The 54,739-nt window shown below is 62.9% G+C and carries 57 protein-coding genes and 4 pseudogenes (1 of these 61 cut by a window edge); 40 read left to right on the forward strand and 21 right to left on the reverse strand.

Annotated features, from left to right (window positions below):
• Positions 1-258, forward strand: a 258-nt coding sequence (locus tag YWC_RS0123955; protein WP_027867651.1) for an IS30 family transposase, incomplete at its 5' end; no start/stop codon positions are given.
• Between the two features lie 303 nt (positions 259-561).
• On the forward strand, positions 562-1,077 hold the full coding sequence (locus YWC_RS31795) for a hypothetical protein (protein WP_156923866.1): 516 nt from the start codon (positions 562-564) through the stop codon (positions 1,075-1,077).
• A gap of 242 nt (positions 1,078-1,319) precedes the next feature.
• Here the strand turns inward: YWC_RS31795 and YWC_RS0123965 are convergent.
• The 5 genes and pseudogenes from YWC_RS0123965 to YWC_RS33080 all read right to left on the reverse strand — a co-directional run bounded on the left by YWC_RS0123965 (position 1,320) and on the right by YWC_RS33080 (position 5,874).
• Positions 1,320-2,577 (reverse strand): annotated as a pseudogene (locus YWC_RS0123965) (IS3 family transposase).
• A gap of 346 nt (positions 2,578-2,923) precedes the next feature.
• Positions 2,924-3,121, reverse strand: a pseudogene (locus YWC_RS34275) (transposase); the annotation flags it as partial.
• A gap of 167 nt (positions 3,122-3,288) precedes the next feature.
• Positions 3,289-3,747, reverse strand: coding sequence for a hypothetical protein (locus YWC_RS33075; protein WP_156923867.1), 459 nt, complete (start codon positions 3,745-3,747; stop codon positions 3,289-3,291).
• 444 nt (positions 3,748-4,191) lie between these two features.
• Positions 4,192-4,371: pseudogene (locus tag YWC_RS33915) on the reverse strand (transposase); the annotation flags it as partial.
• A gap of 603 nt (positions 4,372-4,974) precedes the next feature.
• Positions 4,975-5,874 (reverse strand): hypothetical protein, encoded by a 900-nt coding sequence (locus YWC_RS33080; protein WP_156923868.1) that lies wholly within the window; start codon positions 5,872-5,874, stop codon positions 4,975-4,977.
• 441 nt (positions 5,875-6,315) lie between these two features.
• Between YWC_RS33080 and YWC_RS32330 the strand changes: the two genes are divergently transcribed.
• Positions 6,316-6,552 carry a helix-turn-helix transcriptional regulator gene (locus tag YWC_RS32330; protein ID WP_229413185.1) on the forward strand — a complete coding sequence of 79 codons (237 nt, stop codon included), beginning with the start codon at positions 6,316-6,318 and terminating at the stop codon, positions 6,550-6,552.
• A gap of 270 nt (positions 6,553-6,822) precedes the next feature.
• Positions 6,823-7,719, forward strand: a pseudogene (locus YWC_RS30665) (PA0069 family radical SAM protein); the annotation flags it as partial.
• 30 nt (positions 7,720-7,749) lie between these two features.
• Here YWC_RS30665 and YWC_RS0123990 read toward each other — a convergent pair.
• Positions 7,750-8,223 carry a YciI family protein gene (locus YWC_RS0123990; protein ID WP_027867654.1) on the reverse strand — a complete coding sequence of 158 codons (474 nt, stop codon included), beginning with the start codon at positions 8,221-8,223 and terminating at the stop codon, positions 7,750-7,752.
• 91 nt (positions 8,224-8,314) lie between these two features.
• Positions 8,315-9,244, reverse strand: a complete 930-nt coding sequence (locus YWC_RS0123995) for a helix-turn-helix domain-containing protein (RefSeq protein WP_027867655.1) — start codon at positions 9,242-9,244, stop codon at positions 8,315-8,317.
• A gap of 88 nt (positions 9,245-9,332) precedes the next feature.
• Here YWC_RS0123995 and YWC_RS0124000 point away from each other — a divergent pair, with 88 nt between their 5' ends.
• Positions 9,333-10,766, forward strand: coding sequence for a cytochrome P450 (locus YWC_RS0124000; protein WP_036215838.1), 1,434 nt, complete (start codon positions 9,333-9,335; stop codon positions 10,764-10,766).
• A gap of 10 nt (positions 10,767-10,776) precedes the next feature.
• Here the strand turns inward: YWC_RS0124000 and YWC_RS0124005 are convergent, their stop codons facing one another.
• Positions 10,777-11,352, reverse strand: coding sequence for a gamma-glutamylcyclotransferase (locus tag YWC_RS0124005; RefSeq protein WP_027867657.1), 576 nt, complete (start codon positions 11,350-11,352; stop codon positions 10,777-10,779).
• A gap of 48 nt (positions 11,353-11,400) precedes the next feature.
• A complete protein-coding gene (locus YWC_RS0124010) occupies positions 11,401-12,516 on the reverse strand; it encodes a substrate-binding domain-containing protein (protein WP_027867658.1) in 1,116 nt (371 codons plus the stop codon).
• 79 nt (positions 12,517-12,595) lie between these two features.
• Between YWC_RS0124010 and YWC_RS0124015 the strand changes: the two genes are divergently transcribed.
• Positions 12,596-13,411, forward strand: a complete 816-nt coding sequence (locus YWC_RS0124015; RefSeq protein ID WP_156923869.1) for an ABC transporter substrate-binding protein — start codon at positions 12,596-12,598, stop codon at positions 13,409-13,411.
• Positions 13,412-13,430: 19 nt separating this feature from the next.
• Here the strand turns inward: YWC_RS0124015 and YWC_RS0124020 are convergent, their stop codons facing one another.
• A complete protein-coding gene (locus YWC_RS0124020) occupies positions 13,431-14,342 on the reverse strand; it encodes a LysR family transcriptional regulator (protein WP_027867660.1) in 912 nt (303 codons plus the stop codon).
• Between the two features lie 96 nt (positions 14,343-14,438).
• Here YWC_RS0124020 and YWC_RS0124025 point away from each other — a divergent pair, with 96 nt between their 5' ends.
• Together YWC_RS0124025 and maiA are read left to right on the forward strand one after the other, a co-directional pair.
• Complete coding sequence (locus YWC_RS0124025; protein ID WP_027867661.1) at positions 14,439-15,461, forward strand: fumarylacetoacetate hydrolase family protein; 1,023 nt, start codon at positions 14,439-14,441, stop codon at positions 15,459-15,461.
• A 12-nt stretch (positions 15,462-15,473) separates the two neighbouring features.
• Positions 15,474-16,118, forward strand: a complete 645-nt coding sequence (gene maiA / locus YWC_RS0124030) for a maleylacetoacetate isomerase (RefSeq protein ID WP_027867662.1) — start codon at positions 15,474-15,476, stop codon at positions 16,116-16,118.
• A 206-nt stretch (positions 16,119-16,324) separates the two neighbouring features.
• On the opposite strand, the gene YWC_RS0124035 is transcribed toward maiA, so the two are convergent.
• Positions 16,325-16,513 carry a CBS domain-containing protein gene (locus YWC_RS0124035; protein WP_027867663.1) on the reverse strand — a complete coding sequence of 63 codons (189 nt, stop codon included), beginning with the start codon at positions 16,511-16,513 and terminating at the stop codon, positions 16,325-16,327.
• 133 nt (positions 16,514-16,646) lie between these two features.
• Between YWC_RS0124035 and YWC_RS0124040 the strand changes: the two genes are divergently transcribed.
• The 12 genes from YWC_RS0124040 to YWC_RS0124095 all read left to right on the forward strand — a co-directional run bounded on the left by YWC_RS0124040 (position 16,647) and on the right by YWC_RS0124095 (position 26,000).
• Entirely contained in the window at positions 16,647-17,417 is a 771-nt protein-coding gene (locus tag YWC_RS0124040) for a uracil-DNA glycosylase family protein (RefSeq protein ID WP_027867664.1), read from the forward strand.
• A gap of 186 nt (positions 17,418-17,603) precedes the next feature.
• A complete protein-coding gene (iscR, locus tag YWC_RS0124045; protein ID WP_027867665.1) occupies positions 17,604-18,083 on the forward strand; it encodes a Fe-S cluster assembly transcriptional regulator IscR in 480 nt (159 codons plus the stop codon).
• A 20-nt stretch (positions 18,084-18,103) separates the two neighbouring features.
• Positions 18,104-19,360 carry an IscS subfamily cysteine desulfurase gene (locus YWC_RS0124050; protein WP_027867666.1) on the forward strand — a complete coding sequence of 419 codons (1,257 nt, stop codon included), beginning with the start codon at positions 18,104-18,106 and terminating at the stop codon, positions 19,358-19,360.
• A 27-nt stretch (positions 19,361-19,387) separates the two neighbouring features.
• Positions 19,388-19,777, forward strand: coding sequence for a Fe-S cluster assembly scaffold IscU (iscU, locus tag YWC_RS0124055; RefSeq protein WP_027867667.1), 390 nt, complete (start codon positions 19,388-19,390; stop codon positions 19,775-19,777).
• A 28-nt stretch (positions 19,778-19,805) separates the two neighbouring features.
• Positions 19,806-20,129 carry an iron-sulfur cluster assembly protein IscA gene (gene iscA / locus YWC_RS0124060; RefSeq protein ID WP_027867668.1) on the forward strand — a complete coding sequence of 108 codons (324 nt, stop codon included), beginning with the start codon at positions 19,806-19,808 and terminating at the stop codon, positions 20,127-20,129.
• Positions 20,130-20,131: 2 nt separating this feature from the next.
• Positions 20,132-20,650, forward strand: coding sequence for a Fe-S protein assembly co-chaperone HscB (gene hscB / locus YWC_RS0124065; RefSeq protein ID WP_036215815.1), 519 nt, complete (start codon positions 20,132-20,134; stop codon positions 20,648-20,650).
• Positions 20,651-20,742: 92 nt separating this feature from the next.
• Positions 20,743-22,632, forward strand: coding sequence for a Fe-S protein assembly chaperone HscA (gene hscA, locus YWC_RS0124070; protein ID WP_027867670.1), 1,890 nt, complete (start codon positions 20,743-20,745; stop codon positions 22,630-22,632).
• Between the two features lie 175 nt (positions 22,633-22,807).
• Positions 22,808-23,149 (forward strand): ISC system 2Fe-2S type ferredoxin, encoded by a 342-nt coding sequence (fdx, locus tag YWC_RS0124075; RefSeq protein WP_027867671.1) that lies wholly within the window; start codon positions 22,808-22,810, stop codon positions 23,147-23,149.
• 12 nt (positions 23,150-23,161) lie between these two features.
• Positions 23,162-23,356: a Fe-S cluster assembly protein IscX gene (gene iscX, locus YWC_RS0124080; RefSeq protein WP_027867672.1), complete on the forward strand. Its 195-nt coding sequence runs from the start codon at positions 23,162-23,164 to the stop codon at positions 23,354-23,356.
• Positions 23,343-24,215 (forward strand): class I SAM-dependent methyltransferase, encoded by an 873-nt coding sequence (locus YWC_RS0124085; RefSeq protein WP_027867673.1) that lies wholly within the window; start codon positions 23,343-23,345, stop codon positions 24,213-24,215. Before iscX ends, YWC_RS0124085 begins: the two co-directional genes overlap by 14 nt.
• Positions 24,216-24,222: 7 nt before the next feature.
• A complete protein-coding gene (gene ltaE / locus YWC_RS0124090; protein ID WP_027867674.1) occupies positions 24,223-25,260 on the forward strand; it encodes a low-specificity L-threonine aldolase in 1,038 nt (345 codons plus the stop codon).
• A complete protein-coding gene (locus YWC_RS0124095; protein WP_027867675.1) occupies positions 25,257-26,000 on the forward strand; it encodes an rRNA pseudouridine synthase in 744 nt (247 codons plus the stop codon). The genes ltaE and YWC_RS0124095 overlap by 4 nt, the downstream gene beginning before the upstream one ends.
• A 124-nt stretch (positions 26,001-26,124) precedes the next feature.
• On the opposite strand, the gene YWC_RS0124100 is transcribed toward YWC_RS0124095, so the two are convergent.
• Positions 26,125-27,093, reverse strand: coding sequence for an SDR family oxidoreductase (locus tag YWC_RS0124100; RefSeq protein ID WP_027867676.1), 969 nt, complete (start codon positions 27,091-27,093; stop codon positions 26,125-26,127).
• Positions 27,094-27,441: 348 nt separating this feature from the next.
• Between YWC_RS0124100 and YWC_RS0124105 the strand changes: the two genes are divergently transcribed.
• Together YWC_RS0124105 and YWC_RS31800 are read left to right on the forward strand one after the other, a co-directional pair.
• Positions 27,442-28,383 carry a hypothetical protein gene (locus YWC_RS0124105; RefSeq protein ID WP_156923870.1) on the forward strand — a complete coding sequence of 314 codons (942 nt, stop codon included), beginning with the start codon at positions 27,442-27,444 and terminating at the stop codon, positions 28,381-28,383.
• 105 nt (positions 28,384-28,488) lie between these two features.
• Positions 28,489-29,724: an adenylate/guanylate cyclase domain-containing protein gene (locus tag YWC_RS31800; RefSeq protein ID WP_051306722.1), complete on the forward strand. Its 1,236-nt coding sequence runs from the start codon at positions 28,489-28,491 to the stop codon at positions 29,722-29,724.
• A 5-nt stretch (positions 29,725-29,729) separates the two neighbouring features.
• Here the strand turns inward: YWC_RS31800 and YWC_RS0124115 are convergent, their stop codons facing one another.
• Genes YWC_RS0124115 through YWC_RS0124130 form a run of 4 tightly spaced genes read right to left on the reverse strand, consistent with a single transcriptional unit; the run spans position 29,730 to position 31,972 of the window.
• On the reverse strand, positions 29,730-30,260 hold the full coding sequence (locus YWC_RS0124115) for an RDD family protein (protein ID WP_036215820.1): 531 nt from the start codon (positions 30,258-30,260) through the stop codon (positions 29,730-29,732).
• Positions 30,229-31,008 carry a DUF3106 domain-containing protein gene (locus YWC_RS30675; RefSeq protein WP_051306723.1) on the reverse strand — a complete coding sequence of 260 codons (780 nt, stop codon included), beginning with the start codon at positions 31,006-31,008 and terminating at the stop codon, positions 30,229-30,231. Before YWC_RS30675 ends, YWC_RS0124115 begins: the two co-directional genes overlap by 32 nt.
• The gene (locus YWC_RS0124125) at positions 31,005-31,406 is read right to left on the reverse strand and encodes a DUF3619 family protein (protein ID WP_027867679.1); all 402 of its coding nucleotides are present in this window, start codon (positions 31,404-31,406) and stop codon (positions 31,005-31,007) included. Before YWC_RS0124125 ends, YWC_RS30675 begins: the two co-directional genes overlap by 4 nt.
• On the reverse strand, positions 31,403-31,972 hold the full coding sequence (locus tag YWC_RS0124130; RefSeq protein WP_027867680.1) for an RNA polymerase sigma factor: 570 nt from the start codon (positions 31,970-31,972) through the stop codon (positions 31,403-31,405). The genes YWC_RS0124125 and YWC_RS0124130 overlap by 4 nt, the downstream gene beginning before the upstream one ends.
• Before the next feature lie 217 nt (positions 31,973-32,189).
• Between YWC_RS0124130 and YWC_RS0124135 the strand changes: the two genes are divergently transcribed.
• The 10 genes from YWC_RS0124135 (at position 32,190) to YWC_RS0124180 (ending at position 42,981) form a co-directional block, all read left to right on the forward strand.
• The gene (locus tag YWC_RS0124135; protein ID WP_027867681.1) at positions 32,190-33,065 is read left to right on the forward strand and encodes a TauD/TfdA dioxygenase family protein; all 876 of its coding nucleotides are present in this window, start codon (positions 32,190-32,192) and stop codon (positions 33,063-33,065) included.
• A gap of 13 nt (positions 33,066-33,078) precedes the next feature.
• Positions 33,079-34,083, forward strand: coding sequence for an ABC transporter substrate-binding protein (locus YWC_RS0124140; RefSeq protein ID WP_027867682.1), 1,005 nt, complete (start codon positions 33,079-33,081; stop codon positions 34,081-34,083).
• A 1-nt stretch (position 34,084) separates the two neighbouring features.
• Entirely contained in the window at positions 34,085-34,921 is an 837-nt protein-coding gene (locus YWC_RS30680) for an ABC transporter ATP-binding protein (RefSeq protein WP_036215823.1), read from the forward strand.
• Between the two features lie 13 nt (positions 34,922-34,934).
• Positions 34,935-35,795, forward strand: a complete 861-nt coding sequence (locus YWC_RS0124150; protein ID WP_027867683.1) for an ABC transporter permease — start codon at positions 34,935-34,937, stop codon at positions 35,793-35,795.
• 407 nt (positions 35,796-36,202) lie between these two features.
• The gene (locus YWC_RS0124155; RefSeq protein WP_027867684.1) at positions 36,203-37,930 is read left to right on the forward strand and encodes an acetolactate synthase 3 catalytic subunit; all 1,728 of its coding nucleotides are present in this window, start codon (positions 36,203-36,205) and stop codon (positions 37,928-37,930) included.
• The gene (gene ilvN, locus YWC_RS0124160) at positions 37,930-38,421 is read left to right on the forward strand and encodes an acetolactate synthase small subunit (RefSeq protein ID WP_027867685.1); all 492 of its coding nucleotides are present in this window, start codon (positions 37,930-37,932) and stop codon (positions 38,419-38,421) included. Before YWC_RS0124155 ends, ilvN begins: the two co-directional genes overlap by 1 nt.
• 58 nt (positions 38,422-38,479) lie before the next feature.
• Complete coding sequence (gene ilvC, locus YWC_RS0124165) at positions 38,480-39,496, forward strand: ketol-acid reductoisomerase (RefSeq protein ID WP_027867686.1); 1,017 nt, start codon at positions 38,480-38,482, stop codon at positions 39,494-39,496.
• A gap of 158 nt (positions 39,497-39,654) precedes the next feature.
• Positions 39,655-40,422 (forward strand): SIMPL domain-containing protein, encoded by a 768-nt coding sequence (locus YWC_RS0124170; RefSeq protein ID WP_027867687.1) that lies wholly within the window; start codon positions 39,655-39,657, stop codon positions 40,420-40,422.
• Positions 40,423-40,507: 85 nt separating this feature from the next.
• Positions 40,508-41,374, forward strand: a complete 867-nt coding sequence (gene pssA, locus YWC_RS0124175) for a CDP-diacylglycerol--serine O-phosphatidyltransferase (protein ID WP_027867688.1) — start codon at positions 40,508-40,510, stop codon at positions 41,372-41,374.
• Between the two features lie 59 nt (positions 41,375-41,433).
• On the forward strand, positions 41,434-42,981 hold the full coding sequence (locus tag YWC_RS0124180) for a 2-isopropylmalate synthase (RefSeq protein WP_027867689.1): 1,548 nt from the start codon (positions 41,434-41,436) through the stop codon (positions 42,979-42,981).
• A 202-nt stretch (positions 42,982-43,183) separates the two neighbouring features.
• Here the strand turns inward: YWC_RS0124180 and bamE are convergent, their stop codons facing one another.
• A complete protein-coding gene (gene bamE / locus YWC_RS0124185) occupies positions 43,184-43,687 on the reverse strand; it encodes an outer membrane protein assembly factor BamE domain-containing protein (RefSeq protein WP_307177087.1) in 504 nt (167 codons plus the stop codon).
• A gap of 172 nt (positions 43,688-43,859) precedes the next feature.
• Here bamE and rpsO point away from each other — a divergent pair, with 172 nt between their 5' ends.
• Complete coding sequence (rpsO, locus tag YWC_RS0124190) at positions 43,860-44,129, forward strand: 30S ribosomal protein S15 (RefSeq protein WP_027867691.1); 270 nt, start codon at positions 43,860-43,862, stop codon at positions 44,127-44,129.
• Positions 44,130-44,301: 172 nt separating this feature from the next.
• Positions 44,302-46,404 carry a polyribonucleotide nucleotidyltransferase gene (pnp, locus tag YWC_RS0124195; protein ID WP_027867692.1) on the forward strand — a complete coding sequence of 701 codons (2,103 nt, stop codon included), beginning with the start codon at positions 44,302-44,304 and terminating at the stop codon, positions 46,402-46,404.
• 65 nt (positions 46,405-46,469) lie between these two features.
• On the opposite strand, the gene YWC_RS0124200 is transcribed toward pnp, so the two are convergent.
• The 3 genes from YWC_RS0124200 to YWC_RS32335 are packed head-to-tail and all read right to left on the reverse strand — an operon-like array spanning position 46,470 to position 48,880.
• Positions 46,470-47,204 carry a hypothetical protein gene (locus YWC_RS0124200; protein WP_027867693.1) on the reverse strand — a complete coding sequence of 245 codons (735 nt, stop codon included), beginning with the start codon at positions 47,202-47,204 and terminating at the stop codon, positions 46,470-46,472.
• Positions 47,201-48,277, reverse strand: coding sequence for a DUF2515 family protein (locus tag YWC_RS30685; RefSeq protein WP_051306724.1), 1,077 nt, complete (start codon positions 48,275-48,277; stop codon positions 47,201-47,203). The genes YWC_RS0124200 and YWC_RS30685 overlap by 4 nt, the downstream gene beginning before the upstream one ends.
• 48 nt (positions 48,278-48,325) lie before the next feature.
• Complete coding sequence (locus YWC_RS32335; protein WP_084416569.1) at positions 48,326-48,880, reverse strand: PAAR domain-containing protein; 555 nt, start codon at positions 48,878-48,880, stop codon at positions 48,326-48,328.
• 240 nt (positions 48,881-49,120) lie between these two features.
• On the opposite strand from YWC_RS32335, the gene YWC_RS0124215 reads away from it, so the two are divergent.
• Positions 49,121-49,492 (forward strand): hypothetical protein, encoded by a 372-nt coding sequence (locus tag YWC_RS0124215; RefSeq protein ID WP_156923872.1) that lies wholly within the window; start codon positions 49,121-49,123, stop codon positions 49,490-49,492.
• Here YWC_RS0124215 and YWC_RS0124220 read toward each other — a convergent pair.
• Entirely contained in the window at positions 49,449-50,585 is a 1,137-nt protein-coding gene (locus YWC_RS0124220; protein ID WP_027867695.1) for an acyltransferase family protein, read from the reverse strand. The genes YWC_RS0124215 and YWC_RS0124220 overlap by 44 nt on opposite strands.
• A gap of 313 nt (positions 50,586-50,898) precedes the next feature.
• On the opposite strand from YWC_RS0124220, the gene YWC_RS0124225 reads away from it, so the two are divergent.
• The 5 genes in view from YWC_RS0124225 to YWC_RS0124245 are tightly spaced (at most 19 nt apart) and all read left to right on the forward strand, a layout consistent with a single transcriptional unit that may run on beyond the window.
• Positions 50,899-51,759, forward strand: a complete 861-nt coding sequence (locus YWC_RS0124225; protein WP_027867696.1) for an STAS domain-containing protein — start codon at positions 50,899-50,901, stop codon at positions 51,757-51,759.
• 19 nt (positions 51,760-51,778) lie between these two features.
• Positions 51,779-52,135, forward strand: a complete 357-nt coding sequence (locus YWC_RS0124230; protein ID WP_027867697.1) for an STAS domain-containing protein — start codon at positions 51,779-51,781, stop codon at positions 52,133-52,135.
• On the forward strand, positions 52,135-52,602 hold the full coding sequence (locus tag YWC_RS0124235; RefSeq protein WP_027867698.1) for an anti-sigma regulatory factor: 468 nt from the start codon (positions 52,135-52,137) through the stop codon (positions 52,600-52,602). The genes YWC_RS0124230 and YWC_RS0124235 overlap by 1 nt, the downstream gene beginning before the upstream one ends.
• Positions 52,590-53,612 carry an ATP-binding protein gene (locus YWC_RS0124240; RefSeq protein ID WP_027867699.1) on the forward strand — a complete coding sequence of 341 codons (1,023 nt, stop codon included), beginning with the start codon at positions 52,590-52,592 and terminating at the stop codon, positions 53,610-53,612. The genes YWC_RS0124235 and YWC_RS0124240 overlap by 13 nt, the downstream gene beginning before the upstream one ends.
• A 1-nt stretch (position 53,613) precedes the next feature.
• A protein-coding gene (locus YWC_RS0124245) for an ATP-binding protein (RefSeq protein WP_027867700.1) crosses the window boundary here: on the forward strand, positions 53,614-54,739 show its 5' portion. The gene runs 248 nt beyond the window's last position; the window shows 1,126 of its 1,374 coding nt (coding positions 1-1,126); its start codon is at positions 53,614-53,616; its stop codon lies beyond the right edge, outside the window.

A 54,739-nucleotide genomic window follows, 5' to 3' on the forward strand; every position in this document is an offset into this window, starting at 1 on the left:
GAACGTACGGGTGTGCAGATCTACTTCGCCGACCCGCACAGCCCTTGGCAGCGAGGGTCAAACGAGAACACCAATGGTCTGCTGCGCCAATATATGCCCAAGGGCTCGGACCTGTCGATCTACTCCCAAGACGAGCTCGATGCCATCGCGCTATCGCTCAACACGCGCCCTCGAGAAACGCTCGGATGGAAGACTCCACTCGCCGTTTATACCGAGCATATGGTTCGGCTACAATTGCAGGCCGATTCGATTCATTAATCCGGTGTTGCAGTTGGTTCTTGAGACCGCCAAGTAATGTCATCTACGCAATTATTTTACCGAAATCGTTCGAAGGCCGCCGCCTAGAGAAGCCCAAAACCGCAAGCAAGTCCGCATAGCGCTATCCAAAAGCGCGGGCTGCGATGGCCGACAGCGCGCGAATAAAGGCATTTTGGACGATGGTAATCACGTGTTTGGTTTCTCCTGTAAAGTTAGGAGATTTTGGTATAAAACGTGAACGCGTAGAGCATACCGAAAGGTTATCGAAAAGAGCAAGTAGAGCTAAGGAAAAAGGAGGTATCGATGAGCACGGATAACGCTAAAAGCATCATGATGCAGACTCAAATTGAAGATGCATTCGAGCGCGCTGTTGTCAAGGCACGGGAACGCGTGTCACCGGTATACTCGACCCCTGAATCAATTCGGCAGGGCGAGGAGATCCTTGCGCAGGCTCGGATTGACGCCGCGAATAACCTTGCCAAACGCATCAAGAATGGCGATTTCATTTCCTTGGGACAGTTACGGGCAGCCTGGTCTGTAGAGCGCGCGGAGCTCGACGAAGCGCTAGTTGCCGACCGTATATTCGCCGTAACTGGTCCGTCAGGCGAAAACTATTATCCAGCCTTCTATACTGAACAGTCACTTGATCGATCTGCGATTGAGAAGGTGTCGAAAGCGTTAGGGTCCTTGCCGGGCGTAGTTAAACACTATTTCTTTACTACCAAGTCAACATTTTTAGGCGAGACCCCGCTTGAGGCGCTGCGGCGTCGAAAGGTCGAGCAAGTACTTGTTGCAGCAGCCGGCTACGCTGAGAGATAAAAAAGAGGAATTGAAAAATACGAAGTCATCTAGGAAACTATGAGTAACTAACAAAAACTGTTGGTGTTGCTACAACAGATGAGTGAGCAGGCAAGCAAGAGAAAGGCCTGGTGAGCGTCGGCGCGATGTTCATGACGGATGCGTAGCCTCCGAAAACGATGAAGCCATCCAAGTGTCCACTCAACAAGCCACGCCATCGACCGAGTAATCTTGCCCCGCTATTCCCGGACGCAGTCTGATGCTTAGTTAGCGTCAGTTTCCAGAGCCTGACACGGTCGCTCTTTTCTAAACATACGCGGCGATTTATAGCCCAGCGCCGAGTGAGGATGCACCTCGTTAAAATGCCGGAATGCGTCGGGCAGTTGGGCCAGTACGACGGTGCCGGTGCTGCGGTCCATGCTGCCCACGTAATCGCGTTTAAAGGTGTTCACGAAGCTCTCGGCCATGCCATTCGATTGCGGGCTGTTGACAGGCGTATGCACCGGCTTGATGCCCAGTTCATGGGCCAAGGCGTGCGTTTCGATTGCCCGGAAAGCGCCGCCATTGTCGCTCAGGAATTCAAGCGTAACCGCCCGCTCGTCCGTGCTTCCAAAGCGTGTTTCCACCGCCTCGATCATCATGTCGCGCACCGGTTCGCCGGGCAGCCCACGGCCGATCCAGGCACGCCAGGCGATGATCTCGCGGTCACAGCAATCCTTCATGAATACGCCCGTCACGACGTCGCCGTTGTCGCAGGCGATCTCGAAGCCGTCCGAGCACCAGCGCTGGTTCGATTCCTCGACGGCTACCTTGCCATCATGCGCGCGGCCGCTGTCCCGGCGCTTGGGCGACTTCGGCAGCAGCAAACCCAGGGCCTTCATCACGCGATACATGCGCTTGTGATTGACTGGTCGCAGGCCCATCAGGCTGCGCGTGCGGTTCACCAAGGCGCCGGCGCGGCGATAGCCGTACGTCGGCAATGCCGTGATCTCGGCACGCACGGCGTCGGCAATCATTGCGTCAGCGGCTGGATCAAGCCTGGCCAACGCACGACCATCGATCCAGTCTGCAGGACGCGCAAGGCGATCGATAACGTTCGAGCGCGCTACACCAAGGACAGCGCAGACTGGCTTCACTGGCCGTCCTTGTCCAATAAGGGTGAGCGCGCAATCCACTTTTTTTCGCGGGCTACCTCGATCGCTTCGCGCAAGATTTCCGCTTCCATCGTCTTCTTGCCGAGCATGCGCTGCAGTTGTGCGATCTGGGCGCGCGCGGCAGCCAGTTCGCTTGCCGGCACCACCGATTCGCCGGACTGGACGGCCACCAGGGCGTCTTCGCGCTCGAGCTTGCGCCAATTGAACAGCTGGCTGGCACTGATGCCGTGCTTGCGCGCTACCAGCGAAACGCTCATCCCCGGCTCGTACGTTTCCTTGACAGCGCAGCCTTTTCCTGCACTGACCAGCGACGGCGCCGCTCCTCCGACACCGTCACGACTTCGATGGTTTGCTTGTTCCTAGTCATATTCACAGTCGTATTCCTATCGGTAAGGATACCGCATCGACTGTGTTTGGTGAATCAGGGGGCTATCTTACGAGCCGTTTGCGTGACTCCACGTTGTAGCGTGCAATTCGTGCTGAGATTTCACGCCGGCGGAGCCAGGCCCGATGTGTTCGAGAAGCATATGCTCGATCAGCGTGCAGCTTCTGGACCTTTGCAGGCACGGCCTACCAGCACTTTTACTGCCGGGATTGACTCGACCAGCGGGATAACGAATCGAAGTCATGTACTTGTGCGTCAAGATCTGGGCCACTAGAGGAAGCCCACGCTCAGCCACCAGCAAATGATGTTTGCAGCCGAGTCGCGATTGGAGCCGTCGTAGCACCGCCTTGTGAATACGCGGCCAAATGCCGCCTCGCATCCATTCGTGAGGGCGACGCCAGCATGTTATATCACTGCCGCAGCCGAGTTCGCGCGGCAAGTACTCCAACAGTATTTCAGTTTTGAGAACAAACAGTATGCCGGTCAGGACTGCGCGATAATCGATCTGTGGCCGTCCGCCTTTCGGTGATCAACAATCGGCAGGAAGGTGAACTGCTATAAGCCTCTAGAGGCCTTTAGGAAGAAGTGCTCGGGTCATGGCACCAGTTCGTCTACTAATACGGACACCATTTTAGTGACCGAACTGAGCCTTCGCACGTCCACTATCGACCATTGCAAACCGTCACCGGATCGCTAAGTGCGACGCGCTACTGCCCATGCTGCTGCCAGGGCTCTTGCATCATCAAGAGCATGATGTCGACGAAGACCGCTTGCAAACGCTTTCTCACGAGTAAGTTCGAAAAGACCCTCACACGCAGCATCTTCAAAGGATGGAACCGCGAAGTCCCAATGCAGCCCGCTCGGTAGGAACGGGGTTAGCAACGTAATATCGTAACGTGGCGCATCACAAAAAAAGGTGACTTCAGGACCGCACAATGACAGGAAGGCAGCCAACCGTTCAGCACCTTCCATTGGTTTCAGCACAGGGCCGGTAAGCAGAGGTAGGACGTTGACCTGAACGAAAGGCGCACAAATTTCATATGACACTCCACCAAGTTCAAAATAAAGCTCATTTTCGCCAGCAACAAGACCAATCGATATTAGATATGGTTCTTCGAAGCTTGTAAACTCTGTGTCAAGAAAAATTATCAAGAATTGGCCTGGTTTCGAAAGACTAGTATGTGTAGTCTGTGATCGATGTCTAGAACTGGTTAGCTTAAGTGCACGGCGCCATAAAAACTATTAGCTTGAAGGCCTAATAATCTAGCGCATTGGTGAAAAAGTGCCTTCTCAGTTGAATCGTAGCAATATTCGGCAACGTCTCCTCTTGGCTTATTGTGTTGAAAAACTCCGTTCTAGTGTTAGCCTGAAAAGAAAGATCGGTAACTCGACTGTGCAGAACGGCCACCATGGCACGAACGCGGGTCAGTTGGACCTGCGATGCCAACGAAAACTGGCCATAAAAGCTGCTGCCCGACTTTTTCAACACATAGGCTGATTGCGGACGGTCGGCACGGCTAAGTGTACTCGCCTGTTGCCCACAAAGCACCTAGGCGGAATTGAATAATACAACGTCATCTAGGAAACTAAGAGCAACTAACAAAACCTCTTGATGCGCCTACAACAGATGAGTGAGCAGGCAAGCGAGAGAAAGGCTTGGTAAGCGTCGACGCGATGTTCATGACGAATGCGCAACCCTCGGAAACGATGAAACCATCCAAGTGTCCGCTCAACAATCCAACGCCACTGACCGAGCCGTTCGCGTGACTCCATACCTAGCGGAAAAACTGCGAAACCTAAAGCATTCTTTTTTCTCCGGAAGTATGTAACGACCAAAGTACTTCAAGCAATTTTGGGTCAAAAGTTCGCCTAGATATTTCAAATGAGATTGTACAAGCGCTGCTGCCGATATAATCGAAAACAGGCCAGCTTATACTAGGCCAATCTTCAGAATCGGATGAGTTCGCATCGATTACCTCTGCAATGGCAAGTGCTTTCCGAGCTTCGCTCAGCAAAGCTCGAAGCTGTAAGGTTGATAGCTCAGGAAGGTCTGACATTTGGCGAAGACAATCAATTGAGAGTGTATGACGCTTCGAGTTCGGCTTTTGGAGCGCATACGCTACTGCAGTTTTCAAAATGCGCAGTGCCGGCGCGGTCATACCATGAATGTCGAAACCAATATATAAAATTTCGCTTATCTTGTTCTCCAGACCTTGTAAGGAAGAAGGCTACAACACTTCAATTGTCTTCTAACTTTGGCTCAAATTAAAATCATACTCACAGATACTTTTGATCGAGCGAATACGTTATCAAAGAATTTGCTAACAAAGAATACTTAGCCTGGCCGGAGTGTTAATAGCTATCGACCATATAGCTGTGCTAGACCGCGGAATCGATAAAGTATTGAAGTTCTCGGGCCATTATCGATGTACTGCTTTTCGGATATTCATTGTCGTTGGCATCGTAGGCTATATCTGGCAGTGCCATACTTTGCATACGTTCTTCTACGGTCTCCGAAATTTTTTTACAAAATGTTTGTTCAGAGGCATGACGTAAGGCTCTCTTGAATGCACTACTCTCATGTGCAATTCCTTTAAGAACCTGAGTCAGTAATCTTGGTCGTGAGCCTATGTACTTTTCAATCATTATGAATAATTGGGCTATTTGAGCGTCGTTAGCAACTTCTTTAAAGCCACATATCTCATTCAATAGCTTATGCGCGTATTCGTGGATGCGTAATAACGTATGGACAGGTGCCCATTCATCTCTTTTGCATCCTATGAGAGAAGTTCTTAAGTGAGTGCTAAGGTTTGCAATTGAGAATCCCAAGATGTCTCTCGTTAGACTCCAATGTACTCGACTGCTATCGAAAGTGATTGTTGCTGTTTCTTCGCTTGCAATATTAAAAGCTGATATAGGAGAGTGCAAATTTGGTATCAGCAATCGCTTTTTATGCAATTCAGAATAGACCTCTCGCGTCAAGACCATGGTCGGCGCTAACGGAACTTGCATCGATGCAGCACTTGGTAACTCAAAATCATCTTCGTCGTTTTCTGAGGCAACCAGCACGCAGTAAACATAAAACCGATCGGTTACGCTTAAGCTTAAGTAATTCGTTGGTTCGCAGTCGTTGCGAATCTGTTGAAGCGTTCGTTCTATGTGGTCAACACGGCGGTTTAGCAACTGTGCTGTCGCAACAAGATCGGTCGGCTTATCGCATCTCGTCAGTTCTTTCGACTGTGAGGAGGTAGTCAGAATATTTAAGCTCTTGCGCAACATAAGCTAATCAGTTTTCGAAAACTGTATCTTTCGATGATAAAATAAAGAAGGTGCAGGTGCAGGTGCAGGTGCAGGTGCAGGTGCAGGTGCAGGTGCAGGTGCAGGTGCAGGTGCAGGTGCAGGTGCAGGTGCAGGTGCAGGTGCAGGTAATCTAATTTTCCTACTCTCTTGTCGATATGGCGCAATCGAATCTAAATAGCCGTTTTGATTTCGATCTCACTTGCGATGCTTTGTGAATTGCGGAAACTCGATGGCTGCTGAAGCACCGGACAAAACAATTAAAAAACGCTATTTGAAAAACCAGACAACGATTGGCTAGCACGTCATTTGTGTCGCGGCGCGCAGGACGAAGACGTACGTATCCAAGAAGATAACTATAGTATGAAGACTTGATGATACAGCACAGCGATGATTTCTCCAAACAACGTTTAGGAGAAGTCCTTGGATCCTGGTCTAGCTTTTGGAAAGATGTTGCGTAAGGTCCGTAAGGAAGCATGTCTCACGCAAGAGCAAGTCGCTCATGCAGCCGGCGTCGAACGAATCTACATTGGAATGATTGAGCGTGGCGAGCGGCAACCAACAGTCCGAGTAGTGTTCAAGCTTGCCAATGCTGTGAACAAAAAAGCAAGTGAGCTAATTGTATTAACGGAACAGATAGTTGATCAAAGTGAGGAATGAAGGGCGCAATCGTTTAGTTACATCGTCCTGTAGAGCTGATCCGTCTCCCTACGCAAGAGACAAGAATCTGGATACGAGCGGTTCGGGCGGGCCGTTAACTCGGAATGTTTTTTTAACAACGCTACAACGTTTGTGCTAGCTGTTAGACACAGGCCCACCGATAGAAACGTCTATCGATATGTTCTTAGGCGTTTTATAAGTCTTTGATTAAAAAAGGGAATAGTCGATAGGAACAGATTTTGTCTAGCGGAGCGTTCAATGATAAGGTTCGGTTGCATCTATTGCTTTGCGCGGCCCACCCACAGCTACCTCGGCCTGTCGCCGGGGCTCGACTTCGAAAGCCGGCTGTTCGCCAAGGTGAACGCGGCCGAGCTGTTGCGGCGCGAGCTGGCCAAGCCGGGCTACGTGCCCGAGCACATCGCCCTCGGCGTCAACACCGACGCCTACCAGCCCTGCGAGCGCGAGCTGCGTCTGACGCGCCAGGTGCTCGAGGTGCTGAGCGAATGCCGGCATCCGGTCGGGCTCATCACCAAGTCTTCCCTCATCGAGCGCGACATCGACCTGATCGCGCCGATGGCGGAAAAGAACCTGGCCTGCGCCGCCATCACCCTGACCACGCTCGATCCGGAGATCGCGCGCACGCTGGAGCCGCGCGCGGCAGCGCCGGCACGGCGCCTGCGTACCATCCGCACCCTTGCCGAGGCCGGCATTCCGGTCAGCGTGAGCGTGGCGCCCATCATTCCCTTCGTCACCGAACCGGAGATCGAGCGCATCCTGGAAGCAGCGCTTGAGGCCGGCGCCATCGGCGCGCATTACGTCGTCTTGCGCCTGCCGCATGAGGTCAATCCCTTGTTCCAGGAATGGCTGCAGGCGCATTTCCCGGAGCGGGCGCAGCGCGTCATGAACCGCGTGCGCGACCTGCGCGGCGGCAAGGATTACGACAGCGACTTCGGCAAGCGCATGCACGGGGAGGGCGTGTGGGCGGACCTGATCCGCCAGCGCTTCTCGAAAGCGGTGGACCGGCTTGGGATGGGGGAGTTTCGCGGGCGCTTCGGTAGGCTGGATGGGTCGCAGTTTCGCAAGCCGCTGGTGGTGCCGGCGCGCCCGTCGCCTGCCGCCGGCAAGGACGGCAGCGGAAATGCAGCCGGGCAGCTGGACCTGTTCTAGCCGGCTGCCCAATCCAGGCGAGCGGGTGGATTACTGCTTTTTCTGGATCTTGTTGTGCACGTCGTTCACCATCATCAGCGCCGCCGACCCATAGAGCTTGTGATACTCCGCTTCCATCAGCCCGCTGACGATGACCGGATCGGTGGCCACGTAGCGCTTGGCTTCCTCGATGTCCGGAGTCGCGATCACGAAGATGCCGCGGCGGCCTTCCTTGCCGTCCAGCGGTCCGGCGAACACCAGTTTCTTCTCGCTGGCCAGCTTGCCCATGTTGGCGAAGTGGCCCTCGAAGATCTTCGCGCGCTCGGCCTTGTCCTCGATGTTCTTGGGTCCCGTCTTGAGGATCACGAACACATAGGGGCGCATGCCGCGCTCGTCGGCACCGAGCGACTGGGCCAGCGCGGCATCGTATTGCGGCGCGGGTTCAGGCGCCCTGGTTTGCGCCACTGCAGGCTGCATCGCCAGTAGCAGCGAAGCGCACAAGCCCATCAGCATCTTTTTCGACATCCCTGTTCTCCTTGTTATATGGCGCGTGGCATCGACGCGCTCCGTATGGTCCAGCGATTCTAGCGGACTTCAGGCCGGGCAGGGCCGGTCTTCAGACCCACAGCCGGTAGATCCAGAAGGACTCGTCCTCGATGTAGCGGTCGGCGAATTCGGTCGGGGGAAAGCCGCAGATCTGCCGGGTGACGCGGCTCAGGTGGGCCTGGTCCGAGAAGCCCTCGTCCAGCGCCAGCGTGGCCCAGTCGAAGGGCTGGCCTGTCTCGTAGCGTTCGCGGGCGGCGAAGAACAGGCCTTCGGTGCGCACCAGCGATTGCCACTCGCGCAGCGAGCGCCCGCTGAAGGACTTGATGCGGCGTTCGACCTGGCGCGCGCTGTGCGTGCCGCGCCATTGGTGCGCCTGCCAGGCCAGGCGCTGCACCCAGTGCCGGCCCATCTGGCGCAGCGAGAACCGGCTGGTCTCGCCTCCCTGCGCCGCGCGCCAGCGCTTGCCGAGCTGCGCCTCCAGCACGCGCAGCACGGCGGCATCGTCGGGCGCGGCCAGCAGGGCATCGAGGAAGGGCTGCCAGCCGGCGCCGAGCACCGCGTGCGCCGGCAGGAAGCGGTCCTGGATGGCCGCGAGCTCGATGCCGAACAGGGCGGGGACGGCATCCGGCTGGAAGCAGGCCATGTAGCCGCGGCCGCTCGTCGGCGACCAGGTCGTTGCCGGGCGCGAATGGCTGCCGGAGATCATCATCTGCGCAGTGAAGGGATGCCAGCCCGTGTCCGGGTCCACCAAGCCCATCCCGGCCCCGTCGAACCAGGACAGCGTCACGATCGGCGAAGCGGGGAAGTGCGACAAGCGCTGGGCGTCGCTCAGTGCGAGGCGGGAGGTGTCGCGGCTGACCAGCGCCAGCATCGCGCCCTGCAGCGCCGGCGGCGCCAGGTAGAGGCGGTCATGCGGCGATTTACCCCCATTGCATATGCGCGGGCCGCGCGCCAGCCGGTCGGGGCAGGGGAGCAGGCAATCGTGACGATCGGGGGCCATGAGTCAGCAGTATAGGCAGGCGCCCGCGGGTTGTCGATGTCGTTTCCGTTCAAGACGCGGGGGGCGAAAGCGGCGAAGAATGTGGGACATGAATACGCCCGACACCTCCCGATGCCCCTTCCATGCGGATGGCACGCCGCCCGCTTCCGTCGATCCGGCGCCAACCCGGCATCCGCCCGGCGCCTGGCCGCCCGGTCCGCCATCCGGCCTGACCGGCTGGGGCCTGCTGGCGCGAATGGCGCGCGACCTGCCAGGCAGCCTGGCGAGCTGGCGCCAGGCGTATGGCGACCTGGTGCACCTGCGCATGTGGCCGGAGCACGAGGTCGTGGTCAGCGACCCGCAACTGGTGCGTGAGCTGCTGGTGAGCCGCCATGACGCGATCCAGCGCTGGGAGCGCGGGATCGAGATATTCGCTTATCTGCAGGGCGACAGCGTCCTGATCGCGGAGGGCAGCGTTTGGGCAGCGAAACGCCAGGCACTGCAGCCGGCATTTGCGCCGAAGTCGGTCAAGGCCTTCGTTCCGACGATCGCGGCGGCGGCTGACGTGGCAATGGCAGGCTGGCAGCCGGGAGAAGCGATGCCGATCGAAAGCGCGCTGACCTCGCTGGCGATGGACGTCATCATGCGCATGATGTTCTCGAGCGAGCTCGGCCTTGATGCGCGCGCGGTGGAGAGCGCGGTGCAAGAGGCGCTGGTGGCCGCCAACACCGAGATGTTCTGGCCTGCCAGCGCGCCCGACTGGCTGCCGTGGAAGCGCCGCAAGCGGCAGGTGCGTGCCATGCTGGCGCAGCTGATCGAGCGCCACGTCGACGCCCACCTGGCCTTGCCGCATGAGGCATGGCCACAGGACCTGCTGAGTCGCCTGCTGGCGTTGCACCGGCAGGACGCGGACGCCTGGCCCTTGTCGGCGGTGCGCGACGAATGCATGACGGCCTTCATTGCCGGACACGAGACCAGCGCGGCCAGCCTGGGCTGGTGGGCCTGGTGCATGGCGGCCAATCCGGCGGCGCAGGAGGCGGCGCGGCGCGAGGTCGATGCGGTGCTGCAGGGCGGCGTCCCCGACGAGGAGGCGCTGCCGCGGCTGGGCTACCTGGCCCAGACCCTGAACGAGGCGATGCGCCTGTACCCGGCCGCGCCGATCCTGATGAGCCGCCGTTCGACGCGCGCCTTCCTGCTTGGCGGCTGGACGATGCCGGCGCGGACGATGTTCATGGTTCCGGTGTTCCTGATGCACCGCGACCCGCGCTGGTTTCCGGAGCCGCAGGCCTTCCGGCCGGAGCGCTTCGGGGCGGATGCGCCGCCGATTCCGCGTGGGGCCTTCATGCCCTTCGGCACCGGGCCGCGGGTCTGCCTCGGACAGCACCTGGCGCTGGCGGAGATGACGGTGGTAGCGGCGATGCTGCTGCAGCGTTTCGTGCTGGCGAAGAGGGAGGGGATGGCGGAGCCGGAGGCGGTGTTGAATATTTCCTTGCGACCGAAAACCCCCTTGCTGCTCAAGGTCGAGCGCAGGACCTCCGCTTGACCATGAAACCTCAGCGCGCGGCCCTGGTGAATTCTTCCAGGTGGCGCTCGATCGCGTGCACGTGCTCGTCGTGCTTGCCGAGCTCGCGCAGGGCGCGCGCCAGTTCCAGCAGGTATTCGCTGTTCGGGCCGCTCGGGCCGCGCGCGGTGGCGATCTGGCGCGCGATGTCCTGCTCGCTCGCCGGGCCCAAATAGGCCGCATTCTCGTGGGTGGCGATGTAGACGATGCCTTCCGCCGTGCCGCCGTCCTCGAATGTCATCTCGGTGGCCAGGCGCAGGTAGCCGTTCTTCTCGCGGTGGTCGAGGTGGGCGAACTCCTCGGGCGTGACCAGGTAGGCCATGCCGTGGCAGGTGGCGCCCGCCTCGGGCACCAGGGTGGCCACGCGGCCCGGGGCGCTTTCCGTGCCGCGGTGGTCGTGCGAGCCTTGCCAGAAGCGGCGGTTCCAGCCTTCGATGGAGGCGGGGCGGCGTTCGATGAAGGGGAAGTCGGCCTTGAAGATCAGGGAACCGTAGCCGAACAGCCAGACGCTGTCGTGGCTGTCGAAGCGGTCCATCAGGCGGTTGATCTCGATGGTGTTGAGGGACATCGGTGGCAGGAAAAACGGGGATGCACGCTATTGTACGTGCAGCCCGCTTCAGGTGCAGGACACGCCTTGGTGTTTCGGCGTGCGGAACGCATACCAGGGGAAGGCGCGCCGCAGCGCGACCACGTCGCCGGCATCCTTGATGTCGTAGCCGGGCAGGTCCGCCGTCAAGGCCTGCCACTCGCTGCGCCGCAGCAGCTCGCGCAGCTTGCTGATGGGCGGCCGGTCGATCGCGTCCTTCAGGCAGACGAAGTAATACTGCTCGCGGATGACCGGGACGAAGGCAAGCCCGAACGCGGCCGCAGCCGCCTGGATGCCGAAGCCGGCATCGGCCACGCCTGAGGCGACGCTGGCGGCAACGGCGAGATGGGTCGGTTCGGCATTCTCGAAGCCATCGACCTCGCCGGGATGGGTGCCGGCCTTGGCCAGCAGCTGCTCGATGGTGATGCGGGTGCCGGAGCCGGGTTGGCGGTTCACGAAGCGCAGGTCCTTGCAGCGCAGGTCTTCCACGCCGTGGATGCCTTTCGGGTTCCCGGCAGCCACCATCAGGCCCTGCTGCCTGCCGACGAACCGGATCAGCTTGTGGCGGCCCGGCTTGAGCATGGACTTGAAGGCCTGGTGCGTCATGCTGCCGGGCGCGTGGTCTTCGCTCACATGGAAGCCCGCCAGCAGGCACTCGCCGCGCGACAGGGCGGCGATGCATTCGAGGCTGCCGCGGTATTGCAGGTCCAGGTAGAGCTTGGCGTCGCGCGCCATGAACTCCTTCAGGCGCGGCAGGGCCAGGTCATGGCTGGCGAACATGGGAATCACGTGTGCCTGCGGGTCGAAGGCGAGCGCGAATTCCCGCTCCATCTCGGCGATCAGGTTGTCGACCTGCGGTTGCACGCGCATCCGGGCGCGCCGTTCGGCGAACAGCAGCTTCTCCCCGAAGGGCGACAACCTAGCCCGCTTGCCCCGTTCCCAGACGATCAGGTCGGCCCGCAGCGCCGTCTCGAAGCGCTTCAGTTCACCCCAGATGTGGCGGTAGGACAGCCCGAGCTGCTCCGCCGCCGCGCCCACCGATCCACACGCATGGATGGCGCCCAGGATGTCGAACAAGGGATTGCCGAGCTGCTGCCCCGAGACTGCCGCATCGTCGAAGGTGTAAGACAGCTTGATGTGCAACATATGCAAACTTGTTCATATTGAAAGTTTTTCAGTATAGCTTAGGATGGCGCATCCACAACTTTCGATGGGCCGGTCAATCATGCGCTTCCTGAACAAACAGCTTGCCCTGCTGGGCTTCCTGCTGGCGACGACTGCGCCAGCCCTGGCCCAGCAGGCGATCCGGCTCTCGACCACCACCAGCACCGAGAACTCGGGCCTGCTGCAATACCTGCTGCCCAAGTTCGAGAGCAAGACCAATTACAGGGTCAGCGTGATCTCGGTCGGCACCGGCAAGGCCCTCGAGCTGGCCAAGAACGGCGACGTCGATGTGACCCTGGTCCATGCCCGCGCGGCGGAAGACAAGTTCGTCGCCGAAGGCCATGGCGTCAAGCGCCGCGACGTGATGTACAACGACTTCATCCTGGTCGGTCCGGTGAGCGACCCGGCCGGCATCAAGGGCAGCAAGGACGTGCTCGCGGCGATGAAGAAGATCGCCGCTAGCAAGGTGCGCTTTGTCTCGCGCGGCGACAACTCGGGCACCGACCAGATGGAAAGGGCCTACTGGAAGCAGGCCGGCGCCCAGCCGCAGGGCGCGGCCTATATCTCCGCCGGGCTGGGCATGGGCGAAGTGCTGAACATGGCGGCGGAAATGAAGGCCTATACCCTGACCGACCGCGCCACCTATGTCGCCTACCAGGCCAAGACCGGCCTGCAGATCGCGGTCGAGGGCGACCCGAAGATGTTCAACCCCTACGGCATCATCGCGGTGAATCCGGAGCGCCACAAGCACGTCAACTACAAGGGCGCGATGCAGCTGATCGAGTGGATCACTTCACCGGAAGGGCAGGGGCTGATCGCCTCGTTCAAGACGGGGGGCGAGCAGGTCTTCTATCCATCCGCGAAGGCGGCAAAGTGATGCGCGCGGCGGCCCAGGTTCACGCTGACGAAGCAGGCGCCTGGCTGCCGACGAAACCGTCGAGGAAGTCGATGAAGCTCTCCGCCGCCGGCGACAGCGAGCGCCCGGGGCGCGTGTAGAGGAAGAAGCGGCGCGTGAGCACCGGTTCCTCCAGTTGGCGCATGACGAGGCCGTAGAGCGCCGCCAGCGGCGCGGCGTAGGGCATGCATACCGTCACCCCGAGTCCGGCGGCGGCCATGGCCAGTGCGGTCGTCATGAAGGTGACCTCGTTGGCGGGCTTGAGCGGCGGCGCGTGCATCGATGCGTGCATGTCGTCCAGCAGGCGCTCGGTGAACTGGCCCTGCAGCGAAATCAGCGGGTAGCGCGCGACGTCCTTCCAGGTGACGCGCGCCTGCCTTTCCAGTTCGTGCCCTTTCGGGAACACCAGCGCGAAGGGCATCTCGAACAGCAGCCGCGCGTCGAGCGGCGGCGCGGGTTCGCGTTCCGGGCCGATGCCGATGTCGGCTTCGCCCGACAGCACCCGGTTGACCACGCTCTCCACGCCGGTGTCGCCCAGGCGCACCTCGATGTCGGGGTAGCGGGCGCGGTAGGCGGCGATCGCCTCCGGCATCAGGGTGCAGGACAGCAGCTGGGGCGCGGCGATGCGCACGATGCCTTTTTTCAGGCGCGTGTGGTCGGCCACATTCGCCAGGGCGCCGTCGAGGTCGTCGATCATCTGGCTGAACAGCGGGTAGAGTTCCTTGCCGATGTCGGTGAGCAGGGCGCGGCGCGTGCTGCGGTCGACCACCTTGGCGCCCAGGGTCTGCTCGAGCTCCTTGATCAAACCCGAAAGCGCCGATTGCGTGACGTGCATTGCCTGCGCGGCAAGCGTAAAGTTACCCGTCTTGGCCAGGGCCACGAATGCGCGCATCTGGCGCAAGGTCGGATTCATAAGCTTATCTAATAAATCGAGCGAAAAATACTGTTTGAATGATAGTACGTTTTGTTCTCTAATGGCGAAAAGCAAACACCAAGCAAAGGAAACGCCATGAAACTCGCCACCCTCAAGACCGGCGGCCGCGACGGCACGCTGGTCGTCGTCAGCCGCGACCTGGTCACCTGCCAGGCCGTCCCGAAGATCGCCCGCACGCTGCAGTGCGCGCTGGACAACTGGGATGAGGCGGCGCCGCAGCTCAGGAAAGTGTACGAGCGCCTGAACGCCGGCACTGCCGACAAGGCCGAGTCCTTCATCGAGGAAGAATGCCATTCGCCATTGCCGCGCGCCTACCAATGGTGCGACGGTTCGGCCTACATCAATCACGTCGAGCTGGTGCGCAAGGCGCGCGGCGCCGAGGTGCCGGAATCGTTCTACAGCGATCCGCTGATGTACCAGGGCGGCTCGGATTCCTTCGTCGGTCCGTGCGACCCGATCGCCGTGCTGTCGGAAGAGTGGGGCGTGGACCTGGAGGCCGAGGTGGCGGTCATCACCGGCGACGTGCCGATGGGCGCATCCGTGGAAGAAGCGGCCGCCGCGATCCGCCTGGTGATGCTGGTAAACGACGTCTCGCTGCGCAACCTGATCCCGAACGAACTGGCCAAGGGCTTCGGCTTCTACCAGTCGAAGCCGGCCAGCGCGTTTTCTCCAGTGGCGGTCACGCCGGACGAGCTGGGCGAGGCCTGGGTCGATTCCAAGCTGCACCTGCCGCTGCTGGTGACGCTCAACGACAGCCCCTTCGGCCGCCCGAACGCGGGCGAGGACATGACCTTCAGCTTCGCCCAGCTGATCGCGCACGCCGCCAGGACGCGCGAGCTGGGCGCGGGCAGCATCGTCGGTTCCGGCACGGTGTCGAACAAGCAGGGCAGCCTGCACGGCTCGAGCATCGAGAACGGCGGCGTCGGCTACTGCTGCCTGGCCGAGGTGCGCATGTACGAGACGATCGAGGGGGGCAAGCCGCACACGCCCTTCCTGGCGTATGGTGACACCGTGCGCATCGAGATGGTCGACAAGGACGGCGCCAGCATCTTCGGCGCGATCGACCAGGAAGTATGCCCTTATCACAGGAAAGCCTGAGAGGAGACCCGCATGAAGCTCTACACCTATTTTCGCAGCTCGGCCGCGTACCGGGTGCGCATCGCGCTCAACCTGAAGGGGCTGGACTACGAGGCGGTGCCGGTGCACCTGCTGCGCGAGGGCGGGCAGCACCTGATGGACAACTACCTGACCATCAATCCGAGCGGGCTGGTGCCGGCCCTGCAGGACGACCGCATGACGCTGACGCAGTCGATGGCCATCATCGAGTACCTGGACGAGCTGCACCCGATGGTGCCGCTCTTGCCGAAGGACGCGGTCGGCCGTGCCCGCGTGCGCGAGATGGCGCAGATCATCGCCTGCGACATCCACCCGGTGAACAACCTGCGCGTGCTGAAGTACCTGGTGAAGCACCTGGGGCTGTCGGAGGAAGCGAAGACCGACTGGTACCGCCACTGGGTGATCGAGGGGCTGCGCTCGCTGGAAGCGCACCTGGCGCGCAACCTGGGCACGGGCCGCTTCTGCCACGGCGACACGCCGACCATCGCCGACTGCTTCCTGGTGCCGCAGGTGTTCAATGCGCAGCGCTTCGATATCGACGTGGATGCGTATCCAACCATTGCGCGCATCAATGCGCTGTGTGTGGATTTGCCGGCGTTCAAGGCGGCGCATCCGTCGCAGCAGCCGGACGCGGAGTGAGCTGGCTGCGCTCGAGCTGATGTATCCGTAGGGCGGGCGGCTCTACCCGGGCAGGTGAGAAAACCTACCGCTGGCGCCGCCCACGCGTTCAACCAGCGCTTGACTAGCCGCGCCGGCAGCATCACCGTGATCTGGACGCGTGGGCGGCATTGACGCACCGGACTGATCGCGCTGCGGGGTGGAGCCGCCCACCCTACGAACATGTGTCAATGCCGCGTCTCCGACCGATCCGGCTCCGACGGCGACGAAATCTCATCCAGCGCCCCCTCCACCACCCCGGCCGACTTGGTCGCGCCGACGTCGAGCTCGTCCATCATCTGCGCCGCGCGCTGCACGGTTTCCTGCGCGGAGATCGTCTGCACATCGGGCCTCATCACTTCACGGATCGTTTGCATGGCTCCTCATGCTTGAGTGAGTGGAAGGCTGAAAATCATGCCTTGAAATGCCAAAGGCGGACGCTAGATTGACGCTGGGAATGCGCCAAGCCCTGGGCTACAATCCCGCCTCCTTGTGCCTTGCGATTTCGTCATGTCCAACCATCCAATTCCCGCCCCAATCATCGCCGCCCTCGACCGTGCCGACGCCTCCTGGCGCCCCATCCTCGAGGCCGGCCTGCAGGCGGTCGCCGCCGCCGACCCAAGCTATTTGCCGGCGCTGGCGGTCGAGGACTACCTCCCGACGGAAGGCCGTATCTTCGCCGCCTTCGCCCAGCCGCTGGACAAAGTGACGCATGTGCTGGTGGGGGAGGGGCCCTACCCACGCGCCGAGAGCGCGACCGGGGTCTGCTTCATGGATGGCGCCGTGGGTGAACTGTGGTCGGAAACCGGCCTGTCGAAACCGGTCAACCGCGCTACCTCGCTGCGCAACTTCATGAAGATGCTGCTGGTGGCAAATGGTCAACTCGATGCGGGCGACACCGGCGGCAGCGCGATGGTGCCGGTGGCCCAGGCTGCCCGTACGAACGGCTCCATCCAGACCCTGGCCCAGTTGCAGGACAACCTGATCGGACAGGGCTTCCTGCTGCTGAACGCGGCCCTGGTATTTCGCAAGCACGTCGCGCCGGCCATCGATGCACGCGCCTGGCAGCCTTTCCTGCAGACCGTGCTTGCCGCCCTGGCAAGCCAGCCTCAGCCGCCGACGCTGGTTCTGTGGGGAAAGATCGCCGAGCAGTTGAAAAAGCTGCCGGAAGCGGCGCGCCTGCCGCAGATCCATGCCGAGCATCCGTACAACCTGTCTTTCATCCAGCACGGGGGGATGCAGGCGCTGTTCGGGCCGATGGAATTGCTGCGTTTGCGATAACGGCCGGGAGGAGGAAAGGCCGATGGAGGTTTTGGGGGCCTCCAAGACAAGCCAGTCAGGATTTGCTATACTTGACTAAATCGATCAACTAATCGGCGTATTCGGCAGGCTCTCTCAACAGATTTGATTGTTGCGCTGCACCGATGGGTTGAAAAGAGGCAATATTTTACACTAACCGGGGTTCCGATGCGTCTGACCACCAAAGGCCGTTTTGCTGTTACCGCGATGATCGACCTCGCCCTGCGCCAGGGCAATGGTCCGGTCACGCTGTCGGGCATCAGCCAGCGCCAGGCCATTTCGCTGTCGTACCTGGAACAACTGTTCGGCAAGCTGCGCCGCCACCAGATCGTCGAGTCGATCCGCGGCCCGGGCGGCGGCTACAGCCTGGCCAGAACCGCCGACAAGGTGACGGTGGCCGACATCATCATCGCGGTCGACGAGCCGCTCGATGCCACCCAGTGTGGCGGCAAAGAAAATTGTCACGGCGCCGACGCTGCTTCCGGCACCCGTTGCATGACCCATGAACTGTGGACCACGCTGAACGCCAAGATGGTCGACTATCTCGATTCGGTCTCGCTGCAAGACCTGGTCGACCAGCAGAAGCAGAAAGAACAAAACGTCGTGGTGGTGCACCGTGTCCCCGCTAGCGCCGCCGTACAAAACTGAGTTGAAACCGGAGTGAACTGATGAACGCGCCTTTGGACAAAAAAACCGAGCAGAGCTTCGTGACTGCGCCGCATTTCCCGATCTACATGGATTACTCGGCGACCACTCCGATCGATCCGCGCGTGGCCGACAAGATGATCCCCTACCTGCGCGAGCAGTTCGGCAACCCCGCATCGCGCAGCCACATGTACGGCTGGAGCGCCGAAGCGGCGGTCGAGGAGGCACGCGCCAACGTGGCGGCCCTGGTCGGCGCCGACCCGCGCGAGATCATCTGGACCTCGGGCGCGACCGAATCGAACAACCTGGCCCTGAAGGGTGCCGCCCACTTCTACAAGACCAAGGGCAAGCACATCATCACGGTCAAGACCGAGCACAAGGCGGTGCTGGACACCGTGCGCGAACTGGAGCGCCAGGGTTTCGAGGCGACCTACCTCGAGCCGCAGGATAACGGCCTGATCACCGTCGCCCAACTGGAAGCGGCGATCCGTCCGGATACCATCCTGGTTTCGGTCATGCTGGTGAATAACGAGATCGGCGTGATCCAGCCGATCGACGAGATCGGCGAACTGTGCCGCTCGAAGGGCATCATCTTCCACTGCGACGCCGCGCAGGCGACGGGCAAGGTCGAGATCGACCTGAACAAGACCAAGTGCGATCTGATGACCTTCACCGCGCACAAGACCTACGGCCCGAAGGGCGTCGGCGCCCTGTACGTGCGCCGCAAGCCGCGCGTGCGCCTCGAAGCGCAGATGCACGGCGGCGGCCACGAGCGCGGCCTGCGTTCGGGCACGCTGCCGACCCACCAGATCGTGGGCATGGGCGAAGCCTTCCGCCTCGCCAAGGAAGAGATGGCGTCGGAACTCGAGCGCGTGAAGGCGCTGCGCGACCGCCTGGCCAAGGGCCTGCTGGAGATCGAAGAGGTCTACATCAACGGCGACATGGACCACCGCGTGCCGCACAACCTGAACGTCTCGTTCAACTACGTCGAGGGCGAATCGCTGATCATGGCGATCAAGGACCTGGCCGTGTCCTCGGGTTCGGCCTGCACCTCGGCCTCGCTGGAGCCGTCCTACGTGCTGCGCGCACTGGGTCGCAGCGACGAGCTGGCGCACAGCTCGATCCGCTTCACCATCGGCCGCTTCACGACCGAGCACGACATCGACTTCGCGATCGAACTGCTGAAGTCGAAGGTCGGCAAACTGCGCGAACTGTCGCCGCTGTGGGACATGTTCAAGGAAGGGATCGATCTCAATTCGATCCAATGGGCAGCCCACTAATCATTACGGAATTCTAGGAGCACTACCATGGCATATTCGGACAAAGTACTGGACCACTACGAAAACCCGCGCAACGTCGGCGCCTTCGACAAGGGCGACGATGCGATCGGCACCGGCATGGTCGGCGCGCCGGCCTGCGGCGACGTGATGAAGCTGCAGATCAAGGTCAACGAGCAGGGCCTGATCGAGGACGCGAAGTTCAAGACCTATGGCTGCGGTTCGGCCATCGCCTCGAGCTCGCTCGTGACCGAATGGGTCAAGGGCAAGTCGCTGGACGAAGCGCTGGCGATCAAGAACACCCAGATCGCCGAAGAACTGGCGCTGCCGCCGGTGAAGATCCACTGCTCGATCCTGGCGGAAGACGCGATCAAGGCCGCCGTGGCCGACTACAAGAGCAAGCACGCCGAGAAGGCGTAATTAAGTTAGACAGACTGGAGCAAGCGTAATGGCAATCACCCTGACTGAAAAAGCCGCGAAGCACGTCAACCGTTACCTCGAGCGCCGGGGCAAGGGCATCGGCTTGCGCTTCGGTGTGCGTACCACCGGCTGCTCCGGCCTGGCCTACAAGCTCGAGTACGTCGACGATGCGACCCCGGACGACAACGTCTTCGAGTCGCACGGCGTCAAGGTCTTCGTCGACCCGAAGAGCCTGCCGTACATCGACGGCACCGAGCTGGATTTCGCGCGCGAAGGCCTGAACGAAGGTTTCCGCTTCAATAACCCGAACGTCAAGGACAACTGCGGCTGCGGCGAAAGCTTCCGCATCTAAGGATGAAGCAGAACCACTTCGAGCTGTTCCAGCTCCCTGCGACCTTCGCGGTCGACGGGGATGCCCTGGATGCGGCCTACCGCGAAATCCAGGGCCGCGTGCACCCGGACCGCTTCGTGAACGCCACCGACACCGAGAAGCGGGTCGCGATGCAGTGGGCCACGCGCGCCAACGAGGCCTATCAGACCCTGCGCAATCCGCAGAAGCGCGCGCAGTACCTCTGCGAGATCAACGGCGTCGACCTGCAGACCGAGTCGAACACGGCGATGCCTGCAAGCTTCCTGATGCAGCAGATGGAGTGGCGCGAAGCGCTCGACGATGCGCGCTCGTCGAAAGATGGGGGCGCGCTGGACGAGCTGGATGCGCAGGTGCGCCGCGAGCGCAAACAGATGCTGGAGCAGGTCGGCAAGCAGCTCGATGCCGGCGACTACCAGGCGGCGGCGCAGGGCGTGCGCGCGATGATGTTCCTCGATAAATTCGGGGAAGAGGTACAGTACGCGTTCGAAGCATTAGACGCGTAATCGATTTCGCATATGGTCGGGGTCGTTTGTGTCGATGGCACAAACGACCCCGACCACATAGCAGCACAGAAAAACAAACAGGTAACACGACCATGGCACTACTCCAAATCGCCGAACCCGGCATGTCCACCGCCCCGCACCAGCATCGCCTGGCGGTCGGCATCGACCTGGGCACCACCAACTCGCTGGTTGCCACCGTGCGCAGCGGCAGCCCGGAAGTGCTGAGCGACGAGGATGGCCGTTCGCTGCTGCCTTCGGTCGTGCGTTACCTCCCGAACGGCAACGCCAACATCGGCTACAAGGCCCAGGCACACCAGACCACCGACCCGAAGAACACGGTCGTCTCGGTCAAGCGTTTCATGGGCCGCGGCCTGAAGGACATCGCCTACGCCGAGAACCTGCCGTACGACTTCGTCGATGCCCCCGGCATGGTCCAGATCAACACCGTCGCCGGCGTGAAGAGCCCGGTCGAGACCTCGGCCCAGATCCTGGCTACGCTGCGCCAGCGCGCCGAGGATTCGCTGGGCGACGAGCTGGTCGGCGCCGTGATCACCGTGCCGGCGTATTTCGACGACGCCCAGCGCCAGGCCACCAAGGACGCGGCCCAGCTGGCCGGCATCAACGTGCTGCGCCTGCTGTCGGAACCGACCGCCGCAGCGATCGCCTATGGCCTCGACCACGGCAAGGAAGGCGTCTACGCCGTCTACGACCTGGGCGGCGGCACCTTCGACATCTCGATCCTCAAGCTCTCCAAGGGCGTGTTCGAGGTGCTGTCCACCGGCGGCGACTCGGCCCTGGGCGGCGACGACTTCGACCACCGCCTGTTCTGCTGGATCGTCGAGCAGGCCAAGCTGGCGCCGCTGTCCGACCAGGACACCGCCACCCTGATGGTCAAGGCGCGCCAGGCCAAGGAACTGCTGTCGACCAACGAGGAAACCACGATCGAGGCGATCCTGAAGTCGGGCGAGATCGTGCAGGTGACCATCAGCGCGCAGACCTTCGCCGACATCACCAGGCACCTGGTCGGCAAGACCATGAATGCGATCCGCAAGGCCATGCGCGACGCTGATGTTTCCGTCGAGGACGTCGACGGCGTCGTGATGGTCGGCGGCGCCACCCGCATGCCGCACGTGCGCCGCGCGGTGGGCGAGTTCTTCCACACCATTCCGCACGCGAACATCGACCCGGACAAGGTGGTGGCGCTGGGCGCCGCCGTCCAGGCCAACCTGCTGGCCGGTAACCGCGCCGAGGGCGACGACTGGCTGCTGCTGGACGTCACCCCGCTGTCGCTCGGCATCGAGACCATGGGTGGCCTGGTCGAGAAGATCATCCCGCGCAACTCGACCATCCCGTGCGCCCGCGCCCAGGAATTCACCACCTTCAAGGACGGCCAGACGGCCCTGGCGGTGCACGTGGTGCAGGGCGAGCGCGAGCTGGTGTCCGACTGCCGTTCGCTGGCGCGCTTCGAGCTGCGCGGCATCCCGCCGATGGCGGCCGGCGCGGCGCGCATCCGCGTGACCTACCAGGTCGACGCCGACGGCCTGCTATCGGTGTCGGCGCGCGAGACCCGCTCGGGCGTGGAAGCGTCCATCACCGTCAAGCCGTCCTACGGCCTGGGCGACGACGAAGTGGCGCGCATGCTGCAGGATTCCTACACCTCGGCCCAGGGCGACATGCAGATGCGCGCGCTGCGCGAAGAGCAGGTCGAGGCCGAGCGCATCCTGCTGGCGACCCAGTCGGCGCTGGATGCCGACGCCGAGCTGCTGGACGAGACCGAGCAGGATGACGTGGCCAGGCTGGTGCACGGCGTGCGCGATGCGATCCACCGTTCGAACGATGCGTCGATCGAAGCGGGGCAGCGCCAGGACGGGCTGCACGCGGCGGTGCAGGCGCTGGCCAAGGGCACGGAAGAGTTCGCGGCACGCCGGATGGACAAGAGCGTGCGCAAGGTCCTGGCGGGCAAGTCGCTGGACGAAGTTTAAAAGCTTAGCCGACCACAGGTGCCAATAAATGGCCTATAGCCTAAAGACCGTCATTCCCGCGCAGGCGGGAATCCAAGTACGTAGCGCAGCGTTAGCGCAAGCATAAATTGGGTTCCCGCCTACGCGGGAACGACGGGCAGGGCAGTCACATAGAAAAATTAACGAGGTAACCCAAGTGCCACAAATCGTCATCCTCCCCCACCCAGTCTTCTGCCCTGACGGCGCCGTGCTGGAATCCCCGGCCGGCAAGTCGATCTGCGACGTCCTGCTGGAAAACGACATCGAGATCGAACACGCCTGCGACCGCGTCTGCGCCTGCACCACTTGCCACGTGATCGTGCGCGAAGGCTTCGACTCGCTGAACGAGCAGGAAGAAAAAGAAGAAGACATGCTCGACAAGGCCTGGGGCCTGGAGCCGAATTCGCGCCTGTCCTGCCAGGCCATCGTCGCCGAGGAAGACCTGGTGGTCGAGATCCCGAAGTACACCATCAACCACGCCGCGGAAAAAAGCCACTGAACGGAGGCTGCCATGAAGTGGACTGAGGTCTCGGCCATTGCCGAGGCGTTGTACGAGAAGTACCCCGAGGTCGACCCCGCCACCGTGCGCTTCGTCGACCTGCACAACTGGGTCGTCGCCCTCGAAGGCTTCGACGATGACCGTTCGCGCGGCGGGGAACGCGTACTGGAAGCCATTCAGGCAGCATGGATCGATGAAGCACGCTAAGCAAACCAACCACACCCCCGCGGCGCTGCCGCCGGAAGTCCGCCCCGGCCAGTCGGTCGAGCTGCTGAAGGAACTCCACATCCTCACGCGCGACGGCAAGCTGAACCAGGACAGCCGCCGCAAGCTCAAGCAGGTCTACCACCTGTACAACTTCATCGAGCCCTTGCTGAATAGCGTGCTCGAAGAGAAGCAAAGCGTCTCCCTGGTCGACCACGGCGCCGGCAAGTCCTACCTCGGCTTCATCCTGTACGACCTGTTCTTCAAGGGACTCGAAGGCGGTTCGCACATCTACGGCATCGAGACCCGCGACGAGCTGGTAAGCAAATCGACCGAGCTGGCCGAGCGCCTGGGCTTCACGGGCATGTCCTTCCTGCCGCTGTCGGTGGCGGAATCGACAACGTCGAGCCAACTGCCGCCCACCATCGACATCGTCACCGCACTGCACGCCTGTAACACGGCCACCGACGACGCCATCGACTTCGCCCTGAAAAAGAAGGCGAAACACATGGTGCTGGTGCCGTGCTGCCAGGCCGAAGTCGCGAGCGTGCTGCGCAAGAACAAGGGCAAGGACCTGGGCCGCAGCGCGCTGACCGAGATCTGGCGCCACCCGATCCACACCCGCGAGTTCGGCAGCCAGATCACCAATGTCATGCGCTGCCTGCAGCTGGAAGCGCACGGCTACCAGGTGACCGTGACCGAGCTGGTGGGCTGGGAGCACTCGATGAAGAATGAGCTCATCGTCGCCACCTACAAGAACCTGCCGCGCCGCCGGCCGTCCGAACGCCTTCAGGAAGTGATGGCCGAACTGGGCCTCGACGAAATGAAGCAACGCTTCTATACCCCTGTAACTGCAGACTGAGAACGACATGAGCGACAAGCACCAGAAGTGGATCGACCTGCGCAGCGACACCGTCACCCAGCCGTCCGAGGCGATGCGCGCCGCGATGGCGGCAGCCGAGGTCGGCGACGACGTGTACGCCGACGACCCCTCGGTCAACCGCCTGCAGGAGTATGCGGCCGAGCTGTTCGGCTTTGAGGCCGGCATGTTCGCCCCCTCGGGCACCCAGACCAACCTGATCGCGCTGATGACCCACTGCGGCCGCGGCGACGAGTACCTGGTCGGCCAGGAAGCGCACACCTACAAGTACGAAGGCGGCGGCGCCGCGGTGCTGGGCTCGATCCAGCCGCAGCCGATCGTCAACCAGCCGGACGGCTCGATCCTGCTGTCGGACATCGAGGCCTGCATCAAGCCCGACGACATGCACTTCGCCCGTACTCGCCTGCTGGCGCTGGAAAACACCATCGGCGGCCGCGTGCTGCAGCAGGGATACGTCAAGGCGGCCACCGATCTCGCGCACTGCCGTGGCCTGGCCACCCACCTGGACGGCGCCCGCATCGCCAACGCGGCGGTGAAGCAGGGCATCAGCCTGCGTGAGGTGGTGCAAGGCTTCGATACCGTCTCGGTCTGCCTGTCGAAAGGACTGGGCGCGCCGGTCGGCTCCGTGCTGCTGGGTCCGAAGGCCTTCATCGAGCAGGGCAAGCGCTGGCGCAAGATGCTGGGCGGCGGCATGCGCCAGGCCGGCGTGCTGGCGGCAGCCGCGCAGTACGCGCTGGAGCACAACGTACAGCGCCTGGCGGACGACCACGACAACGCCGCCGCGCTGGCGCAGGGCCTGGCGCAGATCGAACAGCTGAACGTGGGCACCCCGCAGACCAACATCTTCTGGCTCGACATCCCGGCCGCCGCCTGCGAACCGCTGCGCCAGTACCTGGCGCGTGCGCAGATCCGCGCCTCGATCGGTCCGCGTACCCGCCTGGTGACGCACCTGGACGTGAGCGCTGCCGATGTTGCGCGCACCGTCGAGGTATTCCAAGCCTTCTTTGCCGACTGGCGCAGCCAATGAGCGACAAGATGAGCGAGGAGGGCATCCGCCTGGCCAAGCGCGTCGCCGCGCAGCTCGGCTGCTCGCGCGCCGAGGCGGAGCGTTACATCGCCAGCGGCGGGATCGAGGTGGACGGCGCCGTTGTCGAAGACCCCGCCAGCCGGGTCCTGCCTTCGCAGGACGTGCGCCTAATGCCGGGGGCGTCGAGCGAAGAAGCGCCGCCGGTGACCATCCTGCTGCACAAGCCGGCCGGCTTGAATTCCGGTGTCGGCGCGCGCGGCGAGCCGGCGCTCGGCTCCCTGCTGCCGGAATCGCTGGCGCAGGGGCACGGGCAGCCGCGCTTCCTCAAGCGACACCTGCACAAGCTCACCCTGACCTCGCCGCTGGAGACGGATGCGAGCGGGCTGGTGGTGTATACGCAGGACTTCCGGGTGGCGCGCAAGCTGGTGGACGATGCCGCGCGCATCGAGCAGGAATACATCGTCGACGTCGCCGGCAACATCAAGGAAGGCGGACTGGCGCTGCTGAACCACGGCTTGAGCTTCAACGGCAAGCCGCTGGCCCCGATGAAGGTGAGCTGGCAGAGCGAGCACCGGCTGCGCTTCGCACTGAAGGACGTGCGGCCGGGCTTGATCGACCACATGTGCCGCGAGGTCGGGCTGGAGATCGTCGAGATGCGCCGCATCCGCATCGGACGCGTGCCGATGGCCGGCCTGCAGGCCGGGCAGTGGCGCTACCTGCTCGACTACGAGCGCTTCTGATTTTTCGCTAGCGGTACGCATGCAAAATTGGATTCCGGCCTTCGCCGGAATGACGTGCTGAGGCAGTAGAGCCGTCATCCCGGCGCAGGCCGGGATCCAATTCCGTACCTCAGTGTGAGCCTGATTACTTGCCCGCACGCCGCCACAACTGCACCCCCACCGCCGCCACCAGCGCCGCCGCCCCGAGCGCCAGCGCCTTGTTGCCCGTCTGCTGCGGCCGGCGCTCCCCGCTATGGATCCCGCTGGCGCCATGCTGCGGCGCATACAGCGTTCCCACCGTATCCGGCGCGCGCTCCCCGCGCTTCGCCCAACCATCCAGGAAGCGGTTCATGCCGGCAGCGAGCAGGTTGGGCGCGATTGCATTGCTTAGCCTGAACAGGGAGGCCGGTGCGCCGACGGCGGTCGAGTCGCGCGGATGCCGCGCCAGGTCGACGATGGCTGCGGCGACCTTTTCAGGCGTGAGCGCGCCCGGCGGAATCGACAGCCTGGCGCCGGTGTAATTGGCCGCGTGGCGCATGCCCGGCGTGTCCACGAAAGTAGGGTACACGTCGCAGACGCGGATGTGCGGTCGCTTGACCAGCTCCGCGCGCAGGGCTTCGCTGAAGCCGCGCAGGCCATATTTACTGGCCGCGTAGGCCGCGGCGTAGGGCGAGGCGACGAAGCCGCCGGCCGAGATCATGTTGACCCAGATGCCGTGGTCCTGCTCGAGGAAGATCGGCATGACGGCATGGGCGTCGTTCATGTGGGTGAGGAGGTTGGTCTCGATGATGCGGCGGTGGTCGCTCATCGGCACCTCGGCATACTTGCCGACCACGCCGGCGCCGACGTTGCTGAACCAGAGGTCGATCCGGCCCAGGATCGACCGCGCCCTGTGTGCAAACGCCGCAACGGCGTCGGCATCAGTGGCATCCACGACCAGGGCTTCCGCCTGGCCGCCGGCTTGGCGGCAACGCCGGGCGATATCCTCGAGTCCTTCCTTCCCGCGCGCACCCAACACGAGCCGCGCACCCGCGCGCGCGAATGCGACTGCGGTCGCGGCTCCGATGCCGCTCGATGCGCCCATGATTACGACGCAGATGTTCGATAGCTTCATGCTTGCCTTTCTGCTGAATTCGAATTGAAGGCTTCGATTATTCCGCTGTTTTCGCCTTCGGCGCGTTCGAATGCACTGTGGCAAAAAATGTTGTAAAAAAGCAGCTAAAGGTATTTACTTGGGGTAATTATGCATATCAAATGATAGAATTAGTGACAAATACCATCCGACCCGCAGTGGGTTCTGTCCCTCTGTTCCCCAGTGATGCTGCAGCAATCGGCAGCTCGCTGTTGGCAACGTCCGCACTTCCAGTAAAGATACGCAATGCAGTGCCCCCCAAAGTTTCTCGTCTTACCCCTGTTGATGGCAATGAGCTGCGCCCCCGCGCACGCGGATGTGGAGAATTCGATGGCTTCGATCGACTTCTCACTGAGGTTCCCAGCCGCCCTGGCGAAGTTTTCTTCCTACGGGGATGTGGCCGGTTTCGGTGGTGCATCCGCCGCTAGCCGCTACGGGTCTGGAGTCAATCCAGCGTCCTTGGACTGGATGCCGCCGCCGGGTGTCCAGGCCGCCATCAGTCCCCAGTTGTCCCACGTACGCTTCGAACATGGGACCAGCCTGCGGATCGGGACCGTTTCAGGTACTGCCAGCAGCAGCGCGTACGGAACGTTCCAACCGTCGTATGCGCGGGTGACAAACAATGGCGGCACGTCCGGCGGCTTCCTGCTTACCGACGGCCACGTCGCCCAGGTCCAGTGGGGCAAGAAGCTCGGCAATGGGCTGGCAATCGGCGCCAACCTCAACCGTTCTGAGTTCAACACCAGGGCCGGCTTCGACGGCCTGCTAGTGGCCGACGACGACAGCGTCAGCAATAGTGTGCGTGGCGGCGTGTTGTGGGCGGCATCGCCACGACTGCTGGCCGGCCTGGTCGTGGACGTCTCGTCCGGACGTTCGGCGTCCATCCTGCTCGACCCGGCCTGTTCCTGTTTCGGCCGGTTTGACGCTCGCAGCCGCGCTGCCTCGGCACGCCTGGGCATGACGTACGAGTATGCGCCGCAATCCTCGATCTATGCCGATTACTTGCTTGGCCGCTATCGGAACGATGCGACGTCGATGGTCAGCCGTACGGCGATGCTGGGCGCCGAACACCTGATGTTGCCGGGCTTGTACCTGCGTGCCGGTGTCGCCTATGAGCTGCGGGGGGCGTGGGGCAGGTCCGTCGGTATCGGCTTCACGCCGTCGAAGAACCTGTCCATCGACTTCGCGCTACAGCGTGCCATGTTCCCTGAACTGCTTCCGGAATTCGGCCGGGCGACGCTGGCCAACCTTTCCATGAGTATTGCATTCTGACCCTGTGCGGTCTGGCTTGCCACGTTTATGCTGACTACCACACCAGGTCCGGGCGCCAATAGCCTGCCGGACCGCGGATTTGGCGCGCGCCGTTCGCGATGGTCGATGCGTTTCGCCGATTGCGAGCTCGAGCGCAGGTTCCTGCGCGCCTACCTGCTCGACGCGGTCCCGATGTGCCGGTGGGGGGTGATCCTGTCCGCCATGATGGCTCTGGCATTCATGTGGCAGGACACCGAAATTTCACAAGACGGGATTTACGCCACCTACATCCGGGTCGGCCTCATCATGCCCTTGTGCGCGCTCAGCTTGTTCGCCATGCGCCGCCCGGGCGCCCACAAATGGATCCAGGTCATCATCAGCGTGTTCCTGTTGCTGTACTCGGCATGTACGGCGGCGATCTTCGTCGTCTTCGAGCCGACCATCTACGGCATCTCGGGCGCGATTGCCGAAGGTAACTTTGTGATGATCATGCTGGCAGCGTTCACGATCACCTGCCTGCGCCTGCGCTGGGCCTTGTGCGTCGGGGTCGGCATCATCGCCATCTATGCCCTGGCGGTGTGGCAGTGGGGGACCGGGGACTATACCGAGTTCGTGCTGACCCACCTTTCCAACATCGTCATGGCCTTCTTGCTGGGCGCGCTGACCTGCGGCATGTTCGAATCGCTGCGGCGGCGCCAGTTCCTGACGCTCAGCCTGCTCGATAACGAGAAGGATCGCTACAAGAACCTGCTCTGCACGCTGGTTCCGCCGGCCATCGCCATGCGCATCGAGCGTGGCGAAACGCCGATTGCCGACTCGCATTCCGAGATCGCGGTCCTGTTCTCGGATTTTGTCGGGTTCACGAACCTGACCAGCCGGGTCGCGCCGCATCGCCTGGTCCAGCTGTTGAATGACCTGTTCTCCGAATTCGACGCCGCCGCGGAGCGGCTCGGCATCGAAAAGATCAAGACGATCGGCGACGGCTACATGGCTGCGTGCGGCGCGCCGGTGAGCGAGTCGATGCGTACGATCGCGCTGGTGAAGTTCGGGCTCGAGCTGGTGGCCATCACCGAGCAGATCTCCGAAAGACACGGGATCCCGATCGGCGTTCGCGTCGGCGTGCATGCCGGCAGCCTGATCGCGGGAGTGATCGGCAAGAGCCGGTTTGCCTACGACATGTGGGGCGAGACGGTCAACATGGCCAGCCGCATGGAGTCCTCGGGCATTCCCGGGCGGGTGCAAGTGTCCGAATCGGCATTCCTGCGCCTCGACGGCCGCTTTGTCGTCGAAGCAAGGCAAAACGTGCAGATCAAGGGAGGCGACAAGGTCTGCGCCTACCTGGTCAAGGAACTCGCAGCGTAGCCAGGCTAGCGTGCGGTTTTGGGCAGGGAGATCAGTCGCGTGCCGGCGAGGCGGTCATGCAGGAACTGACGGTCCTTGTCGAACAGCGCCGTCATCGCCCAGGCTGCGATCCCGACCAGCAGGGCGATCGCGATCTGCCCCTTGCCGTGCAGCCCGAAGGCCCAGCACACCAGCAGGGCCGGCAGGAACCAGCCCCAGGCCAGCAGGAAGCGCAGCGCGGCCGTCCCGAAGGGCAGCTTGTGATGGCCCAGCTTGACCACCTTGATGCGCCAGGTCTTCATGGCCAGCGTGTTGCCGGTGTTAATCCAGCACCACATGAAGTAGGCGGCCGTCACCAGGAACAGCCAGGCCTTCATGCCCTCCTTGGCCACCGGATGCTGGCTGTTCAGGGTCACCAGCATGTAGAAGGCGATCGCCAGCATCTCGACCGAGAACAGGAGCAGCGCTTCGTACAGCATCACGGTGACACGGCGCAGGATGGTCGGGGTGGCGACCGGCGCGGGCTTAGTTGCTGGCGGTGCCGATGTTGCTTGCATTGCTTGCATTGTTTGCACTCGAAGCGGTTGGGGCGGCGGGTGAGGGTGCGACAGGCGCCTGCGCAGGTGCGGCGGCCGGCGGCGTCGGCGTCACGGTGGCCGGCACCGTCGCGGCGCCCGTTGCCACCGCGGGCGCCGTCGGCGGCATGATGCAGGAGGTGCCGCGGCGCGTGGCGCCCGGCGGGCAGCTGGTCGGCGTGTCGATGATCGGCGAATGCGGCAGCGAGGGCGCACCCTGCGGCTTGTTGCCCGAGCGCGCCAGCCGGCGCTTTTCTTCCTCGGACAGCTGCTTGTAGCTTTCCCAGGTCGCCGCCTTCTTGCCGGGGTCGAGCTTGCGGGTCTTGCTGAAGTTTTCGCGCGCCAGGTTGCGCTGGGCCGGGGTCAGGCGCATCCACTGGCGCATGCGCTCGTGCACGCGTCCCTGCTCGTCCGGGCTCATCGAGGCGAAACGGGCCGACAGTTCGAGCCAGCGGCGCTTGCGGATGCCGTCCATGGCGTCCCATTCGGGCTGCAGGGGCTGGAGCGCGGTGCGTTGGCTGCGCGTCAGTTCGCGCCAGAGCGGTTTGTCGAGGGTCTTGGCGGGCGGCTTGGCGCCGGCTGCGACCGTCGGGGGATTGCCTGCGCCGCGCGCGGCCGGCGCGGTCGATTCGGATTTGTTGTAGACCGCCCAGGTCGCGGCCCCGGCAATCAAGACCGCTGCCGCAGTTGCAACAACGGCGATGCGGGGCTTCGGCGCGGTTTTCGTCATTGCTGGCGCTGTTGCGACTCCACGTAGGCGTTGAAACCCTGGTCGAGGTAGGCGGTCAGCGGCAGCTCGTCGGCGAGCACGGCGGCGTCGACCTCGGCCATGGCGGCCAGGCGCTCCTGCTGCTCGTACTGGTAGACGCCGCCCATGCCGATGACCAGCGCCAGCATCGGCGCCGCGACGGCAAAGCGCGCCAGTGCCGGGCCGGTAAACAGGCCCTTGAGGTCGAACAGCGGACGCGGGGCGGCCTGAACCTGGCGCGTCGCGTCGGCCTTCTTGCGCGACAAGGCGCGCGCACGCGCGGCGGCCAGCCGGTCGGTCGTCGAGGCCGGCAGCGCGTCGAGGTTCTCGTTCAGGGCATGGCGTATCTTGTACGCGAGGTTGATGTCGTCCGTGTTCATAGCTTGATTCCCTTGGCCTTGAGCGCCTCGGCGAGGGCGTGGGTGGCGCGCGAGCAGTGCGTCTTGACGCTTCCCTCGGAGCAACCCATCGCTTCGGCCGTCTCTGCCACGTCCATGTCCTGCCAGTAACGCATGAGGAAGGCTTCCCGTTGACGCGGTGGGAGCTTTTCTACCGCTTCTTCGATGATGCGCAGCGTTTGTGTGCGCTCATACTGGTCGGCGCTCGACTCCGCAGCGGCCGTTCCTTCCTCCGCTTCATAGGAAGAAAGTATATCAAATTCTTCATCGTCCCCATCCTGCCGGCTGAAGCCGGAGAATAGGCTGACCCAGGTGTTCCTGACCTTTTCGCGGCGGAAGTAATCAAGGATGGTCGTCTGCAGGATGCGCTGGAACAGCATCGGCAGCTCGGCGGCCGGCTTGTCGCCGTATTTCTCGGCCAGCTTGATCATCGCATCCTGCACGATGTCGAGCGCCGATTCGTCCTTGCGAACCGCATATACCGCCTGCTTGAACGCACGCCGTTCGACATTCTCGAGGAAGTCGTTGAGTTCTTTGTCTGTGGCCATGCGTGCTTGAAAGGGCGTTTGGTGCGAATGCCGTGAGGAAAACTATCGAATCCTAGCAAAAAACCATGTTCAACGCATCGAAATCGCGCAGTGCCCACTTATTGTGCAGGCATCCTCGATGACAAAAACTGCATGAAGTTAGTCGAAATGATTCGTTGTTGGGCTTGTCGTGCGTGGCTATTCTGGAATCAGGTTCACTCAACATGACTGGTTCACCATGCCGCTCGACTCGACCCGCCAGGATTTCGACATCCGCCCCTTCGTCAACCAGCCGCTCGGCGCGGAAGTGCTCGGCCTCGACCTTGCCCGCCCGCTCAGCATCGACGACTTCGACCGCCTGCATCGCGCCCACCTGGAGCACCACGTGCTGGTGTTCCGCGACCAGAGCTTCACCCCGCAGCAGCAGGTGGAGTTCAGCCGCCGCTTCGGCCGCCTGCAGATCCACGTGCTGCGCCAGTTCCAGCTGGCCGGGCATCCCGAAGTGCTGGTGATCTCCAATATCCGCGAGAACGGCCAGCCGATCGGCCTGGGCGACGCCGGCCATCTCTGGCACTCGGACCTGTCGTACAAGGAAGTGCCGAGCCTGGGCTCGTTGCTGCATGCGCAGGAGCTGCCCTCGGAGGGCGGCGACACCCTGTTCGCCAACCAGCACGCCGCCTACGACGCGCTGCCGGGCAAGCTCAAGCGCGAGATCGCCGGCCTGCGCGCCGAGCACAGCTACCTGGCCAAGTACGAGGAGCTGCGTCAGCGCAACCCGTGGCGCCCGAAGCTGACCCAGGAGCAGATCGATGAAGTGGTGCCGGCCGTGCACCCGGTCGTGCGCACCCATCCGGAGACGGCGCGCCGCGCCCTGTTCGTCAGCGAGCATTTCACCACCCGCATCCTCGATATCCCGGAAGCGCGCAGCCGCGAGCTGCTGGGTGGGCTGTTCGAGCACAGCACCCGGCCGGAATTCGTCTACCGCCACCAGTGGAAACCCAAGGACATGGTGTTCTGGGACAACCGCTCCGTGATGCACCTGGCCACGCCTTTCCCGCAAGACCAGCGCCGCAAGCTGTACCGCACCACCATCGAGGGCGATGTCCCGTTCTGAACCAAGGAAAACCATGTTACTGAAGATGAAACTCGTGGCCGCGGCCGCGGCGCTGGCCCTGGGCGCGTCCTCGACGGCGCAGGCAGAAGGCAAGATCCGCATCGCCGAGCAGTTCGGCATCGTCTACATGCTGCTGAACGTGGCCCAGGACCAGAAGCTGATCGAGAAGCACGGCAAGAAGCAGGGCGTCGAAATCGACGTCGATTGGGTCAAGCTGTCGGGCGGATCAGCCGTCAACGATGCGCTGCTCTCCGGCTCGATCGACGTGGCCGGCGCCGGTCTCGGGCCGCTGTTTACCATCTGGGACCGCACCAGCGGACGCCAGAACGTGCGCGCCGTCGCCTCGCTCGGCAACTTCCCGTATTACCTGGTCAGCACCAACCCGGCGGTGAAGACCATCGCCGACTTCAGCCAGAAGGACCGGATCGCGCTGCCGGCCGTCACCGTGTCGGTGCAGGCGCGCATCCTGCAGATGGCCGCCGCCAAGCAGTGGGGCAAGGCGGAATTCAAGAAGCTCGACCCGATCACCCAGACCGTGCCGCACCCGGATGCCGCGGCCGCCATCATTGCCGGCAAGACGGAACTGAACGCCCACTTCGCCAATCCGCCCTTCCAGGACCAGGAACTGGCCGGCAATCCGCAGGCGCACATCGTGCTGAATTCCTATGACGTGCTCGGCGGGCCGAGCTCGGCCACCGTACTGTATGCCACCGAGAAGTACGTCAAGGAGAACCCGAAGACCTACCGCGCCTTCATCGATGCGCTGGTGGAGGCGGCGCAGCTGGCTTCCGCCAACCCGGAAGCGGCGGCCGACGCCTACCTGCGCGTCAACAAGGGCAACATCGACCGGGCCCTGCTGCTCAAGGTGATCAGGAATCCGCAGGTGCAGTTCAAGGTGGCGCCGCAGAATACGCTCGGCCTTGCCCAATTTTTGCACGAGGTGGGCGCCATCAAGACCAGGCCGGCGAGCTGGCGCGACTATTTCTTCGTGCACCCCGCGCTGGATAAGGGGAGCTGACATGAGTCCACTGAACCTGGTCCCGCCGCCCGAGCCCTTGCTGCGCGCCGAGCACGTCACGCTCGCATACCGGGGCGAGCGCGGCATCGTGCGCGCCACCGAAAATGTCAGCTTCGACGTCCACCGGGGCGATCGTTTCGTGCTGTTGGGGCCTTCGGGCTGCGGCAAGTCGACCCTGCTGAAGGCGGTGGGCGGCTTCATCGCGCCGCAGGCGGGCAGCCTGACCCTGGCGGGCAAGGCGATTACGCGGCCGGGGCCGGACCGGGTCGTGGTGTTCCAGGAGTTCGACCAGCTGCCGCCCTGGAAGACGGTGCGCGAGAACGTGATGTTCCCGATGCTTGCCAATGGCGTCAAGCGCAAGGAAGCCGACCAGCGCGCGCGTCACTGGCTCGGCAAGGTCGGGCTGGCGCGCTTTGCCGATGCCTACCCGCACACGCTGTCGGGCGGGATGAAGGCGCGCGTGGCGATCGCGCGGGCGCTGGCGATGCAGCCGGCCATCCTGCTGATGGACGAGCCTTTTGCGGCGCTCGATGCGCTCACGCGCCGGACCATGCAGGAAGAGCTGCAGGCGCTGTGGGACGAGATCGGTTTTACGATGCTGTTCGTAACGCACTCGATCGAAGAGGCGCTGGTGGTGGGCAATCGCATCCTGCTGCTGTCGCCGCACCCGGGGCGGGTGAGGGCGGAATTGAACAGTCATCAGTTCAGTTTGGCCAGCGCGGGCAGCCGCGAATTTCAGGCGGCGACGCAGCGGATTCATGGTTTGTTATTCGGTGCGCAGGAGCCGGTTGAACGCGCGGACGGCGAAGCCGTCCATCCTACAGTCCACGCTAATTAATACGTCTTGAATCATGGTCACACCTCCGATCCGTCCCGAGTACGTTCTCGAAGCTTTGCCGGCTGCCGCCACGCCGGTTTTTGACCAATCGGTAAAATTTTCGCTGCCGGACCTCGGCTGGCTGCGCAAAATCGGCATGCTGCTGGTCATCGCCCTGATCTGGGAAGCCCTGGCGCGCTGGTTCGACAACGACCTGTTGCTGCCCGGCGCCATCCAGACGGGTAAAGCCTTCGCCGACGGCCTGGCCTCGGGCGAACTGTGGGGCTATGTGAGCGTCTCGCTGCAGGTGCTGACCCAGGGCTTCACCCTCGGCGTGGTCGGCGCCTTCCTGCTGACCTGGCTCGCGGTGTCGAGCAAGGTCGGGCGCGAGCTGATCGATACCCTGGCCTCGATGTTCAACCCGCTGCCGGCGATCGCACTGCTGCCGCTGGCGCTACTGTGGTTCGGCCTGGGCAAGGGCAGCCTATTGATGGTGCTGGTCCATTCCGTACTGTGGCCGCTGACCCTGAGCGCCACCGCGGGCTTTCGCTCGGTGCCGGACACGCTGCGCATGGCCGGCCGCAACTATGGCCTGGGCGGCTTGCGCATGGTGCTGCAGATCCTGATCCCGGCCGCGCTGCCCGCGATCCTGTCGGGACTGAAGATCGGCTGGGCTTTTGCATGGCGCACCCTGATCGCCGCCGAGCTGGTGTTCGGCAGCACCTCGGGGCAGGGCGGACTGGGCTGGTATATCTTCCAGAGCCGTAACGAACTCTTCACCGACAAGGTCTTCGCCGGCCTCGCCGCCGTCATCCTCATCGGCCTGGCCGTGGAACACCTCGTGTTCCAGACCCTCGAACGCGTGACTGTTCGACGCTGGGGCATGCAGCGGTAAAACCATCCGCATCGCACCATCCAGGTGCACCATTCTGGTCGAGCAAAAATAATCACGCTTTTGGCTTGACCAAAATGGTGCAACGCAGTAATGTGTTTAAACGCTTTGCACCCCCGAAGCTCTCCGGTCACCCGGTGAAGGCCCACAAGCCATCTCCGGATTGACGCGCTTTCATTTGTAGGCAGTTTGCTCCGACCCGCGCCACAAGCGCGAGAGATGCGTATAAACGCTACAGACACTCAAGCCGAACGAGTTGCGCCCAGCGCCCGTGCGTAAGGACCCTACGGTGTCCCGAACCACAGTCGCGACCGCAGAGAGAAGGGAAGCATGAGGGTCGTTGCGCACATCGCATTTCGTTAGGAACGGGCATCCGATCAAACTCCCATTGGGTCTTGAAAGGAATGAACATGAATAACGAAGGATCAGCCCAGATCACTGGCGCTGAAATAGTGGTGCGTTGTCTCGCGGAAGAGGGCGTCAAGCACGTCTTCGGTTATCCCGGCGGGGCAGTCCTCTACATCTACGACGCCATCTTCAAGCAGGACAAGTTCCAGCACGTCCTCGTCCGCCACGAACAGGCCGCGGTCCACGCCGCAGACGCCTATTCGCGCAGCTCCAACACCGTCGGCGTTGCCCTCGTGACCTCCGGTCCGGGCGTGACCAATGCCGTCACCGGCCTGTCCACGGCCTACATGGATTCGATCCCGATGGTCGTCATTTCCGGCCAGGTGCCGAGCCATGCGATCGGCCAGGATGCCTTCCAGGAATGCGACACCGTCGGCATCACCCGCCCGGTGGTCAAGCACAACTTCCTGGTAAAGGATGTCCGCGAACTGGCATCGACCATCAAGAAAGCCTTCTTCATCGCCCGCACCGGCCGTCCCGGTCCCGTGCTGGTCGATATCCCGAAGGACATCACGATGCACAAGTGCGCCTTCGAGTATCCCCGCGAGATCGAGATGCGCTCGTACAAGCCGGTGGACAAGGGCCACGCCGGCCAGATCCGCAAGGCCGTCCAGCTCCTGCAGGGCGCCGAGCGCCCGATGATCTATGCGGGCGGCGGCGTCATCCTGGCCAATGCATCGAACGAACTGAACCGCCTGGTCGACAAGACCGGCTTCCCGGTCACCAACACGCTGATGGGCCTGGGCGCCTCGCGCTCCTCGAGCCCGCACTTCGTGGGCATGCCGGGCATGCACGGCACGTATGAGGCCAACATGGCGATGCAGCACTGCGACGTGCTGATCGCGATCGGCGCGCGTTTCGACGACCGCGTGATCGGCAACCCCAAGCACTTCGCCACCCACCCGCGCAAGATCATCCATATCGACATCGACCCCTCGTCGATCTCGAAGCGCGTCAAGGTCGATATCCCGATCGTCGGCAACGTCAAGGACGTGCTGGTCGAGCTGCTGTCGCAGCTGGACGCCAGCCAGGCCGCGACCAATACCAATGCGCTGCAGGCATGGTGGAAGCAGATCGCCGAATGGCGCGGCAAGGATTGTCTGGCCTATACGGGCTCGAACGAACTGATCAAGCCGCAATCGGTCATCGAGCAGTTGTACAAGGTCACGGACGGCGACGCCTTCATCACCTCGGACGTCGGCCAGCACCAGATGTGGGCGGCGCAGTACTACGGCTTCGACAAGCCGCGCCGCTGGATCAATTCGGGCGGCCTGGGTACCATGGGTGTCGGCCTGCCGTACGCGATGGGCGTGCAGATGGCCAACCCGGATGCAACCGTCGCCTGCGTCACCGGCGAAGGCTCGATCCAGATGTGCATCCAGGAGCTCGCCACCTGCAAGCAGTACCACCTGACGCCGAAGATCATCCTGCTGAACAACCGCTTCCTCGGCATGGTCCGCCAGTGGCAGCAGATCGACTACGGTTCGCGCTACTCCGAGTCCTACATGGACTCGCTGCCGGACTTCGAAAAGCTGGCCGAGGCCTACGGCCACGTCGGCATGCGCATCGAGAAGCCGGGCGACGTCGAGGGTTCGCTGCGCGAAGCCTTCGCCATGAAGGACCGCCTGGTGTTCATGAACTTCATCACCGACCAGAGCGAGAACGTCTGGCCGATGGTCAAGGCCGGCAAGGGCCTGAACGAAATGCTGCTCGGCTCGGAGGACCTGTAATGCGACACATCATTTCCGTCCTCCTCGAGAACGAAGCCGGCGCGCTGTCGCGCGTGGTCGGGCTGTTCTCGGCACGCGGCTACAACATCGAGACCCTGACCGTGGCGCCGACCGAAGACGCGACCCTGTCGCGCATGACCATCGTCACCAGCGGCTCGGACGACATCATCGAGCAGATCACCAAGCACCTGAATCGCCTGATCGAGGTGGTGAAGGTGGTCGACCTCACCGAAGGCCAGCACATCGAACGCGAGCTGATGTTGATTAAAGTGCGCGCGGTCGGCAAGGAGCGCGAAGAGATGAAGCGCACCGCCGACATCTTCCGCGGCCGGATCATCGACGTGACCGAAAAGACCTACACGATCGAACTGACCGGCGCCAAGAGCAAGCTCGACGCCTTCATCGACGCCATCGACCGTGCCTCGATCCTGGAAACCGTCCGTACCGGCGGCTCGGGCATCGGCCGCGGCGAACGCATCCTCAAAGTCTGAAGTCGTAGCTCAACGACATACACGTATTCACACATTTAAAAATTATTAAGGAATGACCATGAAAGTTTTCTACGACAAAGACTGCGACCTCTCCCTCATCAAAGGCAAGAACGTCGCCATCATCGGCTACGGCTCGCAGGGCCACGCCCACGCCCAGAACCTGAGCGAATCCGGCGTCAATGTCACCGTCGGCCTGCGCCGCGGCGGCGCGTCCTGGAACAAGGTCGAAGCGGCCGGCCTGAAGGTCGCCGAGGTCGATGAAGCGGTCAAGAGCGCCGACGTCATCATGATCCTGCTGCCGGACGAGAACATCGCCGAGGTCTACAAGAACAGCGTCGAGCCGAACGCCAAGCAGGGCGCCGTGCTGGCCTTCGCCCACGGCTTCAACGTCCACTACGGCCAGGTCGTGCCGCGCGCCGACCTCGACGTGATCATGGTGGCGCCGAAGGCCCCGGGCCACACCGTGCGCGGCACCTACCGCCAGGGCGGCGGCGTGCCGCACCTGGTCGCGGTCTACCAGGACAAATCCGGCTCGGCACGCGACATCGCGCTGTCCTACGCCATGGCCAACGGCGGCGGCCGCGCCGGCATCATCGAAACCAATTTCCGCGAAGAGACCGAGACCGACCTGTTCGGCGAGCAGGCCGTGCTGTGCGGCGGTACCGTCGAGCTGATCAAGGCCGGCTTCGAGACCCTGGTGGAAGCGGGCTATGCACCGGAGATGGCCTACTTCGAGTGCCTGCACGAACTGAAGCTGATCGTCGACCTGATCTACGAAGGCGGCATTGCCAACATGAACTACTCGATCTCGAACAATGCCGAGTACGGCGAGTACGTCACCGGCCCGAAAGTGGTCACCTCGGCAACCAAGGATGCGATGCGCCAGTGCCTGAAGGACATCCAGACCGGCGAATACGCGAAGAGCTTCATCCTCGAGAACAAGGCCGGCGCCCCGACCCTGATCTCGCGCCGCCGCCTGACCTCGGAGCACCAGATCGAGGAAGTCGGCGCCAAGCTGCGCGCGATGATGCCGTGGATTGCCAAGAACAAGCTGGTTGATCAGTCGAAGAACTAAGCATTGCCGGTGTTTCGTAGGGTGGGCGGCTATGCCGCCCACCCTACAATTAAAGACAGTTGCAACGGTTCATTACAAAACTACGAAGGAAGTTGTGAACCCGGTATCGTATAAATGACACGGACATCCGTCGTTATTTACTGTACTGGAGAACAACAATGAAACTTTCCAAATCGCTCGTCGCCGCCGCACTGGTGCTGGCTTTCCACACCCAGGTCCAGGCGCAGACCGTCCCGTCCACCGCCGGCACGCTGGTGGTGGTCCCGGCCTTCGGCGAAGTGAAGCATGCCAACGACCAGGCCACCGTCACCTTCGCCGTCGAAGAGCATGACAAGGACAAGAATGCCGCTGCGGCGCGCGTGAACCGCAAGATGAAGGAGGGTACCGAGATCGTGCGCCGCGCCGATCCGAAGGCCGAGCTGAAGACGATGGGCTACTACACCTATCCGGTGTATCCGGAAGTGCCGCCGATGCAACCGGCGCTGCGCACGCCGGTGAAGCCGGTGCCGGTCGCCTGGCGCGTCGGCCAGTACCTGGAGGTGAAGACCACCAGCCTGGCAGACCTGCCGAAGACCGCCGCCGCAGCCCAGAAAGTTCTGCAGATCAACAACGTGAGCTTCGGACTCAGCCCGGAACTGGAAAAGCGCCTCGATGACCAGCGCATCGCTGCCACCTACCGCAACCTGAATGAACGCATTGCCTCGATCGCCAATGCGATGGGCCGCAAGCCGGCCGAGGCCATGCTCGACACCGTCGATTTCGAGGGCTCGGGCAACTATGCGGGCGATGGCCAGGGGGCGCCGGCGCCGATGATGATGCGGGCCAGCGCCATGAAGGAAGCGGCCGACCAGATGCCGGAACCGAGCTTTGAACCGGGAGAAACCACGCTCCAGATGCGTCTTGTAGGAAAGGTGCGCTTCAAGTGAATGCTCGCACAACAGTGATCAGTCGCTAATAAGGGGTTCACGCCTTTATAATGCTGACAACAGCATTATTTTTTGACGGATCACTATGCCCAATTTCCCACGACGCCGAGTACCTGGAGCCGCGCCCAAGGCGCCACGATTTTCCCGCTTGAAACGCTTCGGGCGCAGGGCGGAAGACCGTGTCCAGGGCGAGCGCGGCCGCGGCATCTACTTGCTGCCGAACGCGTTCACGACCGGCGCGCTGTTCTGCGGCTTCTACGCGATCGTCATGGCGATGAACCAGCGCTTCGAGCACGCCTGCTGGGCGGTGTTCATCGCCATGGTCCTCGACGGGCTGGACGGGCGCATTGCGCGCCTGACCAACACCCAGTCGGAGTTCGGCGCGCAGTACGACTCGCTGTCGGACATGGTGTCCTTCGGGGCCGCGCCGGCGCTGGTGATCTATGAATGGTCGCTGCGCGGGCTGGGCAAGCTGGGCTGGATCGCGGCCTTCATCTATTGCGCGGGCGCCGCGCTGCGCCTGGCGCGCTTCAACACCAACATCGAGGTGGTGGACAAGCGCTTCTTCCAGGGGCTGCCGAGTCCGGCGGCTGCGGCGCTGATCGTCGGCTTCATCATGATGATGACCGACCCGGACATCAACGTCAGCTCGCGCCAGGTGGACTGGGTGAGCTGGGGCCTGGCGGTGTTCGCCGGCCTGACGATGGTGTCGAACGTACCGTTTTACAGCTTCAAGGACGTGAACTTCCGCAAGTCGGTGCCGTTCATCGTGGTGTTCCTGATTGCCCTCGGCTTCGCGCTGCTGGCGATCGACCCACCGAAAGTCCTGTGGCCGATTTTTGTGATTTACGGCTTGTCGGGATATGCCGTGTTCGCCTGGCGCGCAGCCAAGGGCAAGCCGGTGAGCATCATCCCGCTCGACGACGAGCCGGACGACAGCGTGCGCCGCTAGCGCGGACCTTCGGGTCGGGGCAGGGCGCCCGCTAAACTTGTTTAGCAATGGAGCCCGTAATGCCAGATCCGAACCGCCTGATTATTTTCGACACCACCCTGCGCGACGGCGAGCAATCGCCCGGCGCATCCATGACACGCGACGAGAAGGTGCGCATCGCGCGCCAGCTCGAGCGCCTGCGGGTGGACGTCATCGAAGCCGGCTTTGCCGCCGCCTCGCCGGGCGACTTCGAAGCCATCCGCGCGATCTCCAGCGCGGTGCGCGAATCCACCATCTGTTCCCTGTCGCGCGCCAACGACCGCGACATCGCCCGCGCCGCCGAGGCGCTGGCGCCTGCCGCACGCAAGCGCATCCACACATTCATCGCCACTTCGCCCCTGCACATGCAGGTGAAGCTGCGCATGGAGCCGGAGCAGGTGCTGGAACAGGCCAAGCTCGCCATTCGCTACGCGCGCAATCACACCGACGACATCGAGTTTTCGCCCGAAGACGGCAGCCGCTCGGAAGAGGATTTCCTGTGCCGCGTGCTGGAGGCCGTGATCGCCGAGGGCGCGACCACCATCAACTTCCCCGACACGGTCGGCTACGCCGTGCCCGAGGAATTCGGCCGTCGCATCCTGCGCCTGCGCGAGCGCGTGCCCAATTCCGACAAGGCCATCTGGTCGGTGCACTGCCATAACGACCTGGGCCTGGCCGTGGCGAACTCGCTGGCCGGCGTCACCATCGGCGGCGCACGCCAGATCGAATGCACGATCAACGGCCTGGGCGAGCGGGCCGGGAACACCTCGCTGGAAGAAGTCGTGATGGCGCTGCGCACCCGCCACGACTACTTCAACCTCACGGTGGGTGTGGACACCACGCAGATCGTGCCGGCCTCGAAGATGGTCTCGCAGATCACCGGCTTCGCGGTGCAGCCGAACAAGGCGGTGGTGGGTGCGAACGCGTTTGCCCATGCCTCGGGCATCCACCAGGACGGCATCCTGAAGGCGCGCGAGACCTACGAGATCATGCGCGCCGAAGACGTGGGCTGGACCACCAACAAGATCGTGCTGGGCAAACTCTCGGGCCGCAACGCCTTCAAGTCGCGCCTGCAGGAACTGGGCATCGCGCTGGAATCGGAGCTTGAAGTGAACGCGGCCTTCGCCCGCTTCAAGGAGCTGGCGGACCGCAAGGCCGAGATCTTTGACGAGGACATCATGGCGCTGGCATCCAGCGCGGACCATGAGCAGGCCGGCGAGACCTACCGCCTGGTGTCGCTGTCGCAGCGCTCCGAGACCGGCGCGCTGCCGCATGCGACGGTCGTGTTCGCGGTGGACGGCAAGGAAGTGTCGGCCGAGTCCTCGGGCGACGGACCGGTGGATGCGGTGATCACGGCGATCGAGAGCGTGGTGAAAAGCGGGGCGGAGCAGGTGCTGTTTTCGATCAATGCGATCAGCAACGGGCCGCAATCGCAGGGCGAGGTCACCATCCGCCTGTCGCACTCGGGGCGCATCGTCAATGGCGTGGGGGCGGATCCGGACATCATCGTGGCCTCGGCCAAGGCGTATTTGTCGGGGCTGAACAAGCTGCATTCGAAAGTTGAGCGAGTAAATCCGCAGGGGGTGTAAGGAGACTTCTCGTCTTCGCACCCAAACTTGGAGTGAACAATGCCAGTGGCATTGTTCACGCCTTTGCGGGAATGACGGCTTATCGGCTAGTGGTCAAAGTTGACGTCTGCAGTATTCGCTAGCTTAAAAACCGTCGTTCCCGCGCAGGCGCGAACCCAATTCCGCAGCAGAGCCAAGAACAAGAGCATGCACCACTAACTGCTCACCACCCCATCCGATCCCTTGGCTCGTACATCGGATCGGGTCCATTGAGCATCTGCCGTACGATGCCGTCCTGGTCGAAGTGCACATGCATCATGGAATTCCACACGCCCGCCTCCTTGTACCGGTACGACCACACCTCGTAGCCCTTCATCGCCACATGGGACTTCTCGGCCGGCCGCCCAATCGTGCGCAATACATCTTCCTTTGTGGCCCCGTCCACCTTGATGGTGGCGAACTTTTCCCCGGTGAGCACCTGCTCGTAGGACACCAGCCGCCCATCCGCGCCGATGCGCGCCATCCAGGTGAACTGGCCCATCGGCCCGGTCGCGTACTCGAAGATGCGGTCGTTGCCGGCGCCATAGATGCTGGTGGGCCGCCCCATCTTCTTCTGCACCAGGTCTTCCGGGTCGCCGATGGTGGGCGTCTCGCGCAGCATTCCGGCGCAGCCGCCGAGCAAGACGAGCGCCACGAATGTTGTAAATCTGATCAATTTGTTCATCATTTGGCCCTCCAAACGCGCCAACATCCCCAAAATCTGCCTTCTGGACGATGCAAACAGTGGCCCCATGCCCCGTTTTCCCCTATACTGGCGGGTCTGTCCATTTTGGGCAGGCGATTCGTCAATCACGGTGCGCTGGGTTTCGACTCATGCACCGCATGTGAAAGGTAACATCATGACCGTAGAAAACATCAACAAAGCCGCGATTATCGCGGACAACGCACGTGGCCAGAACGATACCGGTTCGCCGGAAGTCCAGGTTGCACTGCTGACCGCACGCATCAACGAGCTGAACGGCCACTTCAAGGCACACCAGAAAGATCACCACTCGCGTCGTGGCCTGATCATGATGGTCAACCGTCGCAAGAGCCTGCTGGCTTACCTGAAGCGCAAAGACGCAAACCGTTATCGCGACCTGATCGCCAAGCTCGGCCTGCGTAAGTAATCGTTGGTCAAGACGATTTAGTCACGAAATGCCTGCGCCAGATACCTGTCGCGGGCATTTTTTGTTTGTGCTGTTTTGTTGTTTTTGCAGTAATGGCGGGAAAGCTTTCCCGTCTGTGGTGAGGTGAACGACAGCTCCTGAAAATCTGTCGGCAAATAGAAAGGGATTACCCATGTTTAATAAAGTTTCGAAAACCTTCCAGTACGGTCAACACACGGTCACCTTGGAGACGGGTGAAATCGCGCGCCAGGCAAGCGGCGCCGTCGTCGTGTCGGTCGAAGACACCGTCATCCTGGCCACCGTGGTCGCCAAGAAGGACGCCAAGCCGGGCCAGGACTTCTTCCCGCTGACCGTCGACTACATGGAGAAAACCTACGCAGCCGGCAAGATCCCTGGCGGCTTCTTCAAGCGCGAAGGCCGTCCTTCGGAAAAGGAAACCCTGACCTCGCGCCTGATCGACCGTCCGATCCGCCCGCTGTTCCCGGAAGGCTACCTGAACGAAGTCCAGGTCATCATCCACGTCCTGTCGGTCAATCCTGAGATCGATCCGGACATCCCGGCCATGATCGGCGCCTCGGCTGCGCTGTGCATCGCCGGCATCCCGTTCAACGGCCCGATCGGCGCAGCGCGCGTCGGCTACGCGAACGGCCAGTACATCCTGAACCCGACCACCACCCAGCTCAAGACCTCGCAGATGGACCTGGTCGTGGCAGGCACCGAAACCGCCGTGCTGATGGTGGAATCGGAAGCGCAGCAACTGTCGGAAGAAATCATGCTGGGCGCGGTCGTCTTCGGCCACGACCAGATGCGCGCCGTCATCGACGCGATCCACGACCTGGTGGCCGAAGGCGGCAAGCCGGAAGTCGAGTGGAGCCCGGCGCCGAAGAACGAAGAACTGATCGCCCGCGTGAACGACCTGGCCGCAGCAAGCATCCGCGACGCTTACCAGACCCGCGAAAAGTCGCTGCGCCAGCAGAAGCTGAAGTCGATTTCGGCTGAAGTGATGGCAGGCCTGGCAACCCAGGGCGTCGAAGCAGATAGCGCCGAAGTCGGCAACATCCTGTTTGACATGGAAGCCAAGGTCGTGCGTACCCAGATCCTGGACGGCGAGCCGCGTATCGACGGCCGCGACACCCGCACCGTGCGTCCGATCGCGATCCGCACCGGCGTGCTGCCGCGTACCCACGGTTCGGCCCTGTTCACCCGCGGTGAAACCCAGGCGCTGGTCGTGGCCACCCTCGGCACCGCGCGCGACAGCCAGAAGATCGACGCGCTGATGGGCGAGTACACCGACGACTTCATGATGCACTACAACATGCCTCCGTTCGCCACCGGCGAAACCGGTCGCGTGGGCACCCCGAAGCGCCGCGAAGTCGGCCACGGCCGCCTGGCCAAGCGCGCGCTGGTCGCTGCGCTGCCGTCGGCGGACGAGTTCAGCTACTCGGTGCGCCTGGTCTCGGAGATCACCGAGTCGAACGGTTCCTCGTCGATGGCATCGGTGTGCGGCGGCTGCCTGGCACTGATGGACGCCGGCGTGCCGATGAAGGCGCACGTCGCCGGCATCGCCATGGGCCTGATCAAGGAAGGCGGCAAGTTCGCCGTCCTGACCGACATCCTGGGTGACGAAGACCACCTGGGCGACATGGACTTCAAGGTGGCCGGTACCCCGGCAGGCATCACCGCGCTGCAGATGGACATCAAGATCCAGGGCATCACCAAGGAAATCATGCAGGTGGCGCTGGCGCAAGCCAAGGAAGCCCGCCAGCACATCCTGGCCGAGATGCAGAAGGCCGTGCCGAGCGTGAAGACCGAACTGTCGGACTTCGCACCGCGCCTGATCACCATCCGCATCAACCCGGAAAAGATCCGTGACGTGATCGGCAAGGGCGGCGCTGTCATCCGCGCGCTGACCGAAGAAACCGGCACCCAGATCGACATCACCGACGAAGGCGTCGTGACCATCGCGTCGGTCGACGCTGCCGCCGGCCAGGAAGCCAAGCGCCGCATCGAAGAGCTGACCGCATCGGTCGAAGTGGGCAAGACCTACGACGGCACCGTGCTCAAGCTGCTGGACTTCGGCGCGATCGTCCAGGTCATGCCGGGCAAGGACGGCCTGCTGCACATCTCGCAGATCGCCAACGAGCGCGTCAACGCCGTGGCCGACTACCTGAAGGAAGGCCAGCAAGTGCGCGTGAAGGTCCTCGAGACCGACGAGCGCGGCCGCCTGAAGCTGTCGATGAAGGCTGCTGATCCGGTGGAAGGCGCGGCGCAGTAAGCTTCGCGGCTTCTAGCCAACAAAAACCGCCAGTGCGTGAGCCTGGCGGTTTTTTTGTGCGAAAACTAGCGAGTGGGGCGCTCTGCAGGTTTGGTCGTAACTGGTTTTGTGGCTGGTTGGTGGACCGGATGTGACTTGTCCCAAACGTAGGGATCTCCCGGCTCTCGGCATTCCGTATCGTCGCTGATCCCTATGTCGATGAGGAATAGATAGGGCGGCTCGCGTGTCCAGCAGCCTTCCGCACACTTGAACCGGAACGTCATCCCCAATTTCTTAGGGACGTGCAATGTCTGTTGCTGACGATACGGTGGCGTGAACATGGCCGCGTACAAGCGTTGCTTGCCTTCAGGGCTCAAATCGAACCATCTGCTTTCATGTAGTTCGTACGGTTCCCAGCGGCCTGCCTTGAACTGGTTCTGGAGATTCTCGAGCATGGCGACAGCTTCGTCGAATGGCAGTTTTTGCAGCATCGGCGAAGTGGAAAGTATCGACGCCACGTTGTGTTCGAAGGTCAATGCGGCGAATTTTGTCGGCGGCAGCGTGAACCCGTGGACAGGGTCTGTGAAGTGAATGATGACGGCCGGTTCAGTCACCCACGTTGCTCCGAATCCGAGGTCGCTTGGATCTTCTGCTGGAAGGTTCGATCGCTCCACGACTGGATACGTCGAGTTCTGTACGACCTCTTCGAAGGTTTGACCGAGACGGAACGACAGGACGGTCGGCTCGGGCGTGCGGTAATGCCACCACAGGCCAGCGCCAGCAACGCCAGCTAGTATGAGACGGCGATAGCCCGGCTTCACGCTACGCCTCCGCCCTCGGCAACTGCCTGGATCGATTCCTCGACCCGGCGCCGCTCGGAACTGTTCAGGAGCTTGTCGAAGCGTTCGGCCGCGCCGAGCACGAATTTCATGCGTTCCTCGACTACCCACAATTTCGCGTACTTGTCCTTGGAGAACCACGAGCTTACGCCGGCCCTGGCTTTGCATTGGGCCGACAAGGTCAGCTGGATCTCCTGGTAGTCGCCAGTTGGAAATCCAGTCGCCCAAGCAAACTGATTCATGGCGAGAAGGGCTTGCATGGTCTTCTCTTCGTACATGATCTTCTGCAGGATGTTCACCTGTTCGTGCTGCGCCAGCAGCCTGACACCCTCATGCAGCCGGCCTGCATTGACCCGTTCGAACCCTTGACCAATTTCTTGAAAAGGTTCGCCGAACGGCAGGGTGGCCCTGTCCACCTCCCAATGGACCGGATACTTGTCGTTTTTCCTGTTTGCGAGGTACTGCTTAAATTCCTGCCATCCGCGCGCCATGAAAAAGCGGTGCAATGGATAGATGTCGAGAAACAGATGCATATTGCCGTGCCCGAGCCGGCGGACCATTTTGTGCGCGCCAACCTCCGTCCCCATCTGCATCAGCGTTGCCGCTTCGGCCCCAGCAACCCCAGCCTGTGCAAAGGACCGCTGAATCCGCTCCCGTTCGCTGCGATTGCGCTCAATGACGTCGGTCGAATGCAGCAGGCCGCATCCGACCTGTTTGGAAGCAAATGCGGCGAGCCCAGCCCACTGGAACCGATTGTCGGCCAGCCACAGCTTGGCGTAAGCCGCATTGATGCGCTGGTTCCGCTTCCTCGGGTCCGCGATGAAGGCCCCATTCTCCTTCAACAGGTCCTCGGCCTCCACCTGGAAGCTTGCCCACAGGTGCTCGGGGCTCAGCACGTAGGCGGCAATCCCGTGCTTCACCGTCGCGCACGAGCCGACATAATGGTGCGTCCTGCACTCCTCGACCCGCTGGTAGTTCCCGTAAACGCGCACGCCATGGAACTCGTGCTTCTGGAAGAAAGGATTGGGCTTGCCGGCGACGTAGGTGCTGGGCATGGGAATCCTCGAGGGATAGTCCAGGTCGCCGAGCTGCGTGGCCCAGGGTCAGGCGGTGCCGCCTTCGACCGACCACTCGAGCACCGCGGCGCGCTCCGCTGCGCTCAGTGGCCGCGTTGCGCCGTTCCCGTTGGTCCTTCCTTCGATCACGCCATTGAGGAGCCGAAGACGATAGGGGCGGTGGGTGTACGGCTCTTGCGTCCTCGGGTCCAGCAGCACGAACGGAATGCCATCCGATGGCGCTGCGCTGCCTGCGGATGTGTTGAGCTTTGCTGCAGCCAGCGCCGCCGCTTCGGCCTGGGCCGCGTGCCGCTCGCCATCGAACTCCTGGTAGGCGAAGGTCTGCGCGGCCTGCACGCGCGGCGGCGGGTCGCACTTACACACGCACAGGTCGTCGCTGAGCGCGAACTCGCGGCCTTCGAAGGTTTCGCTCAGCCGGGGACCATCCAGCACGATGATCCCCTCGGTGTCGCACGCGGGACACCAGCACTTGTCTCCTTCGAGCGCCATCGGAATGCCGTCGATCGTGTCCAGGTTGTTGGCGGAGATGACCTTGCCGTCGGCGGTTGTGGGAGCGCCGAGCGTGATGTAGAAACGCCGCATAGCTGTCCTTTAAGCAGATTGATCAGTCAGTGGCGACTTATCCGACCAATGTAGCCAAGGACGAGCCTAGTCTCGTTGTGGGCCCACAAGACAGCTGGCTGTTGCGCCACCGGCCTTGCCTGGCAGTGCCTGATTTGGACGGTTCCCAGCGGAAACACATTCCAATTTGAGCCGGCACAAGGGGTGCCGTAAGCATGATCCGAAAATCCTAAGTTGATTTCCTACCGTTCGGGCAAAAGCATGCGCTCCCTGATTCCCCTGATCTGCCTGTCCGTGTGCCTCCACGCCTGCGGCGGCAACACCTCGGTTGCCCTCTACTTCGAATGGGGCTCCTGCGACTTCAACCGTCAACGCTGGGAGCAGGCGGACCGGACCGGACGCGGCTGCATGATGTCCTCTTTCCTCGACAAGTATCATCCGGTAGGGATGTCCGTGGTGGAGATCAAATTATGGCTGGGCGAGCCCAGCACCTATGCCGACTTCGAGGATCCGGCCTACCTGGTCGCCCAGTCCGGATCGAACGGCAGCGCAGGCAGGGATCAGCTGCTGGTATTCAGGATCGACCGGATCACCGGCCGCTGTGTCGAGGTCGCGTTATGGCCGGCACAGTAACAGTGCCATGCACGACGCTGCGAGGCCGCGAGAACACATCGCCCAGCGGCGTCTCCACCCACCGGAAGAATGCCGCGCCGGCCAGCAGGCTGGCGATCCACGCGACCAGCATCCCGACGGCTTGCGCATGCGCCTGCTCTGGCACGAAGCCGGCAAACGCGGCGTTCACGACCAGGCAAACGGGGAAGTGGACCAGGAAGACCGAAAACGAGATCTTGCCGGCGTAATGGATGACAGCCAGCCCACTGCCGGCACGTGAAGCGGGTCGATAGCGGCCAAACAGGAACAGCAGGCAAGCCACCGCCAGGGCCAGCGCAATGCGGCTCCGGAAGTCCAGCAGCAGGGCAATGCCGGGCAAGAGCAGCAGCGCGGCCAGGAGCAGAGCGAGGGCGCGCGGCCGGCGGCCAGGGGCGCCCGCCCACCATGCGAGCGCCCCCAGTCCGTAGCTGCCGAAGAAGTAGGGCGCCCATACGTCCCAATCCGCGTCGCGGTTGAAGTGCAGCAGCGAGGCCGCGACGCCCACCGCCGCCAGGCCCGGCATCAGCCACGGCCGCGCCCATCCTCCCGGGCGGCCGGACAGCCACGCGAGCAGCGTCAGCAGCGCATACAGCTGGAAATCGATCGCGACATACCAGGCGCCGGCGGACAGCGATTCAATGCCGAGCACACCGTGCAGCAACAATGCGTGCGCACCCAGCTGGGCCAGGGTCGGCGGCGGCGAAATCGAGTCGTGGTGCATCCAGCTGCCGGCCCAGGCGGATGCGAGGACGGCCAGCAGCATCGCCGCAATGAAGGGCGGAGCCAGTTTCAGGTAGCGGCGCTGGATGAGCTGCAGGGGATGCTTCTTTCCCGGCAGGCCATCGGGCGACAGCGATTTCGCAGCCAGGAAGCCGCCGATGACCAGGAAGACCTGGACCGCGATCCGGGCGTGGTCGTAGAGCCAGTCGACCAGCGAGGGCAGGATGCGCCGCGCGTGGTCGGACATCGGCCCATAGAAGGCCAGGTGGTGCAGCACGATCAGCTGGGCCGCGCCGCCTTTCAGCAGATCGATGAGAACAAACTGCTTGTTGCGTTCCCGATTCTCCGCGGGCATCTTGCCCAATGCTTCTCTTATCACGCGACCCAGTTTTCTCCGACAAAGGGGGCGCATTCTAGCCGAAATGCATATGTCACAGTCGACACATTTCAAATGTGCAATTAACATTGCGATTGTGAAAACTCGGCGCGCTTGCGGTGCTTCCTTCCCTTTGCCGGGGCGAAGAAGCGCCCGCCGCACCGCACAACAGTGCCGTAACCATATTGCAATAAGTGTTATAGTCGATTATTTACTTAACGATGGGATCGCACGCCTGTGTTCCGCGTAGCGCCCACTTGAAATCAACCATCCAATTCTAGGAATCGAACAGATGACCACGAAGGATTACGCCGCCCGCATCAGCCAGCTCATCCAGGAACACCAGGCCGACATCGGCGCGGAGTGGATTGCGCAGCTGGAAGCGCTGATCGTGCGCGGAACCGCCAGCTCGAAGGAGCAACTGCGCAGCCATTGCCAGCAGTTCCTGGCGACGCTCGCCGTCGCCGCCCGTGCGGGCGAACTGGACAACATCGAGCACCGCTCGTGGGACGAGGTGCGCGACCTGCTGGCCGAGATCTCGGCGACCCGCGCCAAGTCGGGCTCGACCCCGAGCGAAACCGCCACCTTCGTCTTCTCGCTGAAGCAGCCGCTGTTCATCCAGCTGGGCAATGCCTTCGCCGGCGACGCCGAGGGGCTGGCCGCCGCCTCCTGGACTATCAGCACGCTGCTCGACAAGCTGGGCCTGTACACCATCGAAGTGTTCCAGAAGACCAAGGACCAAATCATCGTGCGCCAGCAGCAGGAGCTGCTGGAGCTGTCGACCCCGGTCGTCAAGCTGTGGAACGGCATCCTGGCGCTGCCGCTGATCGGCACCCTGGACTCGGCCCGCACCCAGGTGGTGATGGAAAACATCTTGCAGAAGATCGTCGACACCGGCGCCATCATCGCCATCATCGACATCACCGGCGTTCCCACCGTCGACACCCTGGTGGCCCAGCACCTGATGAAGACCATTGCCGCCGCCCGCCTGATGGGCGCCGACTGCATCATCAGCGGCATCCGCCCGCAGATCGCCCAGACCATCGTGCACCTCGGCGTGAACCTGGAAGACGTGATCACCAAGGCCACCCTGGCCGACGCCTTCCTGGTCGCGCTCGAGCGCACCGGCACCTCGGTCATCGCCAAGGCGTAAGCGCGGATAGGCACAGAACATGGAACGCATTCCTATTTTGCGCATGGGCGACCTGCTGCTCGTAACGATCCAGGTCGACATGCACGACCGCCTTGCCATGCAGTTGCAGGACGACCTCACCGAGCGCATCGTGAGCGACGGCGCCAAGGGTGTCCTGATCGACATCTCGGCCCTCGACCTGGTCGATTCCTTCATCGGCCGCATGATCAGCAATACCGCCGCCATGGCGCGCGTGCTCGATGCCCGGACGGTCGTCGTCGGCATGCAGCCGGCGGTGGCGATCACCCTCGTCGAACTGGGCCTGACGCTGCACGGCGTCAAGACCGCCCTCAACGTCGAGAAGGGCATGGCCTTGCTGGGAAAGAGCTATAAATAATGAACGGCGCGCATACCGACGCAGTCCTGTTCGAGACCGCGCTGCTGGATAGCCACCGCCAGCACCGCACCGCACGCGTGACACTGCGCCTGCGATCGGACGAGGACGTTGTAGGCCTGCGTAAGCAGGTGCGCGAGCGCGCGGTGGCCATTGCCTTGTCCCTGGTCGACCAGACCAAGCTGGTCACGGCCGCAAGCGAGCTGGCACGTAACACGATCAAGTACGGAGGCGGCGGCGAAGTCCACCTCGACAACCTGGACGACGGCATCCGCAAGGGCATCGGCCTGCTGTTCATCGACGCCGGCCCCGGCATTCCGGACATCGGGACCGCGCTGCGCGACGGCTTCACCACCGGCGGGGGTCTCGGCCTCGGCCTGGGCGGCTCCAAGCGCCTGGCGGATGAATTCGACATCGAAAGCCGTCCCGGAGAGGGCACTGCCGTGCTGGTGGTGAAATGGAAGCGCTGATCAGTTCACTCACGCAGCAGGAAGTCTTCGCGATCAACCATGCGAGCGATGTGGCGGCGGTGCGGCGCAGCGGCCAGAAGCTGGCCGATGCGCTCGGCTTCAACGAGACCCGCGCCGGCCAGCTGGCGCTGATCATCACCGAAGCCGCCACCAACATCCTCAAGCATGCGGGCGAGGGCGAGATCCACGTCGGGCCGGCCCAATCAAGCGCCGGCGTGGGCGTCGACGTGCTCGCCATCGACAAGGGACCCGGCATCCCCGACCTGGATGCCAGCCTGATCGACGGCGTGTCCACCACGGGAACGTCCGGTACCGGGCTGGGCGCGCTCAGCCGCCTGGCCGACGAGTTCGATGCCTACACGCAGCCGGGCCAGGGTTCCGCCTTCTTCATGCGCATCTGGCGCGACGTGCCGGCGCCCGAGCCGTGCGGCGTCGAGATCGGCGCGCTGTGGACGCCGATGGCCGGCGAAGAGGAGTGCGGCGACGGCTGGGGCGTGCGCTGCGACAGCCGCGGCGCGTCCCTGCTTGCCGTCGACGGCCTGGGCCACGGGCCGGAGGCGGCGCGCGCCGCCGCGGCGGCGGTCCGCGTCCTCGAGGCCCGCAAGGGCGGCCAGGCCGGGGAGCTGATGCACGCCGCCCACGACGCGCTGCGCCCGACGCGCGGCGCGGCGCTGGCGACCGCCCGCATCGACTTCGATGCGAGCGAGCTGCGCTTCGCCGGCGTGGGCAACATCGGCGGCTGCGTGATCGACGGCAGCCGGCGCGCGCTGGTGTCGCACAACGGGATCGTCGGCCACAATATGCGCAAGGTGCAGGAATTCGCGCTGCCTTTCCCGAAGGGGGCGCTGTGCATCATGCACTCGGACGGCATCCAGACCCAGTGGGACCTGGACAAGTATCCCGGCCTGGCCGGGCGCAGCCCGGCGCTGGTCGCGGCCATCCTGATGCGCGATTTCATCCGCCGCCGCGACGACGCCATGGTGCTGGTCGTGCGCCGGCATGGGAGCTGACATGAGCCTGCACCGTATCCTCAACGTGGCACTGGACAGCGACCAGGACGTGGTCGTGGTGCGCCAGCGGGCGCGCCAGGTATCGGAGCTGCTCGGCTTCTCGCAGCAGGACCAGGTGCGCGTGGCCACCGCGGTGTCCGAGATCGCCCGGGCCGCGTGCCACCTGGGCTCGGGCGGGCGCGCCGCCTTCCTGCTGGGCCGTAACTTCGGGCGCCAGTACCTGGAGGTCACGATCAACCCCGGCGCCGGCGAGCGCCGCTCCGCGGCCACGCCGGCGGGACGCGACGCGGGCTTGAGCCGCACGCTGCCGGAACTGGCCGTGATCAGCGCGCACCGCCTCATGGATTCCTGCGAGGTCGAGCCGGAGCAGGGCATGGTCACCGCGGTCACCATGCGCAAGGCGCTGCCGCCGCAGGCCATCGTCGATAGCGCGCGCCTGGCCGAGATCAGCAGCCGCCTGGCCGGCAGTCCGGTCTCGAACACGCTGCAGGAACTGCAGCTGCAGAACCACGAGCTGCTGGGCACCCTGGCCGAGCTGCGCGAGCGCCAGGAAGACCTGCTGTCGCTGACGCGCGAACTGGAAGACACCAACCGCGGCATCGTCGCGCTGTACGCCGAGATCGAGGACAAGGCCGAACGCCTGCGCCGCGCCGACGAGATGAAGTCGCGCTTCCTGTCGAATACCAGCCACGAACTGCGCACCCCGCTGTCCTCGATCCGCGCCCTGGCCCAGCTGCTGCTGGACCGCATGGACGGCGACCTGACGACCGAGCAGGAGCGCCAGGTGCAGTTCATCGCCAAGGCCGCCAACGACCTGTCCGAGCTCGTCAACGACCTGCTCGACCTGGCCAAGATCGAGGCCGGCAAGGTCGAGGTCCAGCTGGCGCCGGTGGTCATCGACAACCTGTTCCGCGCGTTGAAAGGCATGATGCGGCCGCTGGTCGACGAAGGCCGGGTGGAACTGATCTTCGAGCCTTCCGATTTCACGGAAGCCTTCGATTCGGACGAGGGCAAGATCTCGCAGATCCTGCGTAATTTCATTTCCAACGCGCTCAAGTTCACCGAGCGCGGCGCGGTACGCGTCTCGGCCACCTACGATGCGCAGCAAGACACGATCGCATTTGCGG

The sequence above is a fragment of the Massilia alkalitolerans DSM 17462 genome, from assembly GCF_000427785.1.
Classification (GTDB): domain Bacteria; phylum Pseudomonadota; class Gammaproteobacteria; order Burkholderiales; family Burkholderiaceae_D; genus Telluria; species Telluria alkalitolerans.

Bases quoted from the DNA above. Each gene is read 5' to 3' on its own strand.
- YWC_RS31795 (WP_156923866.1), top strand. From the start codon at position 562: ATGAGCACGGATAACGCTAAAAGCATCATGATGCAGACTCAAATTGAA.
- YWC_RS33080 (WP_156923868.1), bottom strand. From the start codon at position 5,874: ATGTTGCGCAAGAGCTTAAATATTCTGACTACCTCCTCACAGTCGAAA.
- YWC_RS0123990 (WP_027867654.1), bottom strand. From the start codon at position 8,223: ATGTCGAAAAAGATGCTGATGGGCTTGTGCGCTTCGCTGCTACTGGCG.
- YWC_RS0123995 (WP_027867655.1), bottom strand. From the start codon at position 9,244: ATGGCCCCCGATCGTCACGATTGCCTGCTCCCCTGCCCCGACCGGCTG.
- YWC_RS0124000 (WP_036215838.1), top strand. From the start codon at position 9,333: ATGAATACGCCCGACACCTCCCGATGCCCCTTCCATGCGGATGGCACG.
- YWC_RS0124005 (WP_027867657.1), bottom strand. From the start codon at position 11,352: ATGTCCCTCAACACCATCGAGATCAACCGCCTGATGGACCGCTTCGAC.
- YWC_RS0124010 (WP_027867658.1), bottom strand. From the start codon at position 12,516: ATGTTGCACATCAAGCTGTCTTACACCTTCGACGATGCGGCAGTCTCG.
- YWC_RS0124015 (WP_156923869.1), top strand. From the start codon at position 12,596: ATGCGCTTCCTGAACAAACAGCTTGCCCTGCTGGGCTTCCTGCTGGCG.
- YWC_RS0124020 (WP_027867660.1), bottom strand. From the start codon at position 14,342: ATGAATCCGACCTTGCGCCAGATGCGCGCATTCGTGGCCCTGGCCAAG.
- YWC_RS0124025 (WP_027867661.1), top strand. From the start codon at position 14,439: ATGAAACTCGCCACCCTCAAGACCGGCGGCCGCGACGGCACGCTGGTC.
- maiA (WP_027867662.1), top strand. From the start codon at position 15,474: ATGAAGCTCTACACCTATTTTCGCAGCTCGGCCGCGTACCGGGTGCGC.
- YWC_RS0124035 (WP_027867663.1), bottom strand. From the start codon at position 16,513: ATGCAAACGATCCGTGAAGTGATGAGGCCCGATGTGCAGACGATCTCC.
- YWC_RS0124040 (WP_027867664.1), top strand. From the start codon at position 16,647: ATGTCCAACCATCCAATTCCCGCCCCAATCATCGCCGCCCTCGACCGT.
- iscR (WP_027867665.1), top strand. From the start codon at position 17,604: ATGCGTCTGACCACCAAAGGCCGTTTTGCTGTTACCGCGATGATCGAC.
- YWC_RS0124050 (WP_027867666.1), top strand. From the start codon at position 18,104: ATGAACGCGCCTTTGGACAAAAAAACCGAGCAGAGCTTCGTGACTGCG.
- iscU (WP_027867667.1), top strand. From the start codon at position 19,388: ATGGCATATTCGGACAAAGTACTGGACCACTACGAAAACCCGCGCAAC.
- iscA (WP_027867668.1), top strand. From the start codon at position 19,806: ATGGCAATCACCCTGACTGAAAAAGCCGCGAAGCACGTCAACCGTTAC.
- hscB (WP_036215815.1), top strand. From the start codon at position 20,132: ATGAAGCAGAACCACTTCGAGCTGTTCCAGCTCCCTGCGACCTTCGCG.
- hscA (WP_027867670.1), top strand. From the start codon at position 20,743: ATGGCACTACTCCAAATCGCCGAACCCGGCATGTCCACCGCCCCGCAC.
- iscX (WP_027867672.1), top strand. From the start codon at position 23,162: ATGAAGTGGACTGAGGTCTCGGCCATTGCCGAGGCGTTGTACGAGAAG.
- YWC_RS0124085 (WP_027867673.1), top strand. From the start codon at position 23,343: ATGAAGCACGCTAAGCAAACCAACCACACCCCCGCGGCGCTGCCGCCG.
- ltaE (WP_027867674.1), top strand. From the start codon at position 24,223: ATGAGCGACAAGCACCAGAAGTGGATCGACCTGCGCAGCGACACCGTC.
- YWC_RS0124095 (WP_027867675.1), top strand. From the start codon at position 25,257: ATGAGCGACAAGATGAGCGAGGAGGGCATCCGCCTGGCCAAGCGCGTC.
- YWC_RS0124100 (WP_027867676.1), bottom strand. From the start codon at position 27,093: ATGAAGCTATCGAACATCTGCGTCGTAATCATGGGCGCATCGAGCGGC.
- YWC_RS0124105 (WP_156923870.1), top strand. From the start codon at position 27,442: ATGGCTTCGATCGACTTCTCACTGAGGTTCCCAGCCGCCCTGGCGAAG.
- YWC_RS31800 (WP_051306722.1), top strand. From the start codon at position 28,489: ATGCGTTTCGCCGATTGCGAGCTCGAGCGCAGGTTCCTGCGCGCCTAC.
- YWC_RS0124115 (WP_036215820.1), bottom strand. From the start codon at position 30,260: ATGCAAGCAACATCGGCACCGCCAGCAACTAAGCCCGCGCCGGTCGCC.
- YWC_RS30675 (WP_051306723.1), bottom strand. From the start codon at position 31,008: ATGACGAAAACCGCGCCGAAGCCCCGCATCGCCGTTGTTGCAACTGCG.
- YWC_RS0124125 (WP_027867679.1), bottom strand. From the start codon at position 31,406: ATGAACACGGACGACATCAACCTCGCGTACAAGATACGCCATGCCCTG.
- YWC_RS0124130 (WP_027867680.1), bottom strand. From the start codon at position 31,972: ATGGCCACAGACAAAGAACTCAACGACTTCCTCGAGAATGTCGAACGG.
- YWC_RS0124135 (WP_027867681.1), top strand. From the start codon at position 32,190: ATGCCGCTCGACTCGACCCGCCAGGATTTCGACATCCGCCCCTTCGTC.
- YWC_RS0124140 (WP_027867682.1), top strand. From the start codon at position 33,079: ATGTTACTGAAGATGAAACTCGTGGCCGCGGCCGCGGCGCTGGCCCTG.
- YWC_RS30680 (WP_036215823.1), top strand. From the start codon at position 34,085: ATGAGTCCACTGAACCTGGTCCCGCCGCCCGAGCCCTTGCTGCGCGCC.
- YWC_RS0124150 (WP_027867683.1), top strand. From the start codon at position 34,935: ATGGTCACACCTCCGATCCGTCCCGAGTACGTTCTCGAAGCTTTGCCG.
- YWC_RS0124155 (WP_027867684.1), top strand. From the start codon at position 36,203: ATGAATAACGAAGGATCAGCCCAGATCACTGGCGCTGAAATAGTGGTG.
- ilvN (WP_027867685.1), top strand. From the start codon at position 37,930: ATGCGACACATCATTTCCGTCCTCCTCGAGAACGAAGCCGGCGCGCTG.
- ilvC (WP_027867686.1), top strand. From the start codon at position 38,480: ATGAAAGTTTTCTACGACAAAGACTGCGACCTCTCCCTCATCAAAGGC.
- YWC_RS0124170 (WP_027867687.1), top strand. From the start codon at position 39,655: ATGAAACTTTCCAAATCGCTCGTCGCCGCCGCACTGGTGCTGGCTTTC.
- pssA (WP_027867688.1), top strand. From the start codon at position 40,508: ATGCCCAATTTCCCACGACGCCGAGTACCTGGAGCCGCGCCCAAGGCG.
- YWC_RS0124180 (WP_027867689.1), top strand. From the start codon at position 41,434: ATGCCAGATCCGAACCGCCTGATTATTTTCGACACCACCCTGCGCGAC.
- bamE (WP_307177087.1), bottom strand. From the start codon at position 43,687: ATGATGAACAAATTGATCAGATTTACAACATTCGTGGCGCTCGTCTTG.
- rpsO (WP_027867691.1), top strand. From the start codon at position 43,860: ATGACCGTAGAAAACATCAACAAAGCCGCGATTATCGCGGACAACGCA.
- pnp (WP_027867692.1), top strand. From the start codon at position 44,302: ATGTTTAATAAAGTTTCGAAAACCTTCCAGTACGGTCAACACACGGTC.
- YWC_RS30685 (WP_051306724.1), bottom strand. From the start codon at position 48,277: ATGCCCAGCACCTACGTCGCCGGCAAGCCCAATCCTTTCTTCCAGAAG.
- YWC_RS32335 (WP_084416569.1), bottom strand. From the start codon at position 48,880: ATGCGGCGTTTCTACATCACGCTCGGCGCTCCCACAACCGCCGACGGC.
- YWC_RS0124215 (WP_156923872.1), top strand. From the start codon at position 49,121: ATGCGCTCCCTGATTCCCCTGATCTGCCTGTCCGTGTGCCTCCACGCC.
- YWC_RS0124220 (WP_027867695.1), bottom strand. From the start codon at position 50,585: ATGCCCGCGGAGAATCGGGAACGCAACAAGCAGTTTGTTCTCATCGAT.
- YWC_RS0124225 (WP_027867696.1), top strand. From the start codon at position 50,899: ATGACCACGAAGGATTACGCCGCCCGCATCAGCCAGCTCATCCAGGAA.
- YWC_RS0124230 (WP_027867697.1), top strand. From the start codon at position 51,779: ATGGAACGCATTCCTATTTTGCGCATGGGCGACCTGCTGCTCGTAACG.
- YWC_RS0124235 (WP_027867698.1), top strand. From the start codon at position 52,135: ATGAACGGCGCGCATACCGACGCAGTCCTGTTCGAGACCGCGCTGCTG.
- YWC_RS0124240 (WP_027867699.1), top strand. From the start codon at position 52,590: ATGGAAGCGCTGATCAGTTCACTCACGCAGCAGGAAGTCTTCGCGATC.